Consider the following 55,316-nt stretch of genomic DNA (forward strand, 5'->3'; position numbering starts at 1 on the left):
TCGGGCTCCAACCCCACCTCCGCCGGTGTCAACGCCTCACGACGGGCACGAAGAAACGATCCCAACGGAGAGCTCATCCGGCCCACGCCCTCTCGTTACCGTTCATCGCTTGTGGCCGGTTGGCTTCTGGCCCAGGCCAGAAGCTGAGCTGTGGAGCTCTGCCGAATGTTCCCGTCCTGATTGACAGTCTTCGAATCGAACACGAGTGTTGCCCGGCCCGGATTAGACGAAGACCAGTCGCACCTGATGAGGACAGACTCCACGTGCAGCTGGTCGCCGGCAACGGTGGCGGAGGGCCACGTCAGGTCCACGGCTTTGCCGACTAGGCCCGTGGCCAACGGAATGGACTCAACGAGAAGCCTCATCGTGATCGCGGCGGTGAGCCACCCGCTGGCCACCAGACCGTTGAAGAATGTGCCTTGCGCCTGCACGGGGTCCAGGTGAAAGGGCTGCGGGTCGTATTGGCCCGAGAACGAGAGCATCTCTGTTTCGGTGACCAGGTGCCCGGTCGAGGTAAACGTGTCCCCCACTGTGAGTTCGTCGGCCCAGACCCCGGCTGGTTGAGTCGCCCGAGGCACCACTAACCGTTTCGCTGTGTTCTCCGACATGTGTCACCTTCCTCGATTTCTCTGCTGATCGTGAACTGCGGGTCACCCGCGGCCATTCGGAGGTCCCCCGCGGCCGGTGTTGTCGATTACGCCTGGTCGACCAGCCTGGACAGCCCTGCTCGTACGGCGCGAGTTGTTTCGTCGGCGAGTACTTCTCCGGCACCCTCACGTAGTCCGTCGTAGACGGCGCTGACCACGTCTTCAGGTGTATTCATGGCAGGGATGTCGAGTCCGGCGTTCATCGGAGTGTCAGTGAAGGCGAGGTAGACGCCCATGACGTGGACTCCTTGTGGGGCTAGTTCGAGCCGTAACCCTTCAGTTGCGGACCAGAGGGCCGCCTTGGAGATGCTGTAGCCCTTGCCCATTGCCAACCAGCTGAGCACAGACGCCACGTTGACCACGGCACCGCCTGCCTCCACCAGACGCGGTGCGAACGCGCGCGTCGTGAGCAAGGGTCCAAACAGGTTTGTGGTGATCTGGGCCTCGATGTCCTCGACATCCCCGGTGAGCAGGTCTCCCCGCCGAAGGATGCCGGCATTGTTGATGAGGATGTCGATATCAGGCGCCACCGCCGCGGCCTCGAGGATCGCGCCGCGATCCGTGACGTCCAACGTGAGCGGCACGATGCGGTCGTCGTTCCAACTGCGCGGTGTCCGTGCTGCGGCGTAGACCTTACGTGCTCCGCGGCTGAGCGCCTGCCGCACGAACTCGGTTCCGAGGCCGCCGTTCGCGCCCGTAACCAGCACCACGGCGTTCTTAATCTCAGTCATCTGTTTGTTCCTCGCTTTGTGCTGTCCGGGAAATGCCACCGCCCCTGCTCGTACACGAACAACGGGCTACCGGCGCCGGCCGCAGCGGCAACCGTTGTCGCGCCGAGCAGGTTCATCGCAGTGAACGCACGCTGCCTGGGCACCCAGCGGTCGAAGTCGATTTCGACCGTGTGGAGTTCCATAGACCCTCATTAACTTGCTTAACGAAAGTTGACCGCGTTGAAGCTAACACCTAAACTTTCTTGAAGCAAGCTAGGAGGAAATGATGGCATTGCGATCCGACTGGAGCGACGATGTGTGCCCAGTGGCGCGAGCGATCGACGCGATCGGCGATCCGTGGACGCTGCTCGTGTTGCGCGAAGCGCTGGCTGGCGCGCGAAGGTTTGAACAGTTCAAAAGACGGCTGACTGCGGCCGATAACGTCCTGGCCGCACGGCTCTCGCGGATGGTCGAGCAAGGACTACTGGAAGCCCGCCCTTACTCCGCGGGAGGCCGGCCGCGCCATGAGTACGTCCCGACCCGGGCAGCCGAAGATGCCGTGCCCATTCTGCAGGCGTACGCGGCGTGGGGCCACGCCCACCGCCCCAGCGAGTCGGAGAATCCCAGGTTCGAAACGATCTGTGGGAAGTGTGGAAGCACCTCTCAACGGGCGGAGGTGTGCGAATTCTGCGGCGAACTCCTGAGTGTGGAAAACGGAGTCGTCTGGCAGCGCCCTGGCGGATGGGACGGGCGCCGCGTGCAACTGACGGGAGCAGAATCGTGAGCACGACGGCCGGGGTGACGGCCGGCCAAGACGCTCTCATCGCCCCAACGCGCGCACGTGTTCCACTCAACGCTTTCAGTATCGGTTTCGGTGTCGCAGGCCTCGCTGGTACCTGGACGCAAGCGTCTCACTCTCTTGGAGCGCCGCAAGTTGTGGCTGAGATTCTTTGGTTGGCCGCCGCGGCAACATGGGTGATCAGCATCGGCCTGTATCTCGTTCGAAGTGAAAGCGTCCAGCAGGTCGGCCGAGACATGGGCGATCCGACCCTTGGGCCGTTCGCATCGCTGGTGCCGGCGACAGGGATGCTGCTGGCAGGCCACCTCTACGCGACTGTGCCGCGCGCCGGAAAGCCGATGGTGGTCGCGATGGCCATAGCTGCCCTGGCGTTCGCGGCCTGGTTCATTGCTCAGTTGCTCACTGTTCCCCGAGCGATGGAGGCCGTACACGGCGGTTACTTTCTCCCAGTTGTCGCCGCCCCGTTCATCGCAGCACAGGTGCTCGCGGTCGCCAGACTGGGATCACTGGCGCTCGCGATGTTCGGTGTGGGAGTCGTGTGCTGGATGCTCATGGGCGGTGCCCTCCTAGCTCGCCTGATGAACGGACCGCCGGTCCCTGGAAAGCTTCTGCCCACGTTGGCGATCTTCGCCGCCCCTCCCGCGGTCGGGGGCAACGCGTGCTGGGCTATGACAGACGGTCACCCGGGTGCCGTGGGCACGGTGTTGGTCGGGCTGATGGTCGCGGTCGTGACCCCGAACCTGTATCTGATCCGCCGGTACCTGTCACAACCGTTCGGAATCGGGTTCTGGGCCTTCACATTCACCACCGCAGCGACAGCAACGTTCTCAGTTCGGATGCTGTCGACAACCACAGGCACGGGAGTTGTCTTCTCGGCGTGGTTGGCCGTCACGCTCGCCACCCTTCTCATTGCGGCCATTGCCGTGCGGTCCATCGTCATGTGGTCGCCTTGGCGGCGTCGGCGCTGGTCCCAACCCGCGGGCCAACACTGATCAACGCAGCCAACAGGAACGCTTGCGCAGGTCAGACCGCAGTGCTGCAGGCCAGCAGCCCAGGATGGAGGACGAGCTGGCCGATACGCCGGGTATCGCCAGAATCAGCGACGAAACGGCCCTGAACTGCGACTATAGACCTTCTATTGAGTCCGCGGTCCGCAGGGAGTCCGCACGAGAACCGAGAACATCGTCAACCGCGGCCCTGGTCCGCTCCCCCGAGTCCGGCCAGAGATGCGAGTACGTCCGCAACGTCTCCTCCGCGGACTTGTGCCCGAGCCGGTCCTGGACGACGGTCACACTCTCGCCGTGACTGATCAGCAAGCTGGCATAGAAGTGCCTGAGCGCGTGGAATCCAACCCGGTCGCCGCCGGCCTTCCTAACGGCCCGCTGCCACACCTGATTGAACCCCGACCGATATAAGGCGCCACCGGCCACGTTCGTGAATACCAGGCCGTCGGGATGATCCGAAGGGAACTGCAACAAGTGAGCGGCCAGCGCCGACGACACCACCTTCGGAAGCGGGATCGTGCGATCCGACGACTCCGTCTTGGTTGGCGCGAGAATCGGCTTCTCCCCCGCCAGTCGCCGGATCTGCTGGTCGACGCGAACTTCCTTCTGCTCCAACCGGATCCGGTCCCGCGTCAGGCCGAAAACCTCCCCCTGCCGCATCCCAGTCCCGGCCGACAATGTCACCATGGCCCGGTATCGCTCCGGCATCGCGTCCGTGATCGCCAGCACCAGTTCGGTGCTAATCACCTCGATCTGTCGCGCCGGAACCGGTCGTGGCTTCACTCCGACGCACGGTGACACCGCGATCTTGCGGTCGCGCACCGCCGACTTGAAGATCGTTCCCACGAACCGCCAGATCACCTGACCTGTGGCCGGAGTGACAGACCAGCCCGACACCATCGCTTGAAGATGCGACGGCATGATCGCCCGCAACGGCAGCGACCCGATCACCGGGTACACGTGCAACCGAAGGTGTCGCTCGACGATTTCAGCCGTCGACGGCTTGTGAGTCTGGATCTTGCGCCACGTCTCCGCGTACTCCCGGAACGTGATCTCCCCCGCCCGCGGATCCACGTACTGACCCGTGAGTCGGGCCGCGGTGACCTCATCGAGCCACCGCTTCGCGTCGACCTGCCGACCGAAGTGCCGAGCGTGTTCCTTGCCCGCATCGTCCCGGTACCGCGCCCGCCACTTTCCGTTGGGACGCTTCGCGATTGAGCTACTCGGCATGGTCTATGTCCTCGAAAATGTCGGAGCCCCTGCCCGAACGGTTCGCCGGCGGCTGCCTGAAGTCGATCTTTTCGGCGCTGCCTTCCTGTGGTCGCTCATAGAAGTTTCGGAGCTGCTGGATCTCCTGCATGGCCGCCTCCAACAGCTCCTCAGCTCGTCGAAGATGGACAGCCGTAACCCGGCGTCCGGCTTGACGTGCCGTCTCCCGCAGATTGGCGTAAGACTGCGTTGCCGCCCACAAGCTCGTGCCGAGCAAGTCGTCGAGCGCGCCGACTTCGCCCATCGAAAGTCCCTGAGTTCCGTTCTCGACCCGCGACACCGTCGTCTGTCGCCAGTGACCAAAGCCGGCGTTCGCCATCTCCTTGGCGAGCCGCTCCTGCGACCAGCGCTTCTCCTGTCGCGCATGCTTCACCCCAGCCGAGATCGTGTTCATATCGCGGCTGCCAGCCTCAAAGTGCAGATCGTCGAAGTCGCGGGTCTCGTCGGTCACTGAATGAACCTAACACGGATGGTGTTGACAGTCACCGGTAGCGCGTGTAATCCTCCTTGCATAGAGCCAACACATTCCGTGTTGGCGCGCACTAGAAAGGGCCGCACCCATGACCACCACCACGAAAAACGACTTGATGACGCTGGAGGAAGTCGCAGCCTGGCTGCGCAAGTCCCAGTCGCAGCTTCGCTGGATGCGGCACAACCGAACCGGCCCGCGATCCGCCCTCATCGGCGGCCGGATTACGTACCGCCGCAGCGAGGTCGAGGCCTGGCTCGACGCGCAGTTCGACGAGGACGACCTCGCCGGGTGACCAACCCGACGACCAACCAAGCACCACCCGGCGGATCCACGTCGCCGGTCTACAGGAAAGGAACGCACGATGAGCACTACTAAACCCGCACCATGCCCGCCCTGGTGCACCTGGGACCACACCCAAGACCCGGAACCGACGCACCCCGACGACGACGTCTACCACCGCCAGATCATCCACGACGACCCGTTCTGGACGATCGAAGTTGGCGCGTGCCAGCGATCCGACGGCACCTTCGCCCCCGTCATCGGTGCGAACATCGGCGACGACTTCGCGCCCGACGAAGCCCGAGCCCTGGCCCGCGACCTGTTGCGCGCTGCCGACGTCCTCGACGAGATCCTCCGCAATGAAGTAGCCGCCGCCGAGCAGCAACTCGACGGCGGCCAGTTGGCGACCAACTTGGGAGAGGGTGCCGCCTCAGACTCTATCCGCCCACGAGGCCGGCGGAAGAAATCCGCGACGCGATGACCTGGAGCAAACTGTCGGACGACTTCTCCGACGACTGCTGGACACTCACCGACGCGGCCTTCCGACTACACGTCGAGGGCCTCGTCTGGAGTAACCGCAAGCTCCTGGACTGCCGCATCCCCAAGGACGACGTCCGCCGGTTCGCGAGCCACCCCGAGATGGTGACCGAACTGGCGGACGTCGGCTGGTGGCAGGACGAGGGAGACGCCTGGCTGATTCGTCATCACGCCCGCTACCAGCGTCTGAAGAAGGACGTCCTCAAGCAGCAGGCCGCAAACGAGGCGAACGGCAAGAAGGGTGGCCGCCCGCGACGAGAGCAGGCCCAAGACCTCGACGAGAAAACCCAATCGGTTAGCGATTCGGTAAGCGAAACCGAAACCGAAAGGGACAGGCCAGGACAGGACTGGCAAGGAAGGGAAGGCGGTCTGAAAACCAATGATCACGACAAGCAAAACCCAGCCGAAGCCTGGCCCGAGGATCTTCGTGATGATCCCTTCTTCGCATCATCATTCGTCGCCCAAGATGTGCCCGTCGTGAACCCGACGAGCAACCGGTCCTGTGCCGACTGCGGATCCACCGACGTGCAAGCGGGCAAGGCCCGCTGCGAACACTGCCTCCCGATCTTCCTATCCGGCGGCACAAGGAGGTCAGCATGACCGACACCCCACTTCAACGATCGATCACCGCACGACGACGCGCCACCGCCCTGATGCTGCACTACCTGGCCGACGACCTCGAAGGAATGCAAGCCATCGTGACCGGCGTACCCAGCGACGAGGCCGGCGCGATCCTGATCGGCATGTGCGAACTAGCAATCCACGCACAACCCGCTCTCGCCACGCCCACGGGCATCGAGGTCCTGCGCGACCTTGCTGCCCGCTTCGCACTCCAAGAGGGGAACCCCGAGTGAAACCCTGCATCTCCTGTGGTGAACCCAGCGACGCGACCCGCTGCGACCAGTGCCGCCCACCCAGCACCCCGAAACCCTCGTCGTGGCGCATGGGATACGACGGCGCATGGATCCGGCTATCCAAACGAGCGCGCCGACTACAACCGTTCTGCACCGACTGCGGAGCCACCGACGACCTGACCGTCGACCACTCCCCCGAAGCCTGGCAACGACGAGACGCCGGCCTCCCGATCCGCCTCGTCGACGTCGACGTCGTCTGCCGATCTTGCAACGCCAAACGAGGACCAGCCCGAACCCTGGGGACACACCCCCCAACCGGGACAACAAGAGTCCGCCGACAGGCGCGAGCACCGTTACTCACCCAGCAGCGAGCCGGCGAAAACCAGCCAGGATCCACCGGCAACCCATCCCCACCCGAAGCAATCAAGGAAGACGGCCTTGCCTCCCTGCCGCACACTCACTACCGCCCATCGAGTCGCTTGGATGGTGCTTCCGATCGCGATCATCAGAGATCCGTACGTGACAAGTACCCACATATGGGAAGCCTCGCATGAAGGCCGGCCCAAAAGCCGCGGTCAATCCCGATCCGCTGCCGTTCCGTCCTCGCTCGACCGTGGAGTCCGAACGCTTCGCCGCGTTCGCCGAGAAGTTCCTGCGGATCCCCAAAGGCACTGATGCACGGGGCAAGCTGCGGCTGCGCGACTGGCAGATGGACATTGCCCGCGACGTCCTAGACTCCGGTGCCCGCACCGTGGGCCTGATGCTTCCCAGAGGATCCGGCAAGACCACGCTGAATGCCGCGATCGCCCTCTATGCGTTCTACTGCTGGGGAGATGGTGCCAACGTCGTCGTGTTCGCCGTCGACGAACGACAGGCCGGTCTCGCGTTCTCCGCTGCCCGGCGCATGGTCGAACTGTCCGAGGACCTGACCGAACGCACCCAGGTATTCAGGGACCGGCTCTACCTGCCGACCACCGATTCCAGCTTCCAGGTCATGCCCGCTTCGCCGGCCTCCGCCGAGGGTCTGGACTACGTCCTTGCGATCGTCGACGAAGCCGGCGTCGTCAACCGGGACCTGTTCGAGGTCGTGCAACTGGCACAGGGCAAACGGGAACGGTCCGTCCTGGTCGCGATCGGCACCCCTGGCCCGAACCTTGCCGATCAGGTCCTGTTGTCGCTGCGCGACTACGCCGCCGCCCACCCCGAGGATGAATCGCTGCGCTGGCGGGAATGGTCCGCGGCCGGCTTCGAGGACCACCCGGTCGACTGTGAGCACTGCTGGACGATCAGCAACCCGGCCCTGGGCGACTTCCTGCACCGCGACGCCATGACCGCGTTACTGCCACCCAAGACCCGCGAAGCAACGTTCCGACGCGCCCGCCTGTGCCAACTGCCACCAGAGGACTCCGGGACGTTCCTGCCTCCTGGCTGCTGGGACGCCGCCAGCACGGGTGAGCCGATCCCCGAGGGTGCCTCGGTCGTGGTCGCCCTCGACGGGTCCTTCTCCGACGACTCGACCGCCCTGGTCGCTGCGACCGTGTCCACCGAACCTCACTTCGACGTCCTGCGGGTCTGGGAGAAAACGGCCGACGAGTCCTGGCGGGTGCCGATCGTCGAGGTAGAGGACGAGATCCGCCTGGCCTGTCGCCGGTTTGACGTCGTCGAGGTCGTGGCCGACCCGTTCCGCTTCGCCCGGTCCTTGCAGATCCTGGAATCGGAGCGGATCCCGGTCGTGGAGTTCCCCTGGTCGCCGCCGCGCGTGACCGCCGCAACCGGAGACTTCTACGCCGCCGCGGTCGCCGGCAAACTCACCCACTCCGGTAACCCGGTCCTGGCCGCACACATCGCGGCCGCCGTACTGCGCGAGGACTCCCGAGGGGTCCGGATCGACAAGGCCAGCCGATCCCGCAACGCCCGCAAGATCGACTGCGCTGCGGCCGCACTCATGGCCCACTCCCGCGCCGTGTGGCGCGCCCGTAAACCCACCCGCCGCCGTGTCGCGGCATTCAAGAGATGAGAGAGAACCACATGACCACCACTGACCTGATCAAAGCCCTGTCCGACCGCCTGGACAACGCACAAGCCCGCATCGGGCTACTGGACGCCTACTACGACGGCAACCAGCCGCTTGCGTTCCTGGCACCCGACGCCCGGGAGGCCCTCGGTGACCGCTTCGGGCGCATGTCCAGCAACATCCCCCGCCTGGCCGTGACCTCCCTGGCCGAACGGCTGCGCGTCACCGGCTTCACCCGCGACGGGCAACCCGACCCCGCCCTGTGGGCCGCATGGCTGCGCAACGACCTGGACCAGCTTGCCCCCGTCGCGCACCGAGAAGCCCTGACCCTGGGACGCTCCTACGCCCTGGTCTGGGCCGACCCCGACGGGCGACCCCGCGTCAGCATCGAATCGGCGCGGCAGGTCACCACCATCACCGACCCCGCCACCCGCGCCGTCGTCGCCGCGTTCAAGCGTTGGGTCGACCCGGCCGCCCGGAAGGGGTACGCCGTCCTGTACGAACCCGACCAGATCACCCGGTACGTCTCCGACGCCAACGTCGCCGACCCGGCCGCGCTGCCCGCGACGTCCTGGACCGCTACCGGCACCATCCGCAACCCGTTCGGTGTGGTGCCCATGGTCCCGATCGTCAACACCGACCGGATCCTCGACCTAGACGGCGCATCCGAACTGGACGACCTCATCCCCCTGGTCGACGGCCTCAACAAGGCCCTAGCCGACCTGCTGGTCACCTCCGAATACTTCGCCCGCCCCCGCCGCTGGGCCACCGGTCTCGAGCTCATCGAAACCGACGACGGGCAAGTCCAGAACCCGATCCCGGACGCCATGCGGATGATGGTCTCCGAATCCCCCGACACCAAGTTCGGGCAACTCGACGCCGCCGACCTCGCCAGCTACGAAGCCGCCGTCCGGGTCCTACTCGGACAGATCATGGCCGTGTCAGCCCTACCGGCACACTTCATCGGCATCACCAGCGCCAACCCCTCATCCGCCGACGCGCTACGCGCCGCCGAGGCATCGCTGGCCGCCCGCGCCGAAGCCCGACAGGCCACCTTCGGACGGTCCTGGGAAGCCGTGGGCCGCCTCGTGGTCGCCGCCTCGACCGGCACCGATCCGGCCGCCGTGGCCGTGTCCTGCCAATGGGCCGACCCCTCGACCCGGTCCGTGGCACAGGAAGCCGACGCCGTGGTCAAACTGTTCTCCGCGGGCCTCCTGCCAGCCTCGACCGCCCTGGCCAAACTTGGCTACTCCGACGACGAGATCGCCAGCATCCGTAGCGCACGCCGCGCCGAAGCCCTCGACAGCGCCGGCGTCGACCTCAAAGCCGTGGCCTCATGACCTACCGGGACCTACTGCGACGCATCGGCGACGACACCGCCGCCAACGTCACCGCGATCTACGACAGCTACACCGAGGGAGACCTCGACGACGACGAGACCGCCTCACTGATCGCCGGGACCATCGCCAACGCCAACGGATCCGCGGTCGCCCTGGCCGACGTGTCCCTCGCCGCGACCCTGACCCTGCAACTACGCCGCGCCGTGGCACCCCTCGGGCTGCTGCCGGCCGCCAGCGACACAGAACGGCTCTACAAAGCCGCCACCACACTCCTGACCTCCGAGGACACCACCACCGAGCGCGTGGCCCGCCTGGGACGCAGCGAACCCCTCGAAGCCGCCGCGACCGCCTACTCCGAGGGCATCGCCAAATCACCCGAGGTCACCGGCTGGACGCGGGACGTCAGCCCCGGCGCATGCCAGATCTGTCAAGACCTCGCCGGGACCGTGCTGCCCGACGACGTCGAGATGTACCACCACACCGGATGCACCTGCACCCCGGTGCCCGTCACCGAAAGGAACGAACAATGACCGACGACACCACCCAGACCCCCGACCCCGACGTCCAGGAACCCGCCGTCGACGTCGAAACCGACACGGCCACAACCGAACCGGACACCCAGGACACCACGACCGAGGACGAACCGGACACGTTCCCCCGCTCCTACGTCGAGAAGCTACGCAAGGAAGCTGGCGACGCCCGGGCCAAAGCAAAGGACCGCGACGACCTCGCCGGCCGGCTACACGTCGCCCTGGTCGCCAGCACCGGACGCCTGGCCGACCCGACCGACTTACCCTTCGACGAGGACCACCTGACCGACCCCGCCAACCTCGACGCCGCGATCGAGGACCTCCTGACCCGCAAGCCACACCTTGCCTCCCGGCGACCTGTGGGAAACATCGGTCAAGGTGTCGGAGCCCTGGACCAGACTGGTCCCAGCTTGGCCGGGATCCTCCGCGCCAACGCCCGCTAGAAAGGAACCCGTCACCATGGCAAACCGCGACTTCGAACAGTGGATCCAGCAGAAGGTAGACGCCTGGTGGGATCGCCTGTCCCCAGCTTCCCGAGGCACACTCGGCGCGGCCGTCGACGACGACAACCTGTCTCCGGAAGTGGTCTCGCTGCTGATCGAATCTCAGTGCCCCATCGGTCCGGTCGCCACCAAGTGGGAAGGCCAGGAGGACTACTCCTGGTCATGGTCTGACCGCATACAGGACTTCGTTACCAGCCAGACGAAGCCAGCCAAGAGCGCCTACGAGACGCACGGCCTAGAGGTTATTTGATACCCCCTTGGGGTATACTGACGGCACGGTCCTGGTGGCCGTGCCGTCAACGTTTGCGGGACTGGCTCCCGGCGTGAATCTCATTCCACGTCAAAGGAGTCCATCATGGTCAACAGCACCACCACCGCGGCCGAACTGACCGCCGAGCAAGTCCAGTCCATCCTCGTCCAGCCGCTCACCGACGCCAGCGTGTTCCTGGCCTCCGGCCCGAGGATCTTCGACACCAACGGCTCACAGGTCCGCATCCCCAAGCTGGGCGCAGCCACCAGTCCCGACTGGATTGGCGAGAACGAAGCGATCACCGAAGTCGACGCTGACTTCGACGAGATCACCCTCCTGCCCTCGACGATGAAGTCGGTCAAGGTCATCACCCGCTACAGCAACGAACTGGCCCGCCAGTCCATCGTTGCCCTGGACGCCACCTTGCGGGACCGCCTCGTGACCGACGTCGCCAACAAGCTCGACGTCCAGTTCCTGTCGGCCTCCGGTGACGGCACCACCACACCGAAAGGCCTGTTCGCCTGGGCCGGTACGCAGAACGTCGCCGTAGCCGGCGCACTGACCCTGGACGCCCTGATCGACGCCTGGGGCCTGGCCCTGTCCGGCAACGTGAACATGTCCTCGCTGCGCTGGCTGATGAAGCCGCGGGAGTTCGTCAAGCTGCGCAAGCTCAAGGACGGCCAGAACCGTTACCAGTTGACCCCGGACCCGACCCAGGACGGCGTGTTCCGCCTGTTCGGTGCCCCGGTCACGGTCACCAACCGGATCCCGGACACCACGGGCGGAGGCCCGACCGCACGGGCCGCCCTGGTGGACTTCTCCCAGATCGCCGTTGCCCGCGACCTCGCCCCCTCGGTCAAGGTGCTCACCGAGCGTTACGCCGACTACGACCAGCAAGCGATCCGAGTCGTGGCCCGCTACGACGCCGCACCGATGAACCCGGCCGCGGTCGTGACCCTGTCCGGTATCACGATCTGATGAGCGCCACCGCTTGGGACGTCGCCGCCTTCACCGGCGGTGACGTCTCATCGGCCGGCTGGACCGCCAAAGCCGAAGCCACCATCGCGATCGTGGAGCAGATGGTCCGCGCCTACACCCGTGGTCAAGGCTTCGACGAGACAGGCGACGCCAACGACGCGCTAACCGCCGTCATTGTGTCCAGCACAGCGCGCCTCATGGCTAACCCCGAAGGCACCAAGACCCAGACCGCCGGCACCTTCTCGGTCTCCTACGGAACCTTCAACGGCTGGACCCTGCCCGAACTGGCGATCCTGAACCAGTACCGGCGAAGGGCCGCATAGACCCGGCGTCAACGTCACCCGGCCGCCAGTCGTGCTCAGATCTCCCGGCGGCACGGGATCGATGGTCTGGACCCTCCTAGGTGCCTACTCACCTTCCAGACCAGCGCCGAAACCCCTCGACCCCCCGGAAGTTACGTTCCTTTCGACCGGGGGGTCGAGGCACGTCTAGACGCTTCGGTTACCTATGCAGTCCGCAGACAGTCCGCAAGAACTCCGAAAACCGAGCCATTTGGGCCACTCTCGCCAACACTCACCAACCGAGCCAACAGACACGTTTGCCCAGGTCAGAACGTGTTACGGCAGGTCAGTGCCATATAGGGAAGGATGAGCTGGCCGGTACGCCGGGTTCTGTCGCCACCGCCAGCGAACTGACGACGGCGGGCGACCATCCATCTCGGGTGACTGTTGCCAGCCACCTCTAGCGGTCTACCCGCGTGCTCGGGCGAGCAGCCCTCAAGCGCACGCTGTCTGACCTTGCTCCCGGTGGGGTTTACCGAGCCGGCGCAGTCACCTGCACCGCTGGTGGTCTCTTACACCACCGTTTCACCCTTACCTGCCGCACGCAGCAGGCGGTCTGTTTTCTGTGGCACTGTCCCGCGGGTCACCCCGGGTGGCCGTTAGCCACCACCGTGCTCTGTGGAGCCCGGACGTTCCTCGGCGAGAACGTGTCTCGACGCGGCCGCCTGGCCAGCTCATCCGGGTCAGAGTCTACCGGCGCCGGACCAGGTGATCAGACCAGCGCGAATTCCAGCATCCGCGTCGACAGGTCCGACGTAACGACCCGTACCTGCACCGAATCCCCCGGCGCCGCATCACCCGAGAGCGTCGCGATGACCGGGCGATCGGTCAACTGCACCTCGATGCCCGATTTGGGTTTGGAGACCACCGTCGCATCGAACGTATCGCCCACGTGGTGCGACATCACCGCCACCTCGACGGCGTCGGTGCACATCCGGTCCACCTTGTGCGCCAGTTGGTCACCGGAGGCCATAATCTTGGGCAGGTCCGGCAGTGACTGCCGCGCCCAGTCCGGCACCGGTTGCCCGGCACAGATCCGTTCGCAGATGACCAGCCCGAAGCGATCAACGAGTCGGCGCAGCGGAGCCGTGACATGTGCGTACGGCGCCCCCACCGCCGCCTGCATCGTCTGGTCGGGCACGGAGCCGTCAAACACGGTGTAGCCCGCACCGCGGAAGAGGCTGCCCGCGGCGTACATCAGAGCCAGGTGGTGCGGATCGTCACGGTCCAACGTGCGCAGGAACTCGCCGTACGCCAAGCCCTTGGGCCAGGTCACCCCCAGCGCCCTGGCCTGACCCCGGAAGCGGTCCACCGCGAACTGGGGTGCCTCCGGCATGGTCCGCAGAATGCCGACCTTGGCCTCCAGCATGATCGAGGCCGCAGCCATCCCGGTCAGCAGCGAGATCTGGGAGTTCCAGTCCTCGGACGTCACCGGCGGACGCAGCCTCAGGTGGTAGTCGCCGTTGTCGTCGCGTTCGACCTCCTGGGCGGGGATCGGCAGGTCGGCGCCGCCACGCTCGCGCTCCAGAGCGATCCGCAACTCGCCGATCGTCTTCAGCAGCGCCAAACCATCGGGCGCGCTGCCGTCATCGATCGACGCCTGCACACCCTCGTAGTCCAGACGCGCCACCGAGCGCACTCTCGCCAGGTATACCTCCGCGCTGGTCTGCTTGCCTGCAGCATCGAGCCGGACGTCCCAGACGAAGGCGCCGCGCTCCTGATCGGGCAGCAGGCTGCCCTTGTCCTCGCTGATCACCGGCGGGTGCAACGGCACGCGCTGGTCGGGGAAGTACAGCGTCTGTGTCCGCTCGCGGGTGACCCGGTCCAGCGCACCGCCGGGGGCGACGAACGCGGGCACGTCGGCAATCGCGTACCGCACCCGGTAGCCATCGCCGTCGCGCTCCAGGAACATCGCCTGGTCCAGATCCGTGGACCCCGGCGGGTCGATGGTGAAGAACGGCACCGCGGTCTCGTCCCGGTCGGGCAGTTGCACCGACGCGGCCGCCTGCTGCGCCTCCGCCAGGGCATCCGCCGGATAGTCCGTGGAGACCTCGACCGAGGCACGGATCGCTGCGAACGCCTCGTCGAGAGGCGCTCCGGGCTGTGGATCTTCGTTGACGATGCGGGCCAGCACGCAGTCACCCTATCCAGCGCCGCGCCCGAGCGAGCGTTAGTCTGCGGCGGTGCTCATCCTGTTGCCGCCGTCGGAGGGCAAGTCCACCCGGACCCGTGGGCGGCCGATGGCGATGGACGGGTTGAGTTCGCCCCAGCTGAATCCGTTGCGCGAGCGCGTGATCGACACCCTCGCCCGGGTCAGCGCACAGCCCGATGCGGCCGCCGTCCTGAAAGTCAGTGCCAACCTCACCGACGAGATCGCCCGCAACACCCGCGTGCTCACCGCCCCCGCGCTGCCTGCCGGTGACTTGTATTCCGGGGTCCTCTACGACGCCCTGGACCTGAGCTCGCTCGAGACTGCCGCCCGCCGCCGGGCCAACCGCTGGGTCGCCGTGCAATCGGCGTTGTACGGCGTGTTGCGGCTGACCGATCGCGTCGCCCCCTACCGGCTCTCGATGGGGGTCAACCTGCCCGGCCTCGGGCCGCTGGGCGGTTTCTGGCGACCCGCGCTGAACGAGGTGATGCCGGACCTTGCTCGCGGCGTGATCGTCGACTGCCGATCCAGCACGTACGCCGCGGCCTGGACTCCCGCCGGCGCTCTCGCCGACCGCTGGGTGCAGGTGAACGTCGTCGGAGCAACGCACATGGCCAAGCACACCCGCGGGCTGGTCAGCCGGCACTTATGCACCGTCGGTAGCGATGCGAAGACGCCCCAGGCCCTGCACGAGGTGGTGTCGGAGGCGTTCGCCGCGAGTCTCACGCCGCCGGCACGCACCGGCCAGCCCTGGCGCTTGACCGTGCAGTACGAGTAGCGCACGCGGCCTCCTGATAGAACCGGTATATGAGCGACGAGGGTGTCACCGGCGGTAGCAGCGTGGTGTTGGTGCACGGCATCGGCGAGTCCGGCTCCACCGCGCAGCAACTGGCTCAGCTGTGGCTTCCTGCGCTACAGACCGGGCTCAGGGCGGCCGGCGCCGGCGAGCTGGCCGACCAGTTCACGGTGGGTCCCGGTAGTCGTGGCGTTCAGATGGCCTACTACGCAGACGTTTTCGCGCCCTATGAGTCGGCGCACGCGATGGCCCTTGCCACCGACCCCGACCTGACCGAACCCGTCGCGCAACTGACCCAGCAGTGGTTGGAGACAGCCGCCGAACGATCGAGCAACCCGGACGACCGGGAGACGGCCGAAGACGCGCTGGCCTTCGGCGCGACCGAGGAATCCCTCTGGGACAGGCTGCGCATCCTCAGCGATGCGCTCAACAACCTGCACTTCTTCCGGCCCGGCGTAGTGGACGCGGCCAGCTTCGTGGATCACGCGCTACGCGAGGCAGCGCTCTACAGCGCCAACGCGCAGGTCAAAACCGCTGTGCAACAACGGGTCCGGGCTGCGATCGGACCACTCACCAAGGTCGTGGTGGCCCATTCGCTGGGCTCCGTGGCGGCCTATGAAGTACTGCACGAGATCGACCAACCGGTCGCGTTGCTGACCCTGGGCTCACCGCTCGGGATGTCGACGGTGTTCTACGAACGGCTGACGGTCCAGCCGCCGCACGTTCCGGCAACGGTGACGGCCTGGACCAACCTGGCCGATCCCGATGATCTGATCGCCACGCGCCTCGACCTCGCACCGTACTTCGCCGGCACCAACGTGACGTGTGTGAGCCACCAGGTCGACAACGGCCTCGATCCGCACGATCCGGTCGGCTACCTGCAGCACAGTGAAGCCGGTCGGGCCATCGCCAGCAGCGTCAGCTAGCCCTGCGTCGCCACTTTGAGGGCGCCGGTCAGATCCGCCACCAGGTCGTCGGCGTCCTCCAGGCCGACCGAGATGCGTAGCACACCATCGGTGATGCCGACCTTGAGCCGGTCCTCCTCCGCCAACCGTCGGTGCGTCGTCGTCGCCGGGTGGGTGATCAACGACTTGGAATCGCCCAGGTTGTTCGAGATGTCCACGATCGCAAGGGCATTCATCAGTGCGAACGCCTCATCCTTACCGCCGTCGAGCTCGAACGTCACCACGGTGCCGCCGCCGAGCATCTGCTTCTGCGCCAGGTCGTACTGCGGGTGTGAGGCGAGGAAGGGGTACCAGACCCGACGGATAGCCGGGTGCGCCTCCAGGGCCTGCGCCACGGCGTACGCCGATCGGGCCTGTTGCTCGACGCGCAACCGCAGCGTCTCCAACCCCTTGACCAACACCCAGGCGTTGAAGGCCGACAGCGTCGGCCCGGTGTGCCGGATGAGGTTCTCGACCGGTCCGTGGATGTAGTCCTCCGGCCCCAGGATCGCCCCGCCGAGCACGCGGCCCTGGCCGTCGATGTGCTTGGTGGCGGAGTAGACCACGATGTCCGCGCCGTGCTCCAACGGCCGCGACATCACCGGGGTGCCGAAGACGTTGTCGACGACGACCTTCGCGCCCACCGCGTGGGCGAGCGCGCTGACCGCCTCGATGTCGACCAGCTCCTGCATCGGGTTGGACGGCGTCTCGAAGAACACGGCGGCAGTGGGCTCGGACAGCGCCGCCTCCCACTGGGTCAGATCCGCGCCGTCGACCAGCACGGTCTGCACACCCCAGCGCGGCAGGATCTCATCGACGATCACGAAGCACGACCCGAACAGCGCGCGGGAGGCGACCAGCCGGTCACCGGCACCGACCAGCGCGGCGAGTGCCGTGAACACGGCGCCCATCCCGGACGCGGTCGCGTAGCACGCCTCGGCGCCTTCCAGCAGCCGCAACCGCTCCTCGAAGACGGCGACTGTCGGATTGCCGTAGCGGCTGTAGACGAACCGATCGACGTCACCCTTGAACGCCGCCTCGGCATCCTCGGCCGACTCGTACACGTAGCCCGAGGTCAGGTAGAGCGCTTCGGCCGTCTCCTCAAAACCGCTGCGCACCAAGCCTCCTCGGACACTGACGGTGTCGCGGCCCCAATCCTCTACTGGCGCCACGGCAGACCCGCCAGCTTCCAGCCGTTCACGTTGCGGTGACCGTCGTCATCGAGACCGCCCTCGAAGCCCTCGACGATGTTGAAGCTGTTCGGCAGCCCGGCCGCGGTCAGCGCTTCAGCGGCAGCGACGGAACGCACGCCCGAGCGGCACAGCAACAGCAGGGGGCCGCCGTCGGGGGTCGCCGCTCGGACCTGCTCGACGAAGTCCGGGTTGACCGCACCGTCGGGATAGTTCAGCCATTCCACGGTGACGACCTGTTTGCCGATCCCGGACAGGTCCGGCAGACCGACATAGGTCCACTCGGCCTGGGTGCGCACGTCGACCAACGTGGCGTTCGGTTCTTCCTGCAGCAGGGTGTACGCCTCGGCGGGCGTCACGTCCCCGGCGTACGTCGGCGCGTGCTCAGTCATGGAAAAACTCTCCCACAACGGGCGGGATTGCCTACAGGTGGTGTTGGTCGTTGAGACGTTCGATCGTCACAGCTCCGGTGAAGACGTCGACGACGGTGAACGACGCCGGCCCGCAACCGAGCCGCCACCCGGTGGCCATATCCAGGTCCAGCACGTGGGCGAGCACCGCCATGATCGGCTTGCGATGGGTGGCGACCACGACCGTCTGCCCCTCCTCCACCTCGGCCAGCAATCGCTGGTAGGCCGCCAGGACCCGGGCGATGAAGTCCCGATGGCTCTCGCCACCGGGCGCGCAGAAGTCCGGGTCCGATCGCAGGGAGGTCAAACCGTCGGGTGCCAGGTCGCGAATCCGACTGAAGGACAAGCCATCCCACGCACCAAAGGACTGTTCGTCCCAGTCCGCGTCCACCCTTGCAGGTACGCCGAGTGCCTGGGCCACAGCCCCACCCGTGGCTTTCGCCCGGGACAGGGATGAGGTCACGACGTACGGGACATCGCCCAGGATCTGCTCCCGCACGCCCTGTGCGGCAGCAAACGCCTGGCGCTGGCCTTCGGGGTTGAGTTCGGGATCGATACCGCCGCGTCCGTCGAGACGGCCCTGCACGGTCAGGTCGGTCACACCGTGCCGCAGCAGGACGATCCGCCGCGGGGTGGGCGGCGTGCGGGCCGGCACGACCACCGGCGGCTCGGGGACCGCTCGCTCGCCGTCCTCGTCCGGCATCAGCAGGCTCATCTGCTCGCCGGCAGGCGCGGACCGCCAGTAGTCCGAGGTGATGACCTCGCCGTCCATACCGTCGTTGGACAGTTTGTCGGCCCGCTTGTTGCGCTCCCGCGGGATCCAGGTCCACGTGACATCGCCACCGGATTCGCGGATCCGACGGACCAGGTCCTGGGCCTGCAGAGCCAGCCGGCGCATGTCTTCGTGCTTGATCTTCCAGCGGCCGGCCATCTGCTCGATGACCAGTTTGGAGTCCATGGCGACGTCGATCCGGGCAGCCGGGTCGATCTCCATGGCGGCCTCGAGTCCGGCGATCAGTCCGCTGTACTCGGCCACGTTGTTGCTGGCCTTTCCCAGGGGTGCCGCCCGTTCGGCCAACGTCTCACCGGTCACCGCGTCGAACACCGCAGCGCCGTACCCCGCGACACCCGGGTTGCCCCGCGATCCGCCGTCCGCTTCCAGACGAAGCGCCCTACCTCCAGACCCCGTCCGGTCGGCGCTCATAGCCCGGATTCAGCCGTGCGCACCAGGATCCGGCCGCACTCCTCGCAGCGCAGCACCTCATCCTCCGCGGCCGCCTTGATCCGCACCAACTCACTGGCGTTGAGTTCCAGACCGCAGCCGGTGCACCGCTTGGCCACCAGCGCCGCGGCGCCGCTGCCGCGCTGGTCACGCAACCGTTCGTAGAGAGCCAGCAGGTCGGCGCCCACCCCGGCCGCGATGTTGGCCCGCTCCCCCTGTGCGCCCTCCTGCTCGGCGGTGATCGCAGCAAGCTCCTGGTCGCGGGCGGCGGTGAGTTCGGTTATACGCGTGTCGAATTGGGCGACTGCCGCCGTGTGCCGGTCCAGGTCCGTGCGCAGCGATTCGACCTGCTCCATCAACTCCAGCTCGACGTCCTCCAGCTCGCTCTGCCGGCGGGCCAATGTCTCGAGTTCGTGTTGCAATCCCTGCAGGTCCTTGGCCGAACCGGTGCCGGCCGCCAGGCGCTCCTGGTCGCGGGCCGTTCGCACCCGGACCTGGTCCACGTCGGTCTCGGCCTTGGCCACCGCTCGCTCGGCGTCGCTGACCGCGACCCGGGCGAGCACCTCGTCCTCCGCGGCGCGGTCCCGCTGCTCGGATACGGCTGCGAGTTCGGCGATCTGCGGCAGGTTGCGAGCGCGGTGGGCCAACTGGGCCAGGCGCGTGTCGAGTTGCTGCAAGTCCAGTAGCCGCCACTGCCGGGTCAGCTCTGCCTTCACTGCGACTCCTTATCCTGCGGGTCCTGCCCGACGTCGTCCGGGCGCTGCCCGACCAGGAAGTCCCACGGATCGGTGCGCAGCGCGCTCACGGAAGTCTCTACGGTAATGCCCCGCTGCTCCAACACCGCGGTCAGTCGGGCCGCTGCGGGCGCGAGCCAGAGCGACTCGGTGGCGAAATGCCCCGCATCAATGAGGTACGGCGTGCCTCCCCTGGCCTCCTGCCTCGCCTCCAGTGCGGGGTGATGGCGTAGATCCGCGGTCACGTAGACGTCTGCCGCACAGGCTCTTACCTGATCGAAGCGGTCGTCTCCGGCGCCGCCCAGGACGGCCACTCGGCGTACCTGAGCCTCGGCAGGGCCAGCCACCCGCAGACCGACGGGCGTCGGTGGAAGGGCCGACGCCAGCCGGATCGCGAACTCGCGCAACGGGATCGGTGCAGGCAGGTCGCCCACCAAGCCGAGTTCTTGGTCACCCTCACGGGACAGCGCGCTGACGGCAGTCAGCCCACATGCTGCTGCGAGCGCGTCGTTGACTCCCGGGCGGGCGACGTCGGCGTTCGTGTGCGCGCAGTAGAGCGCCACGTCAGCCACGATCAATGCGGTGAGCGCTGCCCCTTTGGCGTGCGTGGTCGCGACGGAGTGCACCCCACGCAGCAACAACGGATGGTGGGTGACTAGCAGATCGACGCCGTCGTCGCGGGCGGCCTCGATGACCTCCAGGGTCGGGTCGACCGCGAACCGCACGTGCCCGACGGTCTGCGACAGGTCACCGGAGACCAGTCCCACCTGGTCCCACGAAGCAGCCGTCGCCGGTGGGTAGAGCTCGTCGAGCACCTGCACGACGTCAGCAAGGGTGGCCACCGCCTCACCCTTGCACAGCGCGCGGCCCGGTCAGTCCGGAGCGCCGAAGTTGGCCGTGTCCGGGTGGGCTCCGAACCGCTGACCGTCGTCCAGGCCGTCGATCTTGGCCAGATCGTCGGCGTCCAGCTCGAAGTCGAAGACGTCGATGTTGGCTGCGATCCGCTCCTCGTGCACCGACTTGGGGATCACGATCAGCCCCTGCTGCAGGTGCCAGCGGATCAGCACCTGGGCCGGAGACTTCCCGTACCGCTCGCCAACGGCGGTGATCACCGGGTCGCTCAGCAAAGAACTGGCCTTACCCTTGCGCGGCGATCCGCCCAGCGGGCTCCAGGATTCCACCGCGATGCCGTGCTGCGTGGCGTAGTCGCGGATCTCGTGCTGCGGCAGGTGCGGATGCAGTTCGACCTGGTCCACGGCGGGTACGACATCGGTGTGCTCGAGCAGTTCGGCGAGGTGGTGCGGCTCGAAGTTGCACACCCCGATCGAGCGAGCGCGCTCCGAGGCCTGGATATCCACGAGGGCGTCCCACGTGCGGTGCCGCCGCTCAGCGTCCTGCAGCGGCCAGTGGATGAGGTAGAGATCGACGTAGTCCAGGCCGAGTTTGTCCAGACTGGCAGAGAAGGCGGGGAAGGTCTGCTCGTACCCGTGATCAGCGTTCCAAAGTTTCGTCGTCAAGAAATATTCGTCGCGGTCCACGCCGCTGGACGCGAGCCCGCGGCCGACCGCTTCCTCGTTGCCGTAGGCAGCAGCGGTGTCGACATGGCGATAGCCGGCCTCCAGGGCGTACTTCACCGCACGTTCGCATTCGGCGTCCTCTGCCTGCCACACACCCAGGCCGAGTTGCGGGATCACACCACCGGAGTTGAGCTGGATTCCAGGGACCTTCGTTGAGGTTTCAGTCACCCGAGAACCGTACGTCGATCGCGCCGGATCCGATCCCGTCCACTACCGCCCTGGGTAGGTGACGCATCCGCGGCCGCACCTCTCGACGCACCTACCTACCCTTAGGTAGGTTGACGTGACGCGCATCACATTCCCCCGCGCGTCGGTCGAACAAAGGAGTTACTGGTGAAGTACGTGCGCACTGGCGTCGCTGTTGCCGCCACCATCGGGGCGTTCGCCGCCGCGGCCACCCCGGCACAAGCCCTGACCAATCCCATCCCGAGAGTCCTGAAGTACGGCGCGCTCGGCCAGGACAACTCGTTCCCGGCGGCGCTGACCACCTCGATCGCCAACCCCACCAAGAACCCGGCCGGTGCCAACGACTGGTCGTGCAAGCCGAGCAAGAAGCACCCCAACCCGGTGGTGTTAGTGCACGGGACGTGGGAGAACGCCTACGACAACTGGAACGGTTTGTCCCCGATGATCAAGGCCGAGGGTTACTGCGTGTACGCCCTCAATTACGGCAACACCACCGGAATCGGCTTCCTCAACGGCACCGGCGACATGATCGCCTCGGCCAACGAGCTGACCCCGTTCGTGGAGAAGGTGCTGGCCCAGACCGGCGCCGCGAAGGTCGACCTGATCGGGCACAGCCAGGGTGGTGCTCTCATCCGCTACTACACCAACCTGCTGGGCGGCGCTGCCAAGGTCAACCAGGTCATCGCGCTGGCCCCGTCCAACCACCCGACCACCTTGTCCGGCATCACCGCCTTCGGCAAGACGATCGGCCTGTTCACCACCGCCATGAACCTGCTGGATGCGATCAAGATGCCGGCCGCCGTCCAGCAGGCCGACCAGAGCCCCGACCCGCAGGCGCCGTTCTACCAGCAGGTCAACGGCAACGGCGAGACCGTCCCCGGGATCAGGTACACCAACATCCTGACCAAGAACGACGAGGTCGTGACGCCCTACACCCAGGGCGCGATCACAGCTGGTCCGGGCGCGAGCGTGGACAACATCACGATCCAGAACGTCTGCAGCAACGACGGGTCCGAGCACCTGAGCCTGCCGTACTCCAAGAACGTCGCGCAGATCGTGCTGAACAAGCTGGACCCCAGCGACCAGCACGCGATCTTCTGCTACAGCCAGAGCGCGATCTTCGGCAATACCCAACTGATCGGCTGATCCGTCCGTCGAACGCTACCGGCGCCGCTGCCGCCCCACGGGCCGCGGCGGCGGTAGCGTTCGCGCTGTGAGCCTGCGCTACCAGTGGCACCTACCCAGTGCGCTCCTCAGCCCGGTGCGCGCCGTGCCGCTGGTTTTTGCCGCCTTCACCATGTTCGGGACGGTGCTGCTGCTCCTGCCCTGGTGTCACTCGCCGGGAGCCGACGTCACCTTCATGCAGGCGTTCTTCACCGCCACCTCGGCGGTCACCGTGACCGGGCTGGCGACGGTCGACATCGGCAGTCACTTCTCCTGGCCGGGCCAACTGGTCATCCTGCTACTGGCCGAGTTCGGCGGTATCGGCATCATCCTGGTCGCGACCACCTTGGGTGTCCTGGCCGGCGGCCGCATCGGCCTGCGGATGAAACTGGCCAGCCAGACCGACCTGCACGTGCCCGGGCTCGGAGAGGTGGGGCCGCTGTTCCGCCGGATCCTGCTGACCACGCTGTTCTTCCAGGGCGTGACGGCGATCATCCTCATCACGCGCTACCGGATGACGTACTTCAACAGCATCGGCGCGTCGGCCTGGCACGGGATCTTCGACGCCGTCATGGCGTTCAATAACGCCGGTCTCAGCCTGCGCTCCAACGGTCTGGCCGCCTACGCCGCGGATCCGATCGTGGTGCTGACGATCACTATCGCGGTGATGTTCGGCACCGTCGGCTGGCCGGTACTGGCAGAACTGCGACGCAACTGGCGCCGGCCGGCGACCTGGACGATCCACACCCGCCTGACCGTGTGGGGCAGTCTGCTGCTGGTGGCCGTCGGCTGGGTGGCCTTCCTGGGTTTCGAGTGGACCAACGCGGGCACGATCGGCACCCAGTCGCTACCCCACAAGATCATGACCGGGTTGGAGGGCAGTGTGATGCCCCGGTCCGGTGGCCTCGCGACCTTCAACTGGGACCACGTCCGCCCCGAGACCATGCTGGTGACCGTCGTGATGATGCTGATCGGTGGCGGGTCCGCGAGTACGGCCGGCGGTATCAAGGTCACCACCTTCTTCCTGCTGGCCTACGTGGTGCTGGCCGAGGTCCGCGGTGACGAACAGGTACGCATCGGGCGCCGTGCAATCAGCGCCCGCACTGTGCGGACGGCACTGTCGATCGCCCTGATCGGGGTCGCGCTGGCGGCCGGAGGCACCCTGGCCCTGCTGATGATGTCTGACGCGAGCCTGGCGGAGGCCGCGTTCGAGGCCACCTCCGCGTTCGGCACGACGGGCTTGTCCACCGGGATCACCCCATTCCTGGGCGTGCCTGCGCAATTGGTCCTCATCGCCTTGATGTTCGTCGGTCGTGTGGGCACGATTACCGCAGCCTCCGCCTTCGCGATGCGCCGCCGCCAGTCCCGCTACCGGTTGCCCGACGAGCAGCCCATCATCGGCTAGGAGATACCGTGCCCAACCCAACCCTTGGTCCCGTTCTGGTCATCGGCCTCGGCCGGTTCGGCTACTCCGTGGCGCGCTCGCTGACCTCGATGGGACACGAGATCCTGGCCGTCGACAGCGATCCCGTGGTGGTGCAGCGGTACGCCAACGAGTTCACCCAATGCCTCGCACTGGACTCGACCGACACCGAGGCTCTTCAGCAGATCGGCGCCGCTGACTTCAGCCGGGTTGTCGTCGGCATCGGCAGCGACCTCGAGGCGAGCGTGCTGACCGTGTTGAGCCTGGCCGAGCTCGGGATCACGGAGATCTGGGCAAAGGCAGTCAGCCGCAAGCACAGCAGCATCCTGGAACGCGTCGGTGCGCACTACGTTGTGCGTCCCGAGTCCGACATGGGCGAGCGCGTCGCCCACAAACTCACCGGCGCCATGATCGACTTCATGCAGTTCGACGACGACTTCGCAATCGCCCGCACCCGCGCGGTCCCGCGCATCACCGGGCGGCAGCTGGGTGAGTTCGACACGCAGAGCAAGTACGGCGTGACGGTGCTGGGCGTCAAACGCGCCGACGCTGCGTTCGAGCAGGCGAGTCCGCAGACCACGATCGAGCCGACCGACGAATTGATCGTGTCCGGACCCAAGAGTGGTGTGGAGTCCTTCTGCGGACTCCTGCAGTCCTAGGTGATGATGACCTCGTGAGTTCACCGACCGGTCCATCCGATCCGAAAGATCCGTGGGCGTACGACCCTTCGGCGACGCAAGCAGTGCCGGCCACCCCGCCCACTGCGCCGACCCCGACAGCGCCGCCATCGCCGTACCCAAACTCGTCGTATCCGAATGCGGCGTATCCCAACCCATGGGACCAGTACCAGCAGCCACCGCAGTACGGCCAGTACGGCCAGTACGGCCAGTACGCCGGACAGTACGGGCCGGCGTACAACCCCTACCCGGTCGGAGGGCCCTACCAGCCGGGTGTCGTCGCGACCACGAACGGCAAGGCCACCGCGTCCCTGATCTGCGCCATCGCCAGTGTGTTCTGCTTCGGGCCGTTCCTCTCGGTGCCGGCGATCATTCTGGGCTTCCTGGCCCGTCGCGAGATCGAGCGCACGGGCAACCAGCAGGCGGGATCGGGGCAGGCATTGGCCGGCATCATCATCGGCATCATCGTGACGGTGCTCTCGGTGCTCGTCGTCGTCGGGATGATCGCGCTGTTCAGCACCGGAAACCTGGACAGCAACTACGGCGACACCGGAACCTTCTGAGCCCGATATGACCGACCGTTTGGAAGTCACCCGGACCATCCCGGCCACTGCGCCGGAGATCTTCGCGGTGCTCACCGATCCCCAGGGCCACGTCGCCATCGACGCCTCCGGAATGCTGATGAGCGCCGACGGCGATCGGGTCACAGCCGTGGGCGACGAGTTCACGGTGCACATGGACCGCGAATCGCTGGGCGATCTGCCGATGGGCGAGTACGACGTGACCGTCACCATCTCGCAGTTCGTCCCGGATGAGTTGATCGCGTGGACGATCCTGGGCACCGTCCGCCCACCGATCGGGCACGAATACGGCTATTCGCTGGAGCCGCAGGGCGATTCGACCCTCGTCACATCGTTCTATGACTGGTCCGAGATCGCCCCGTCCTGGCGCGAGTCCGGCATCTTCCCGGTGATCTCCGAAGCAAACCTGAAGGCGACCCTGGGGATTCTGGATCGAACCGTCCGCCGCGGATACCCCCACGCGACGCCTCGTTGAGGACAGGGTGGGCCCGGCCGGGTTCGAACCGACGACACCCGCGGTGTAAACGCGGTGCTCTACCAACTGAGCTACAGGCCCTGACGCGCCTGCAATGTGGTGCGTTCTACGGGCGGCGCCCAAGACTACAGTGCCGCGCTACAAAGCCGCGATTGCGTCCGCCGCTTCGCCGAAGTCGCGCGCCTCGCCCGGTCCGTTGACCACCGACCAGCGCACGGTCCCGTCCTGGGCGACCAGGAACGATCCGCGTACGGCGAACCCCGCCTCCTCGTGGAACACCCCGTAATCGCGGGCGACCTGCCCGTGCGGCCAGAAATCGGAGAGCAACGGGAAGTCGTAGCCCTCCTGCTCACCCCACGCCTTGAGGGCAGGCATCGGGTCGCAGGAGATCGCGAGGAACTCCACCGCATCGTTCTGGTAGCGCGACAGGTCGTCCCGAACACCGCACAATTCGCCGGTGCAGATCCCGGAGAAAGCGAACGGATAGAAGACGATCAGCGCGGCTTTGGTGCTCAGCACCTCGGACAGAGTGACCGGTGAACCAAACTGATTCTTGAGGGTGAAATCCGGGGCTTTGTCCCCCACCGCGGGACTCATCGCTGTTTGCTCTGCCCGGCCTGGACCAGCTTGACCGCGATCCATTCGGGACCGGCTTTGCTGGTCGAACCGACCTTCAGCCCGGCGGTCTGCGCGGCTTCCTGGATATCGGCAGCGTCGACGTGGTCGGGGTGGCCGGCCTTGGGCACCAGCAGCAACACGAAGCCCTTGTCGGCCAGATTGGTGAGCGCATCGACGCAGTCATCGATCAGATCGCCGTCCCCATCACGCCACCACAACATGACGACGTCCACCACGCCGTCAAAGTCCTCATCCTCCAAGGACGCACCGACGACGTCTTCGATCGCTGCACGCAGATCGTCGTCGCTGTCCTCGTCCCAGCCGATCTCTTGGACGATTTGACCGCCCGCGAATCCCAATTTCTCCCAGAAGGCCACGTCGATGGCGTCATTCACCATGGGCGTAGTCCACTAGGTATCCACCGCGTTCGCAAGCCGACTGGCGCGAAAGGGGTCGTTGAGCCGCTATTTCCCGAGGAATGGGAAGTACCGGCCAGTAACCCACCCGGGCCTGCACGCTGGACGCCTGGAGTGCTTCGATAGAAGCAAGCTTTTTCACGGTGTCGCACGAGAGGAGCCACTCATGACACCTGACCCTGTAACCCCGGCGAACCCGGGTCCGCTGCTGAACGGCATCCCGAGTCAGCTACCCGACACCGATCCGGACGAGACCAGCGAGTGGTTGGAGTCGCTCGACCAGGTGATCGAACACGGCGGGAAGAACCGCGCCCGCTACGTGATGCTGAAGCTGCTCGAACGCGCGCGTCAGCAGCAGGTGGGCGTTCCGTCCCTGGTCGCCACCGACTACGTGAACACCATCGGCCCGGAGGCTGAGCCGTGGTTCCCCGGAGACGAGGAGACCGAGCGGCGCTACCGCAACTGGTTGCGCTGGAACGCCGCGATCATGGTGCACCGCGCGCAGCGGCCCGGTATCGGCGTCGGCGGCCACATCTCCACCTACGCCAGCGCGGCGACCCTCTACGAAGTCGGCTTCAACCACTTCTTCCGCGGTAAGGACCACGAGGGCGGCGGCGACCAGATCTTCTTCCAGGGGCACGCCTCCCCCGGTATGTACGCGCGAGCCTTCCTCGAGGGCCGGCTGAGCTCGGAACAGCTCGACGGCTTCCGCCAGGAGAAGTCGCACATCGTCGACGGGCAACTCAAGGGCATCCCGTCCTACCCGCACCCGCGCAACATGCCGGACTTCTGGGAGTTCCCCACGGTCTCGATGGGCATCGGCCCGATGAACGCGGTCTACCAGGCCCAGTTCAACAAGTACCTGCACAACCGGGGCTTCAAAGACACCAGCCAGCAACGGGTCTGGGCCTTCCTCGGCGACGGTGAGATGGACGAACCGGAGGCACGCGGCGTACTCCAACTGGCCGGCAACGAGGGCCTGGACAACCTGACGTTCGTCATCAACTGCAACCTGCAGCGACTCGACGGCCCGGTGCGCGGCAACGGCAAGATCATCCAGGAGTTGGAGAGCTTCTTCCGCGGCGCCGGCTGGAACGTCATCAAGTGCATCTGGGGCCGTGGCTGGGACCCGTTGCTGTCCGCGGACCGCGACGGTGCCCTGGTCAACCTGATGAACTCCACCCCGGACGGCGACTACCAGACCTTCCGCGCCAACGACGGCGCCTACGTGCGCGAGCACTTCTTCGGCCGCGACCCGCGCACCCGCAAGCTCGTGGAGAACTGGTCCGATGAGGACATCTGGTGGAAGCTCAAGCGCGGCGGTCACGACTACCGCAAGGTGTACGCCGCGTACAAGGCCGCGACCGAGCACGTCGGTCAGCCGACGGTCATCCTGGCGCACACCATCAAGGGCTACAGCCTGGGAACGCACTTCGCGGGCCGTAACGCGACCCACCAGATGAAGAAGATGACCCTGGAGGACCTCAAGCAGTTCCGGGACTCCCTGAAGATCCCGATCAGCGATGAGGTCCTGGAGGCCGATCCGTACCTGCCGCCGTACTACCACCCCGGTGACGACGACCCGACGATCCAGTACCTCAAGGAACGCCGCACCAAGCTGGGTGGTGGGCTACCCAACCGGCGCACCCGGGCGGCGGCGATCAAGCTGCCGGACGACTCGGCGTACGCCATCGGCAAGAAGGGGTCAGGCAAGCAGGAAGTCGCCACCACCATGGGCTTCGTGCGCGTCCTGAAGGATCTGATGCGCGACAAGGAGTTCGGCAAGCACGTGGTGCCGATCATCCCCGACGAGGCCCGCACCTTCGGGATGGACTCCTTCTTCCCGACCGCCAAGATCTACAACCCGCACGGCCAGCACTACACCTCGGTGGACCACGAGTTGATGCTGTCCTACAAGGAGGCGGTGGACGGTCAGATCCTGCACATGGGGATCAACGAAGGCGGCTCGGTGGCCGCATTCACGGCCGCAGGCACGTCGTACGCGACGCACGGCATCCAGATGGTGCCGATCTACATCTTCTACTCGATGTTCGGCTTCCAGCGGACCGGGGACTATCTGTGGGCGGCCGCCGACCAGATGACCCGCGGCTTCCTGATCGGCGCGACCGCCGGGCGGACCACCCTGACCGGGGAGGGTCTGCAGCACGCCGATGGTCACTCGCACCTGCTCGCCGCGACCAACCCGGCCGTAGCGGCGTACGACCCTGCCTACGTCTACGAGATCGCGCACATCGTCAAGGACGGCCTGCGGCGGATGTACGGCGATCAGCCCGAGAACGTCTACTACTACTTGACCGTCTACAACGAGCCGATGATCCAGCCGGCGGAGCCGGAAGGCGTTGACGTGGAAGGCATTCTGAAGGGGATGCACCGCATCAGCGAAGGTTCCGGTGACGGCCCGCGGGCACAGCTGCTGGCCTCCGGTGTCGGTGTGCCGTGGGCCCTTGAGGCGCAGGAACTGCTCAAGGACGACTGGGGTGTGGTCGCGGACGTGTGGTCGGTGACGTCCTGGAACGAACTGCGCCGCGACGGACTGGCGTGCGACGAGCACAACTTCCTGCACCCGCAGGAGGAGCCCAGGACGGCGTACGTCACCCAACGCCTGGCTGACACGCAGGGTCCGGTCGTGGCCACCTCCGACTGGGAGCGTGGCGTGCAGGACCAGATCCGCGAGTGGGTGCCTGGTGACTTCGTGACGCTGGGTGCGGACGGCTTCGGCTTCAGCGACACCCGCGCCGCGGCCCGCCGGTTCTTCCACATCGACGGACCGTCCCTGGCGGTCCGCACGCTGCAGGAGTTGGGCCGCCGTGGCGACGTCGATCCGGCGCTGGCCGGTCAGGCCGCCGAGAAGTACCGGCTGCTCGACGTCACCGCCGGCACGTCCGGCAATGCGGGCGGGGAGTCCTGAGCCGCAACCGAACTGGCACGAACGCGACCGACGGTCATCGACCGTCGGTCGCGTTTTTCTCGACCTCGAGGAACAAGGTGGTCCCCGCCCGTAAGGGTGGAGGCTCGCTGCGCGCTGGATAGTTCCCCTATCGTCGGCTGATCCGAACGTCTCTGGCCGTCACGCGAAGGGGAACCGATGGACATCACCCGCAAGAAGAGCGTCGACGACGTCATCCACCAGAACGACGAAGATCCGGAAGCAGCCCAAGAACACGGTGGTGGCCTCAAGAAGAGCCTCGGGGTCTGGGACCTGATCGGGTTCGGCATCGGCATCGTCATCGGCACCGGCATCTTCACCCTGACCGGCGTGCAGGCCAAGAACAACGCCGGGCCCGCGATCGTGATCTCGTTCCTGATTGCCGGCGGGGTCTCCCTGCTGGCCGCTTTGTGTTACGCCGAGCTGGCGGCGGCGGTTCCGACCGCCGGCAGTTCCTACACCTACGCCTACACCACGATCGGTGAGATCTTCGCGTGGATCATCGCGTGGGACCTGATCCTCGAATTCGCTTTGGGTGCAGCGGTGGTCGCGCGCGGCTGGTCCGGTTATATCGCCGGCGTCTTCAACCTGCCGGACAAGTGGTTCGCGGAGGAAGGCTCCGTCGTCAACATCGGGGCCATCTTCATCACGCTGGTGCTCGGGTACGTCGCGTTGCGCGGTATCCGCGAAAGCAAGTGGGTCACCAATGGCCTGGTCGCGATCAAGGTGATCGTCTGCATCTTCGTCATCGCCGTGGGCGCGTTCTACGTCAAGACCAGCAACTGGGTGCCGTTCATCCCGGAGGCCAAGCCGGCCAAGTCATCGGGTGCCGAACTCACGGCGCCGCTGTGGCAGTTCCTCACCGGTGTCACGCCCAGCCAGTTCGGCGTCGCCGGGGTGTTGGTCGCCGCGGCGGTGGTGTTCTTCGCCTACTCAGGGTTCGAGGCGGTCGCCAACCTCGGTGAGGAGACCAAGAAGCCCGAGCGGGACATGCCGCTGGGACTGCTGGGCACGTTGGGTATCTGCACCTTGCTCTACGTCGGTGTCTGTCTGGTCATGACTGGCATGGTCAACTACCGCGATCTGTCCGAGGCCGACGCGGTCGCAGACGTCTTCCACCAGGTGGGCGTCGGCTGGGCCGGGATCCTGATCGGTATCGCTGCGGTCGCCGGCTTGAGCTCGGTGATCCTGGTGGACATCATCGCGATGGGCCGTATCGGCTTCGCCCTGGCCCGCGACGGCCTGCTGCCGCCGGTCTTCCGCAAGGTCCACCCGTCGTGGGGTACCCCGGTGCTGATGACCGCGCTCACGATCGGCACGGTCGCCCTCCTGGCCGGATTCGTCCCGATCAGCGTCCTGGCCGAAATGGTGAGCATCGGAACGCTGTTCGCCTTCGTCGTGGTCTCGATCGCCGTGATCGTGCTGCGTAAGACGCAGCCGGACATGAAGCGCCCGTTCCGCACTCCCCTGGTGCCCTTCGTTCCGATCCTGGCCACCCTGTGTTGTCTGGCGCTGATGGCCAGTCTCGCGGTGGAGACCTGGATCCGCTTCCTGGTGTGGCTGGCCATCGGCCTGCTGGTCTACTTCTTCTACGGCCGCAAACACGCCCGGCTGGCGAAGGTGGACATCGCCGGTGAGCTGACCCAGGACGGCACGATCCCGGGAAGCCCGCAGTGAGTGTCGTCGTCGGGTTCGGTCCCTACCCGTCAACGAATTCGGGGCTGTACCTGGCAGCCCAACTGGCCAGGACGACCGGGGACGAACTGGTGCTGTGCTGCATCATCCAGGGGCTGGCGGACACCCCGGCGGTACGTGATCCCGCCGGTATCGACAGCGAGTGGCAACAACGGATGCGCGAAGCAGCCGAGGAGGCCCTCGTCGCTGCACGAGACCGCCTGCCGACACATCTGCCGGTCACCGAGATCATCCGGGTCGGCCGGTCGGTCCCGGCGATCCTGCAACGCGAAGGCGAGGCGCGCGACGCCCGGGTCCTGGTGCTGGGGTCCGCGACCTCCGGTCCGCTGGGTCAGATCAGCCTGGGCAGCACCTCCGACCGGTTGGTGCACAGTTCCTCGTTGCCGGTCGGCCTTGCTCCCCGGGGCTATCACCCCAGCGACGATCGGATCCGACGGGTGGTGCTCGCGGTGCGGCCCGGCCAGAGTGACCTGGCCCTGGCCGGTGAGGCCGCTGCGCTGAGCAACTGGCTCGGCGTGCCCGCCATCCTCGTGACCTTCGCCGTCCGCGATTCCGCGGCTCTGACGGTCTTTGCCGACCAGGGCGTCTTCGACGCGTGGCGCGCCGACGCACTCGCCGCGCAGGCGAGCATCACTCAGGCACTGGAGCAGTCCGGCGTAGCCGCCCAGAGCGGTGGCGTCCTGGTCGGATCACGATGGTCGCGGGCGACCGAACAGTTCGATTGGTCGCCCGGCGATCTGCTGGTGCTGGGATCCAGTGAGCACGCTCCCCTGGCCCGGGTGTTCCTGGGGTCGACCGCCACTCGCATCGTGCGTGCGTCCCCGGTGCCGACCGTGCTGCTGCCGCACCGCCGCCGGGACTGATCAGCCCGCGTGGGCGAAGACCTCGGCCCGGGCGTGGACTGCCACATCCGGATGATCGGTGATCAGCCCATCGACACCGGCCTGGGTGAAGATGGCCAGTTCGGCGAGGCCGTCGCCGAACTCCTGCGGCACACTGCTGGAGCGCAGATCGAGTGGCAGGAAAGTGTTTTCGGTCCGGAAGGTCCACACGTGCACCCGTAGCCCGGCGTCGTGCGCGTGCCGCACCAGGTCGGTGGGACGCCCCAGCGACCCGTCCGGCCGGCGCACGATGACCTGGTCCTTACTCGGGCCGATGCCGGTCACCCACGTCGAGATCAGGCGCAGTGCACGCGGAGTCACCAGATCGGCGTACGTGCGCTCATCCGGGGTGCCGGCCAGATCGGTCGGTGCCCCTTCGCGCTCGGTGAGCATCAACAGCGGGGTGCGCAACCCGATGTCCTCCCGCAACCGGATCAGACTGGTCAACTCGAACGACTGCACGAAGACCGGCGCGTTGGGCGCATCGAGGCGGGCATCACGCAGGCCCTGGGCGACCGCACCCTCCAGGTCCAGCCCGCGAGCGCGGAAGTACGCTGCGTGCTTAAGTTCGGGGCTGACGCCCACGATGCGGCTCAACTCCTGGGAGAGCGCGCGCCGCAGCGCGAGCAACTCATCGAAGGTCGGGATCCGCAGTCGGCGCTCGTAGATCGTGTTGGCCTGTCGCAACCGGGGCAGGCGTTCGACCGCCCACAACGTCTTGATCTCGGCCAGGGTGAAGTCCTCGCTGAACCAGCCGATGCGCTCGGTGCCGTCCACCACCCGGGACGTACGGCGATCGGCGAATTCGGGGTGGGCCGCGACGTCCGTGGTGCGGGAGAGCTCGTTCTCGTGCCGGCAGATCGCGACACCGTCACCAGTCATCACCAGATCGGTCTCGACACCGTCCGCGCCCAATCGCGCTGCCAACTCGTAGGCCGGGAGCGTGTGCTCGGGACGATAACCACTCGCACCGCGATGACCGATCACGAGCGGCGGTTCGTCGAGCCGGTAGGCCACCATGCTCAGACTTCACCGGCCCTTCGCGACCGCGCGGCGTCAGTGCGGTGCCGGGCGAGAAAACCATTGGTGAACTCTGCACACTGCCGATCGGTGTCCTCTGGAGGGTATCCACAAACAACGGCCGGTATCGTCGTGCCGTTATGACGATCACTTCGCGCACCCGGGAACACACCTGGCGCCACCTCCAAGGGGCTGCGGGCGCGATGGCGACCGCCGCGATCCAACAGATGGAGTCCGAGCACTCCTGGTACCGGGAGTTGTCCGCCGAGGAGCGCTCCTGGGTCGGCATGGTGGCGCAGGCCGGGATCGGTGGCTTCATCGACTGGTACCGCACCAACGGCGCCGGGCCGGCCTCGGCGATCGACATGTTCGATCCCGCGCCGGCCGAACTGGCCCGGTCCATCAGCCTGAGGCACACCCTTGATCTGATCCGCACCAGTGTCGCCGTGGTCGAGGACCAGGTCCCGGCGCTGGCTGATGCCGCCGACCGGATCGAACTACGCGAAGCGGTCCTGATCTACTCCCGCGAGATCGCCTTCGCCGCCGCGACCGTCTACGCGCAGGCCGCCGAGGCCCGCGGCGCCTGGGACGCCCGGCTCGAAGCGCACGTCATCGACGCGGTGCTGCGGGCAGAGGCCGATGAAGCGCTGCGCTCGCGCGTCGCCGCCCTCGGCTGGGACGAGGTGCACGACGTCCTGGTCGCCGTGGGCCGCGCGCCCAGCGGCGTCCACAGTGCGATCGTCGACAGCCTGCGCCGGGAAGCCCGTCGCGCCGGTCTGGAGTCACTGGTGTCGGTGCAGGGCCGCACCCTGATCGCGATCATCGGCGGTGTCACCGACCCGATCAAGCAACTGCAAGCCTTGACCGAGCACTGGGCGCCGGGGCCGATCGTGCTCGGGCCGACCGTGCCGCACGTCTTCGCCGCCGGCCGCAGCGCCCGCGCCGCATTGTCGGGGTACGGCGCGGCGCCGGCCTGGCCCGATGCCCCCCGGCTGTGCCCCGCCGACGAGCTCCTGGCCGAGCGTGCGCTGCACGGTGACAATCACGCCCGGCGCACCCTGGTGGACCGGGTTGTCCGACCGCTGCGCGACCGGGACGCCCTGCGCGAGACGGCTCTGGGCTTCCTGGCCCAGCCGAGTCTGGAGGCCACCGCCCGGGCGCTTTTCGTGCACGCCAACACCGTCCGCTACCGGCTCGGGCAGTTCGCCGAAGCGACCGGGTACGACCTGACCGATGTGCGCGAAGCCTTCGTGGTCCGGATCGCCTTCGCTTTCGCTGCCTGGGACGAGCGATGAGAGCCTTTGTAGGAACCCAACAGATTCGCCGGAAGAATCTCATGGTGTCACCGGTCGCTGATCACCACCTCGAGTAGGCAGGGTAGGAATCGTGCTCGCGATCGTCTGCCCCGGCCAGGGTGCCCAAACCCCCGGCTTCCTCGCTCCCTGGTTGGAACTACCCGGCTTCAGTGACCGCCTGGGTTGGTTGGGTGCGGCCGCCGACGTCGACCTGGTAGCGCACGGCACGACCTCCGACGCGGACACCATCCGGGACACCGCCGTGGCGCAGCCGTTGATCGTCGGTGCCGGACTGGTGGCCGCGCTGGCCCTCTTCGAGCACCCTTCCGACGGGTTCCGGGTCACCGGGGTCGGCGCCGGCCACTCGGTCGGTGAGATCACCGCCCTGGCCGCGGCCGGCGTACTCACCGCCGAGCAGGCGATGGTCTTCGTCCGCGAGCGCGGCCGGGCCATGGCCGCTGCGTCGGCCGTCACCCCGACCGGGATGAGCGCCGTCGTCGGCGGCGACCCGGACGAGGTGGACGCCGCGATCGAAGCGGCCGGACTGACCGCCGCCAACCGCAACGGCGCCGGTCAGGTGGTTGCGGCGGGAACTACGGATCAGTTGGCGCAGTTGTCGGCCAACCCGCCGGCCAAGGCCCGCGTCATCCCCCTCAGCGTCGCCGGAGCGTTCCACACCCAGCACATGGCGCCCGCGGTGGAACACCTCGCTCGCTACGCGCGGGCCATCTCGACCCACGACGCGCGGGTCGCGGTCGTCAGCAACAAGGACGGTCACGTCGTGCACGACAGCCGTGAACTGCTACGCCGGCTGGTGCAGCAGGTCAGCAACCCGGTCCGCTGGGACCTGACGATGCGCACGATGACCGAGATGGGCGTCACCGGCCTGATCGAGATCCCGCCGGCCGGCACCCTCGCCGGCCTCGCCAAGCGCGGGATGCCCGGTGTGGAGACCCTTGCGCTGAAGACACCGGACGACCTGGAGGCCGCCCACCGCATGGTGCGCGAACACGGTGAGCCGCGCAGCAGCTTCGACCCGGCGTGGCGGTTGATCGTCGCCCCGGCCAAGGGCATCGTCGAGTACGCCGACCTGCAGACCGGCGGGAACGTCCAGGCCGGCGCGGTCGTGGCGACCGTCTCGACCCCTCGCTCCTCCACCCCGGTCACCGCCCCGCACGGCGGTACCGTCATCGAACGCCTCGCTGAGGAGGGTGATCCCGTGTCCCCCGGTCAGGTGTTGCTGCGATTGCACCCCGAGACGAGTGAATTGTGATGCAGCCCAAGGGAACTGGTCATCTGGTCGAGCCGCAGGGTGCGCGGCATGCCGCGATCCTCGGGATCGGCGGATACCGTCCGGAGCGCGTCGTCGACAACGCAGAGGTATGCACCTGGATCGACTCCAGCGACGAGTGGATCCGTGAGCGGTCGGGCATCGTGACCCGGCACTTCGCCGCGCCGGACGAGACCGTCGTCGACATGTCGCTGCCTGCATCCCGCGACGCACTGGACCAGGCCGGCATCCGGCCCGAGCAGGTCAGTGCCGTCGTGCTCGCGACCATCACGCATCCGTTCCAGACGCCCGCCGCCGCGCCGATGGTTGCTGACCGACTCGGCTGCGTCGACGCGGCCGCCTTCGACATCTCGGCCGCGTGCGCCGGCTACTGCCACGCCGTGGCCATCGCCGGTGACATGGTGCGCGGCGGGAGCGCCGAGTACGTCCTGGTCATCGGCGTGGAGAAGTTGTCCTTGCTCACGGACCCGCACGACCGGGGTTCGGCGTTCATCTTCGGTGACGGCGCCGGAGCCGCCGTCATCGGTCCCTCGCAGACCACTGCTATCGGCCCCACGGTGTGGGGTTCGGACGGCGCCCAGTGGGATGTCATCCGGCAGCGCCGCTCCTGGTGGGACATCCGTGACGATGCGGACGGCGCCGTCGGCGAGGACGGCCTGGACCCCGCGACCATGAGCATGGCCGGCCCGTCGGTGTTCCGGTGGGCGGTGTGGTCGATGGCACCGGTGGCCCAGCAGGCGATCGACAAGGCCGGCATCCGGGCCGAGGACCTTGACGCGTTCATCCCCCACCAGGCCAACATGCGGATCATCGACGCGATGATCAAGCAACTGCACCTGCCGGCCGACATCGCCGTGGCCCGGGACATCGCGCAGACCGGTAATACCTCCGCCGCCTCGATCCCCCTGGCCGCTGAACGCATGCTGCGCGAAGGCGCGGCACCGCACGGTGGTCTGGCGCTGCAGATCGGCTTCGGTGCCGGCCTGTCGTACGCCGCCCAGGTCGTCGTCCTGCCCTGATTCCCCGCACCTGGCGGTTCCAGGTAAACGTCCACAACCCTCATAGGAGACAGTCACATGGCGCTCAGCGACCAGGAAATCCTCGCCGGCCTCGCCGATATCGTGAACGAAGAGACCGGTGTCGACACCGCGCAGGTCCAGCCCGACAAGTCCTTCACCGACGACCTCGACATCGACTCCCTGTCGATGATGACCATTGTGGTGAACGCCGAGGAGAAGTTCGGTGTGCGCATCCCCGACGACGAGGTCAAGAACCTCAACACGGTCGGTGACGCGATCTCCTTCATCCAGCAGGCCCAGGCCTGATGCCCTCGACGCAGCGCATCGTCGTCACGGGGCTCGGCGCGACCACCCCGATCGGTGAGACCGCGCCGGCGACCTGGGATGCGCTGCTGGCGGGGGTCAGCGGCGCACGCACGCTCACCCAGGACTGGGTGGCGCAGTACGAGTTGCCGGTGACCTTCGCCGCGTCGTTGAAGCAGGACCCGGCGGAGCGGCTGGCGAAGGTGGAGACGCGGCGGCTGGACCCGTTCGCGCAGTACGCCATGATCGCCTCGCGCGAAGCCTGGGAGGACGCCGGCACCCCCGACGTCGAACCCGAGCGGCTGGCCGTGGCCATCGGCACCGGGATCGGCGGGGGGCACAGCCTGCTGGCGCAGTACGACGTGCTGAAGGAGAAGGGTCCGCGCCGGGTCTACCCGTTGACGGTTCCGATGCTGATGCCCAACGCGGCATCGGGCAGTGTCTCCCTGGAACTCGGCGCGCGGGCCGGCGCCCACACCACGGTGTCGGCGTGCGCTTCCGGCGCCGAAGCGATGGGCTACGCGGCAGACATGATCCGTGAGGGTCGTGCCGACGTCGTGGTGGCCGGTGGTGCGGAGGCAGCGATCCACGCTCTGCCACTGGCGGGTTTCGCTGCGATGCAAGCACTTTCGACCCGCAACGACGACCCTGCGCATGCGTCGCGCCCCTACGACATCGACCGTGACGGCTTCGTCATGGGCGAGGGTGCGGCGGTCATCGTGCTGGAGAAGTACGAACACGCGGTCGCGCGCGGTGCACGCATCTACGCCGAGTTCGCCTCGGTCGGCATGTCGGCCGACGCGCACCACATCACCGCCCCGGAGCCCGAAGGCGCCGGTGCGTCCCGCGCGATGCTCGAGGCCATCGAACTCGCCGGGTTGTCCGCCTCGGATATCGACCACATCAACGCGCACGCCACCTCGACCCCCGTCGGCGACGTGGCTGAAGTGGCCGCGATCCGCCGGGCGTTCGGCAGCGCTGCCGACGACATGGCCGTGACGGCTACCAAGTCGATGACCGGCCACCTACTCGGTGCGGCCGGTGCACTGGAGACCCTGATCACCATCCAGAGCATCTATCACCGGCTCATCCCCGCCACCATCAACATCGAGAACCTCGACCCAGCCGTCGACCTCGACGTCGTGCGTGGCGACCACCGGAAACTGCCCGACTCCACGGCTGCCCTGAACAACTCGTTCGGCTTCGGCGGCCACAACGTGGCGTCCGTTCTCAGGAGTGTCTCGTGACCCGGCAACCCTCCCTCGCCTCCAGCGAGACCCACGCTTCGGCACGCGCCATTGCGGTCGATGACCCACGAAACCCGTTGCTGCGCCTGGAGAACTTCTTCGACGCAGACACCGTTGACCTGATCACCGAGCCCGACTCCAGTGGCGCACTGGCCGCACGCGGCCTCATCGACGGCACGCCCGCCGTGGCCTTCGCCACCGATGCGACCATCCAGGGCGGCGCGATGGGTGACGCCGGCTGCAAAGTCATCGTCGCGGCGTACGAAGCGGCTCTGGCCGATGGGGTGCCGGTCGTCGGTCTGTGGCACTCCGGCGGCGCCCGCCTGGCCGAGGGTGTCCTGTCGTTGGACGCCGTGGGTCACGTCTTCGCGATCATGACGCGAGCGTCCGGCAAGATCCCGCAGATCTCGGTCGTCGTGGGTCCCGCGGCCGGTGGCGCGGCCTACGGGCCGGCGCTGACCGACATCGTGATCCTGGCCGCCGAGGGACGCATCTTCGTCACGGGACCCGACGTCGTGCGTTCGGTGACCGGGGAGGATGTCGACGCGCTGCGGCTCGGCGGTCCGGAGCCGCACGGGCGGCGCTCGGGAGTCGTGCACGTGGTGACCGACTCCGCGGAACAGGCCTACGAGCACGGTCGGCAGATCACGCACCTGCTGGGCGCCCAGGGCACGTGGGGAGCCGTCGAAGACCGCGACCTCGCCGCCTTGCTGCCCGAGTCACCCAAGCGCGCCTACGACGTGCACCCGCTGGTCGAGCAGATCCTGGACGATCCGCGGACCAGCGTCGAACTGCACCCCAAGTGGGCACCGAACGTCACGACGGCCCTGGGTCGCCTGGGCGGGCGGACGGTCGGCGTCGTAGCCAACAACCCGATCCGGCTGGGCGGCTGCCTGGATGCGTCGTCGGCGGAGAAGGCCGCTCGCTTCGTGCGGATGTGCGACGCGTTCGGTGTCCCGTTGATCGTGCTGGTGGACGTGCCGGGCTACCTGCCCGGCGTGGGCCAGGAGTGGGACGGTGTCGTGCGCCGTGGGGCCAAGTTGCTGCACGCGTTCGCCGAGTGCGTGGTCCCCCGGGTGACGGTGGTGACCCGCAAGGCGTACGGCGGTGCGTACATCGCGATGAACGCCAAATCACTCGGTGCCACAAGGGTTTTCGCCTGGCCTGGCGCAGAGCTGGCCGTGATGGGTCACGTCGCGGCGGTCCGTATCCTGCATCGTCGCCGTCTGGCGGAGACCGACGGCGAGGAGCGCGTCGAGATGGAGAACCAGCTCGCCGCCGAACACGCGGTGCTGGCCGGTGGTCTGGGCCGCGCGCTGGAGATCGGTGTCATCGACGAGGTCGTGGATCCCTCCGCGACCCGCACCACCGTCGCCGCTGCGCTGGCCGCCGCGCCGGCGAGGCGCGGACAGCACGGCAACATCCCGCTCTAAGCGGTACCGGCCTTCGGCTGATCAGCGCGCCGCCGCAGGTCGAAGAAGAGCAGACCCAGGCCGATGACCGCGGCGGGCATCACCACCGCGGTCATCAGGCCGCCGATCAGATCCTCGATCCAGATCGGCCAGCCGGTCAGCAACAGCAGGACTCCGCTGACGAACGGGCCGATGCCCGCGGCCGTGAGCACCAGCAGCAATGCGACGATGGCCGACTTCACCGGCCGGGTCCGGACCAGAGCAGCGCTGCGCCGGAACGCCGCCCGCAACGGCCGCTCCTCCTGGGCGGACGCGGCCATGGCGACCGACCACAGGGTGAGCATGACCAGGGCCACCGGCGCGAGCCAGAAGGTGATGAACGCGGTGCCGACCAGCAACACCGTTACCAGGAAGACATAGACGGGTGTGCGGTGGGCTTTGGCCTCGATCGCTGCCGCTCGAAGATCGGCCGTCCGGCCGTCCCGTCGCTGCTCCAACAGGTCGAGAACCACTGCGGCACAGACCGCGTCGATGACCGCAACCAAAGCCCACGAGAGTCCGGCAACCACCCAGGTCCACCAGGCGTTCACGCCCGGATCCAGATCGGTGATGGTGCCCTTCGGGCCGATGTGCGTCGCCAGACGGGTCAGCGTCCGCACGAGGTAGGTGCTCAGGAAGAGCACCCCCGCGATCGGCAGGAGTTGCGGGGTCAGCCGCCACGCGATCGCGAACATCGCCGCCAGAATCTGCCCGACGGTGCGCTTGCGATCCACCGTGGTCGGGTCGCTGTGCCGCCATGTAGTGCGGGCGATGAGCCACCCGATCAGCGCGAGGGCGGCCAGGATGGCAGCCCCGGTCAGCACCGGCTGGGCCAGCAGTCGCAGGAAGAGCGTCGAACCCTGGGACACCATCCCGCAGAACGCAATGGTGGCCATCGTCGGAACCTGCGGCAGGTCGACCGACGCCGGGCGACCTTCGTCCTCGACCCAGGCGATCGGCGTACGCCATTGGGTCTTGGTGGCCGGGCCGGTCGGTCCGTTGTTGAACGTGGGTTGCTTCTCTCCCCAGTGCCCGGTGAAGGCCAGCCAGGCGAACGGATCCTTGGGATTGGTCGGCACCGTGGTGGGCAGCAGCGTCACCTGGGGCCGCACTTCAGTTCCCGGGGCCGTCGTGTCGTCACAGCCGAACCCGGTGGCCGAGCCCCGGCCCAGCCAGTGCTCCTGGCTGTAGTACGACGCGTGGGAGCCCTGCCCCGGGTAGACCACCGGATGGGTGCCGTTCACGATGCGTAACTTGTCCGAACCCCAGTCGGCGACCTCCGAACCCTCGTGCTGGGCGTAGGCCGTCTGCGCGGGCTCGGTCGCGAGCGCTGCTGCGACAGTAGGCGCATCGAAATCGACCTGGATCATCTCCCAGTCGCTTTCGTGCCGGTCGTTCCAGTCGTTGTAGACGTAGTAGAACCAGTACTGCACGGCGACCTGACCCTGATCGGTGACCACGCGGGAGTAGATGGTCGGCTCGTGACCCTCGCGGATCTTGTCGTACCACTTCTCGTAATCGCACCCGGGCCGTAGTGCGTCACCCGGCAGGTTGAGATAACTGTCCGGACCGGCCGTGGCCAGTTGGCTGCTCGTCGGAGCCGTGATCGTGCCGTGCGGGGTGCGCAACGTGACGTCCGGGCGCCCCAGGACCGCGTCCACCGCGATGGGCAGGTAGGGCTCGCCGTCGCCGCACGGTGTCGTGTGCTTGCGAACGACCAGAACCGGCGCATAGCGCTCGGCGAGTTGCTGCGCCTGACTGGAGGTCGACGTACCGGAGGAGGTAGCGGCCGAGGCTGGAACCCACGCGGAGAGTACGGCGATCAGCAGGGCCAGGAGAAACCCGCCGGCGGCCCTCAGGAGACGCGGTGCAGCCAGCGGACTGTCGCTCCGTCCCCGGCGTAGCGGAAGGGTTCGAGCTCCAGGTCCCAGGCGGTGCCCAGCAACTCGGCGACCTCGGCGCGGAACTTCTCGGGGTCGCCACCACTGGCGATCACCACCGAACGCAACCGATCCTCGTTGACCACGGCGTCGCCGGAGGCGTTGGTCCAGGTGTGATGGATACCCAGGTCCGGGGTGCTGGCCCAGCGGGAACCGTCGCAGCCGGGGGTCGGCTCCTCGGTGACCTCGTAGCGCACGCCGTCCCAACCGCGCAGCGCCGTCGTCAGGCGGGCGCCGGTGCCGGGCTCGGCGGCCCAGGAGAACTCGGTACGTACGAAGCCGGGAGCTACCGGTTGTTTCGTCCACTCCAAGTGGACGGGCTGGCCCAGGACGCTCTCCAGAGCCCAGCCGATATGCGGGCACAACGAAACCGGGGTGGAGTGGATGAACACCACACCCCGGGCGACGGCGCGCGTGCGCGATGCCGACATAACCTGCCTCCTTCACGGGACCGAGGACGTCTTCCCCTACGCCTCGAACAGTGAAGGACTCCCCCATTGTGCCCCACACGTCACAGGAGCACCAGTGGTCACAGCAGACCACGGTGCTCCTGATCGGTGGGATGTCGGCGCGCTATGCGGTGGGCGGCGTGGAGTCGGTCGGGGTGGTGGGCTGCTCGGCGGGCGCGGTGGGTGCCGGGGTCGCCGGGGTCACCGACTGGTTGGGGCGCAGCCCGGCCTCGTCCAGCAAGGTGCCTGCCTGCTGGGCGAACTTGTGCTCGACCAGCAGTTCGAAGCTGCTCGGGACGATGGCGCTGACCGAGCTGAAGTCACGCTGGCCGCGGGTGAACGCGTATCCGATCGCCGACCAGATCAGGCCGAAGAGCGCACCCCAGATCGCGGTGTAGATGACGACCTGCCAGATCGTGATGTTCTTGACGAACAGGGAGAAGATCAAGCCGATGAACAGACCGAACCACGCACCGGTCAGGATTCCGGCGGTGATGACCTTGCTCCAGGTGAGCCGGCCGGTGACCCGCTCGATCTGCTTCAGGTCGGAACCGACGATCAAGCAGTTCTCCACGGGGAACTGCTTGTCCGACAGCAGGTCCACTGCCTTCTGCGCCTCGGGGTAGGTGGCGTAGGTGGCCAGGGACATCGGGTATTCGAGTTTGAGCGCGGTGTTACGGGCGGCTGCGCCAAGACCGAGCGAGTTTGTCGACATGCCTTGATGCTATCGGCGCAGGTCCGTGGCGACAGGTTTCGCGCCCTCGACGCGCCGCGGACAGCAGCACGCCGAATACGCCCTGGCCACTTACACTGACCACGATCGGAAAACAACGAGGTCGTCCCGGACGCCGAGCTGCCTCGCCCGGTCGGCGGCAACACGATCCCTGTTGCCGTGTGTTCAGGAGCTACAGGAGCCCCAGCGAGTGCCTCGTCCAGTATCCGCCAAGGACACCTACTTACCCGGCCTCGACGGCATCCGTGCCATCGCGGTGGCGGCCGTTGTGCTCTACCACCTCAACGTCCCCGGCTTGGCCGGCGGCCTGCTGGGCGTCGGCATCTTCTTCACCCTGAGCGGATTCCTGATCACGACGATCCTGCTTCGGGGGTGGGCGCGGACCCACTCCGTCGGGCTGATCGGGTTCTATCTACGCCGCGCCCGACGGCTGTTCCCGGCGGTCGTGCTGGTCATCGCCGTGGTCATTGTCGCGACGCTGATCGCCGATCGGGACAACCTGGGCGCGACGATCGGCAACGGGCTGGCCGGTTTGTTCTACGTCGCCAACTGGCACACGATCGCTTCCGGCGGAGACTACTTCGCGATCACCGCCGGCACCGGCGGACCCCTTGACCACCTGTGGTCACTCTCGGTCGAAGAGCAGTTCTACTTCGTCTGGCCGTTGTTGCTGATCGGAATGATCATGATCTTCCGCGGCAACCTGCGTGCCGTGGCCGTCGCGACCGGTGTGCTGTCAGCCATCAGCTTCGTGCTGCTGTACAAGTTCTCGATCCGGCCGCCGGACGTCATGCCCGCGTTATGGAGCACCACCCGCGCCTACGAGGGCACGGACACCCGCGCCGGCGGCCTGCTGATCGGTGCGATCTTCGCGATCGTGCTGTTCGAGCGTCCGTTCCCGGCAACCGGGGGCGCATGGAAGGTGCCCATCGACGTCCTGGGCCTGGCGAGCCTGGTCGGTCTGGGCTGGATCATCTACTACTCCGGGTCGCATCCGGACTCGCTCTACACCTGGGGCATCCTGGCCCAGTCGATGCTCACCGCGACCCTGGTGATCAGCGCCATCCATCCCGGATCGATGCTCGTGCGCAACCTGCTGGGCGCTCAACCGTTCCGCTGGATCGGTGAACGCTCCTACGGCATCTACCTGTGGCACCTGCCGGTCATCTACTTCACCCCCCAGGGCTGGATCGATGCCCATCCGGTGCCGGTCGGCGTTGTCCAGGTCGCCGTCACACTGATCCTGTCCGCGCTGAGTTGGACGCTGCTGGAGGACCCGATCCGTCGCAACGGGTTCCGCGCTGCGTTCAAGAAGCCAGCCGGCGCAGAGGGCCGCCGCCGCGCCGTACCCGTCATTGTCTCCGGCTTCGCCGCGCTCGGCCTGGTCGCCAGCGTCGGTCTGGGCAGTGCCTCGGCCCTCGGCGGCAAGGCAACGGCTGCGGATGCGGTCCCGGACAAGCCGGGGGCGATCAACACCCCGCCGCCCACGCCCAAATCGAACAAACCGGTGAAGAACGGGATCCCGGGCAAGACCTCGTGCACCTCCGTCGCGCACATCGGCGACTCGACGTCGATCGGGCTGGAGTCGCCCGCTTCGCTGCCGAACGCCGCCGACCGGATCACCGCGCAGTACAAGAAGGTGGGTGTGACCACGGTCAAGGAGGACATCTCCGGCGCCCGCGCCATCGTCGAGCACTGGAACAACCAGCCCAACGGCGAGGACGCGATCGAGAAGTTCCAGAAGAACGGCTTCAAGGGCTGTTACGTCATCGCCCTGGGCAACAACGACGTGGCGAACCTGTCGGTCGGGGCCGCCTACTCCCTTGACCAGCGCATCGACATGGTCATGAAGCACACCAACGGCCAGCCCACCTTGTGGCTGACCAGCCGCACCCTGCGCACTGTTGGGCCGTACCGCGACGAGGGCTTCCCGGCCCTGTCGGAGGCGCTGCAGAGCGCGTGCAAGCGCTACCCCAACCTGCGGGTTTTCGACTGGCGCAGCGAGGTCCAGACCAGCTGGTATCTGCCCGATGACAAGATCCACTACACGACCAAGGGCTATCAGGAGCGCGCCAAGCGCATTGCCCTGGCGCTGGCGAACGCCTTCCCCAAGGACGGCAAGCCGGCACCGACCTGCCTGGTCTATTCGGGATTGAAGGCCAACCAGTGAGCACCACCAAGACACGAAAAGGCTTGGCTCGGCGTACGTCGATCGTCGGCTGCGCGTCGGCTCTCACCGTGGCGGCGCTGACCCTGAGCGCTTGTGGCGGCGGGACGGCGGCGGCACCGTCGCCGACCTCGCCGTCATGGTCGTCTTCGTCAACCGCGACAACCACGCCTGCCCCGACCTCGACGACGCCCACGAGCGCGTCCTCGGCCACGTCGTCGTCGGGCACCTCCGCCACGTCGTCCACCGCCACCGCTACGGGGTCGGCGAGCACCGCTTCCGTGCCGTACCCGCAGACGTCCTGCTCGTCGGTTGTGCACATCGGTGACTCGACCTCGGTCGGCCTGGAGTCGGCGGACTTCCTGCACAACCCCGCGTACCGCTTGACCGCGCAGTACAAGGACGTCGGCGTCAAGAACGTCACCACCGACATCTCCGGTGCCCGCGCGATCATCGAGCACTGGAACAACCAGCCGAACTCCCTCGATGCGATCAAGAAGTTCGAGGCGCAGGGTTATCAGGGCTGCTACGTGCTGGCCATCGGCAACAACGATGTGGCCAACATCAGCGTCGGTGGCGCCGGGCCCATCTCGGCGCGGATCGACCTGATGATGCAGCACGCCGGCTCCAACCCGGTCATGTGGCTGACCAGCCGCACGTTGAAGACGTCCGGGCCCTACACCGACGCGAACTTCCCGAGCCTGTCGAACGCGCTGATCGCGGCGTGCGAGAAGTACCCGAACCTACGGGTGTTCGACTGGCGAAATGAAGTGCAGACGGCGTGGTACCAGCCAGCCGACAAGATCCACTACACCAGCCACGGCTATAAGGAACGCGCCGAACGCATCGCGCGAGCGCTGGCGAACGCGTTCCCGGCGTCCGGGGCGACCTCGAGCTGCGTGGTCCACTCCGGGCTCAGCGCCAGCCAGTAGTTGCTGATTCCTACTTGAAGAACTCGCTGATCGCGTCCGGTAGGCCGGAAGCGAACAGCACCACGCCGAAGCCGACGATCAACAGGGCGGCGAGCGCTCCGAACAGGACCATCAGGATCTTGGCCGCCTGATGAGCTCGCGGCCCCGCGACGGGTTCGTAGAGGCTTAGATCAACATCTTGGGCGGCCGGTTCCGTCGTGGACGCGACCACCGGTGAGTTGGGTTGCACCAGAAGGCTGCTCGACTCACCGGAGCCCACCTCGGGCAGACCCTGCTGCGGTAACGCACCCTGTCCCTGCGCGGCAGCGTCCGCCGCGCCCGCCAGACCCCTCGAGATGTCCATGTCTGAGAGTCGCAGGCCGTCGCGAGATAGGCAATCATATCCGGGCCCTCCGCGTTCCGCCCTCGATCACGACACGGCCGCCAGCATCACCGGATGTTCGCAGGCAGGCGCAGGTCCTTCGGCAGCCGGATGGTGACGCGTTTGCTGAGTCCGCGGATGGTGCAGGCGAGCGGTCTTTCGGCTCCTGGTGGTGACGGTGGTGTGCTGGTTTCGCTCAGCCCCCGCGTGGTGGTGGTGCGCTGGTCGGCGTCGCCGGTGACGGTCAGGTCCGGGTGTTCTTTGGTGTAGTTGCAGCGGGCGCAGCCCCCACCGGCGTTCGAGACGCTCGTGGCTCCACCGTCGGCGTGGCGTTGGATGTGGTCGATGTGTTCGATGGGTTCGTCGCAGAACGGGGTGCGGCAGGTCCGGTCTCGTAATCGCACGAACGCTGCCAGCAGTCCTGGGTAGCGCCGGGCACGCGAATCCATTGAGATCAGCTCACCGGTGCCCGGGGCGGTGAACACCCGTCGGATCACGCCACCGGCGGTGTCGTGGTCGGCCAGGAATTGCCGGGCCAGGTCCGCAGGAATCGGGCCGAACCCTTCCAGGTCCGCGGGGGCCTCACCGGTGAGGGATTCGATCGGGACCAGCAGGTTGACCGCGACCACCGGCACCGGAGGCTTGTCTGTCGTACCGTCAGCCTCGGGCTGCTCCCCGGCCGCTGCGGCCGGCGCATCGGCCTGGTCGGCAGCCGGCGCATCCTGACCCGGTGTGGCCGGTGTGGCCGGTGTGGGTGGTACTGGTGCGCCGCAGGCGGGTCGGCCGCTGATGCGTTCGACCAGGGCGTCGGCCATTAGTTGTCCTTTGCCCCGCCCATCCCCGTCCCCGCCCTTATGGCTACTGGCTGTGGCGGCGGCGTTGAGGGCGGCGATGCAGGCGACGCCGTCTTTGACCGGCAGCAGCGCGGTCAACCAGGTCATCGTGTCCGGTGCTGGGCGTAGCGAGACGCGGCGTTCGCGTTTGGCGCGGGCACGGCGCGCTACCGCAGCAGCTGGATCCAACCGGTAGGCGGCCGCCCGGGCGACCCCGGCCAGGCGCCGCCCGGAGGTTTTACCCAGGACCCCTTTGATCGCTTCATCCACCGCGGCACGGTCGGCCAACGACAGGTAGGCGGTTTCGGCCACGACTTGGGTGGCGTGCCATTCGCTGATGGTCCCGGCCCGTAACGCGGCGGCGGTGTGCGGCATTTCTTGTGTGACGGCGCGGGAGACGCCCAGGAACCGGGTACCGACCCGGGGGCTTTCTCGTCGTGCCAGACCTAGTTGTGAACCCACGACCCGGGCGGTTTCATCCGCGGTGATGCCGCGGGCCTGGTCGGCGGCGCGTTGCGCGTCGTGGAGCACGACCGCTAACTCGGTTTGCACCGCGCTGGCAGCGTTCTTCAGTTCTTCGAGTTCCCGGATCAGTACCAGGGCGGCATCGGGGTTAACGCCGCGAGCGCCCTCCACCAGCCGGTGACGGACGGCGCGCACTTCGGCAACAGACAACGCTTCACTCGTTGAAACAGACGGCGTTGAAACAGACATAGCAACCCTCCCCACCTGGTGGCGGTCCTCCCCAGAACCGATGACCCAGCTTATCGCACATATGTCCACTACGGGAAGGGTCTGTGCACAACCAATTGTCGTCAATACCGTTGTGGCGCAGCAGCTTTCGCCACCACGACGACAGGACACCGCTTCCCGGACTCAGCCTACTTCTCACCACCGACACCCACCGCCGAGACGCGACCCAGGTGCGCCCGATATCGGCGACGGGAGGATCGTGTCCAGACCATCGGCCCAGTAGGGCGGCTGGGGCTTGAACCCAGGACCGACGGATTATGAGTCCGCTGCTCTAACCGGCTGAGCTACCGCCCCCTGTCCGGAATGAGATGAACGGTCACGCGGGCGACCTTCCGGAGCATCGCTCAGGCTACCTGCGACCAGCGTTGAGGCTCGACGGCGGTCTGGTAACCGAACTGGGATTGCTCAGGGTCGGGCGATGCGGTCGAGAAGTTCGAGCAGGGTGGCGCGCTCTGCACGGCTGAGCTGACCAAACACCGCGTTCTGTACATCGGCCATCACCGCAGTGAGGCGTTCGATCATCCGGTGACCCTCGGGAGTGAGCGAGACCAGCTGGCGCCGTCCGTGGCCCGGGTCCCTGACGCGCGACACCAGGCTGCGGTCTTCGAGTGCTCGAACGGTGTGGGTGACGTCGCGGGGGTCCAGTGCTGCGGCGGCCCCCAACTCGGTCTGGCTCAGCCGGTCGGCGGCGACCAGCGCCGACAGGCATCTGTACTCGTATCCGGTCGTGCCGGCGTTCGCGAGCTGTGTGTGCACTATCTGGTGCGACCTGGTGGCCGCCGAGCTCAAGATCCAGGTGGGCGTTGAGAGGAGATCCAGTGGCATGCCGTTGCTTTCTGTTGGTACGACCAATATTATCTTGGCTACACCAATAGAGTAGGAGAGGCCAATGGCCGCCGTACGCCCCCTGCCGACTGTTATCGGACCAACCGAGACCGCGCTACGGGCGCTCCTGACGAAAACCCTCGCTTCTACCCAGATCCCGGGGTATTCGGCCTGGGTGATCCTCAACGTCATGAGCAACGCCGACGGTGACGGCACGTGGCGTCAGGCCGTGGCAAGCGCCCTAAGGTCGACACTGACCAGATCGAGGCCGTGCTCTCAGAACTTCGTGCTGGCGGGCTGATCGAAAGGGAGCGGGTTGTGACCGAGGTCGGAGCAGCGCAACTGGCGGCGGCCCGCGCAGCCGTGACGGCGGTGACGGCCGGCCTTGTTGAGGGCATCAATGAGGCGGAACAGGAGACGACCCGTCGGGTCCTCGACCTCATCCGCCACCGAGCCGAAGAGTCGTTGGGCAGGAGTGAGCAGTAGGTCGCTTCACCCAGTCGTCGGGCGCATAAGAGTTGGCGGGCCGCCTCCGCCTGGATGTTGTGTTACGGGGCCGGTTCATACATCACAATCCTGAAAACAACCTGCGTCTTCCTGTCATTTTGCTGAACTCGTTGCTTACAGTTCGTGCATGACCTCACCTGAACCAGGCGACGGCCCGCTGATCGTCATCGAATCGGTCAACAAACACTTCGGCGACCTGCACGTCCTGCAGGACATCAACCTGTCCGTGGGTCGCGGTGAAGTCGTGGTGGTGCTCGGGCCGTCGGGCTCGGGCAAGTCGACGCTATGCCGGGTGATCAACCGGTTGGAGACCTTTGAGTCCGGCACCGTCACCATCGACGGGCAGTCCCTGCCGGAAGAGGGCGCTGCACTGGCGAAGCTGCGCGCCGACGTCGGAATGGTCTTCCAGTCCTTCAATCTCTTCGCGCACAAGACGATTCTGGAGAACGTGACGCTCGGGCCCATCAAGGTCCGCAAGATGTCCAAGGCCGACGCCGATGCGCTGGGCAAGGAACTCCTGGAGCGGGTCGGGATCCAACAACAGGCAGCCAAATACCCGGCACAACTGTCCGGCGGTCAGCAGCAACGGGTCGCCATCGCGCGATCGTTGGCGATGAAGCCCAAGGTGATGCTCTTCGACGAACCGACCTCGGCCCTCGACCCGGAGATGATCACCGAGGTCCTGGACGTCATGACCGGGCTGGCCAAAGACGGAATGACGATGATCGTGGTGACCCACGAGATGGGCTTCGCGCGCAAAGCCGCTGACCGCGTCGTGTTCATGTCCGACGGCCAAATCCTCGAGGAAGCTCCCCCGGAGCAGTTCTTCAATGATCCCCAGACCGCCCGCGCGAAGGACTTCCTCAGCAAGATCCTCGCCCACTAAGGCCTGAAGCTCGAGCCCTGAGCCCGTTGAGCCCACTGAATTCGCAGCACCCATCAATCAGGAGGAACCAGATGTTTCGTCACACCACCGCGGTAGCCGCCAGCGCCGCCTCTGTTGCCCTGTTGCTCGCCGCGTGCGGCGGCGGATCGTCCTCCGGCAGTGGGACGTCGGGCGGCGGTTCGATCAAGATCGGCATCAAGTTCGACCAGCCCGGCCTGGGCCTGAAGGCCGGCAACGACTACACGGGTATGGACGTCGACGTCGCCACGTACGTCGCGAAAGAACTCGGCTACGAGCCCAGCAGCATCTCCTGGGTCCAGGCGCCCTCCAAGCAGCGCGAGACCCTGATCAAGTCCGGCCAGGTCAACATGGTCGTCGCGACCTACTCGATCACCGACGCCCGCAAGCAGGAAGTCTCCTTCGCCGGCCCGTATTTCGTTGCGGGACAGTCGGTTCTGGTCCGCAGCGACAGCGATATCACCAGCGTGGACGGCCTCAAGGGCAAGAAGGTCTGTTCGGTCACCGGATCCACCTCGGTCAAGAACCTGGAGGAGAAGGTCAGCGGCCTGGTCCCCCAGCAGTTCGACACCTACTCCAAGTGCGTGGAGGCACTCTCCTCCGGTGCGATCGACGCACTGACCACCGACGACACGATCCTTGCCGGCTTCGCCAACCAGGCGGCGTACAAGGGCAAGTTCAAACTAGTCGGTGGCACCTTCTCCACCGAGAACTACGGGATCGGCCTGAAGAAGGGCGACACCGCGATGTGCAACAAGGTCACCGACGCGATCAAGAAGATGATCGACGACGGCACCTGGAAGAAGGTCGTCGAGGAGAACCTGGGCACCGACTACAAGTACGACTCCGCGAAGAACCCGCCCACCCCCGCCGCCTGCAGTTGATATGGGCGAACTGTTCGGGCAGTTCGACTTCTGGGGCGCCTTCTGGATGACGATCAAGCTGACGGTGTTCGGCGCGATCGGCGCCCTCCTGATCGGCACGGTGATCGCGATCCTGCGGCTGTCCCCGGTGACGTCGCTGCGGGCGATCGGCACGTCGTACGTCACGATCTTCCGCAACACGCCGCTCACGGTGATCATCTTCGCCAGCGTCTACGTGCTCTACGTACAGTTGGGCATCTCGCTGGCGGACGACAAGGCGGCCGACTTCGTCACCCAGAACAACTTCCGCATGGGGGTCCTCGGCCTGGCCGTCTACCACGCGGCATTCGTGTGTGAGGCGCTGCGCAGTGGGGTCAACACGATCCCGCTCGGCCAGGCCGAGGCCGCCCGGTCGATCGGATTGTCGTTCAGTCAGTCCATGCGGCAGGTCATCCTGCCGCAGGCGTTCCGCGGCGCGATCACGCCGCTGGGCAACACGTTGATCGCGCTGACCAAGAACACGACGGTGGTGATCACCATCGGGGTCGTCGAATCGGCGTACGTCCTCAATGAAGTCAACGAATACGCCACGGACAAGCTCAACCTGGCGTTCGCGGTCGTCGCGGCGTTCTTCGTCATCCTGACCGTGCCGATGGGCGTGGCCACCGGCTGGCTGGCCAAGCGATGGGCGGTGCAGCGATGAGCGAGGCCAACGTTCTCTTCGATGCTCCAGGCCCCAAAGCCAGGGCGCGGTATCGGATCCTGACGGTGATCGGTGCCGTCCTGGCCCTGGCCATCGCGGTCCTGATCATCCGGACACTCGCGGACAAGGGGCAGTTCGAGGCCGCCAAGTGGAAGCCGTTCCTGACCGCCGAACTCTGGGACGCCTACCTGCTGCCGGGCCTGCTCGGCACGCTCAAGGCGGCCGCCCTCGCCATCGTGATCTCCTGCGTCCTGGGACCGCTGCTGGCGCTGGCCCGCATGTCGGGGATCCGCTGGCTGCAGGCCATCGCGACGGTGTGGGTGGAGATCTTCCGTGCGATCCCGGTGCTGCTGATGATGATCTTCTTCTTCGGCGTCTACGCCTACAACGGCGTGTTCACCGCCGAGGTGAATCCGCTCGCGGCCACGGTCACCGGTCTGGTGCTCTACAACAGCGCCGTGCTGTGTGAGGTGTTGCGCTCGGGAGTCGACCAACTCCCCCGCGGCCAACGCGAGGCCGGACTGTCGATCGGTCTGAGCGAGGGCCAGGCGCTGCGCACGATCCTGCTGCCGCAGGCGGTGACAGCGATGCTGCCGACACTGGTGAGTCAGCTGGTTGTGATCTTGAAGGACACCGCACTGGGCTACAACATCACCTATCTGGAACTGCTGAACGCCGGCAACACAGCCGCGAGCAACTACAGCAACCTGGTGCCGATGATCTTCGTGATCGCGCTGATCTTCATCCTGATCAACTACTCCCTGACCAAACTGGCTGAGTATCTCGAACGTCGGTTGAAGCGTCGTGGGCACACGGCCGGCGCTCCCACCGCTGAGGGCGCGGTCGCCGAGCCCACCTGAGGCGGGGCTCTCGTTGACGATGCCCGCGCGACCGACAAGTGTGTGACGTGCATCACGCAGTGTTCCTCGGGGGTCACATCAAGGAGAGAGCCAGATGACAAGCAACAGAGCCGTTGCCTACAAAGGTCCGGGCGTCGTCGAAGTGGTCGACACGCCGTACCCCGAGTTCGAACTGAAAGACGGACCCGGCGTCAATCCCGCCAACGTGGGTCGCAAGGTCCGTCACGGTGCCATCCTGCGCACCGTCTCGACCAACATCTGCGGATCGGACCAGCACATGGTGCGGGGGCGCACCACCGCTCCGGAGGGCCTGATCCTGGGCCACGAGATCACCGGGGAGGTCATCGAGGTCGGACCGGACGTGGAGTTCATCAAGAAGGGCGACATCTGCTCGGTGCCGTTCAACATCGCCTGCGGACGCTGCCGCAACTGCAAGGAGGGCAAGACCGGCATCTGCCTGAACGTCAACCCCGACCGGCCGGGCAGCGCCTACGGCTACGTGGACATGGGCGGCTGGGTCGGCGGGCAGGCCGAATACGTGCTGGTGCCGTACGCCGATTGGAACCTTCTGAAGTTCCCTGACCGGGACCAGGCGCTGGAAAAGATCCTCGACCTCACGATGCTGTCCGACATCTTCCCCACCGGCTACCACGGAGCGGTCACCGCCGGTGTCGGACCGGGCTCGACGGTGTACATCGCCGGAGCCGGCCCGGTGGGCCTGGCCGCTGCGGTCGGAGCGCAACTGCTCGGTGCCGCGGTCGTGATCGTCGGCGACCTGAACGAGGACCGCCTGGCCCAGGCTCGCTCGTTCGGGTGCGAAACGGTCGATGTGTCCAAGGGCGACCCCAAGGACCAGATCGAGCAGATCCTCGGCGTCCCGGAGGTCGACGCCGGCGTGGACGCGGTCGGTTTCGAGGCTCGCGGGCACGGTGGGGACGCCTCCCACGAGGCACCGGCGACCGTGCTGAACTCCCTGATGGACCTGACCGCCGCCGGTGGCGCGCTGGGTATCCCCGGCCTGTATGTGACCGGTGACCCCGGTGGTATCGACGAGGCCGCGCAGGTCGGGTCGCTGTCGTTGCGGCTCGGCCTGGGCTGGGCGAAGTCGTTGTCCTTCACGACCGGTCAGTGCCCGGTGATGAAGTACAACCGGCAGTTGATGCAGGCGATCCTGCACGACAAGGTGCACATCGCCAAGGCGGTCAACGCGACACCGATCAGCCTGGAAGACGCACCGAAGGGCTACGCCGAGTTCGACTCCGGCGCCGCCAAGAAGTACGTCCTGAACCCGAACGACTACATCAAGACCGCCTGAGCGATCAGGACAACGAAGGGTCCGACCAGTTGGTCGGGCCCTTCGTGCTGTGCTCCCCCGGTTGCACGACATTGGTCAAACGCTCGTGGCGGCGCTGGCCCGTACGATGGGGTATGCCCAATACCCGGCCGGGTAGCGCCCGGCTGACCAACGGTGGCCGCCGATGACTCTGCTCCTCGGCCTGCTCAGTGTCCTCCTGCTGACCCTGGCCACCGCCTACTTCGTACTTCAGGAGTTCGCCTACGTGGCGGTGGACCGCGGCGGGCTCGCCCAGTTGGCCGACGAGGGCGACGCCGCGGCCAGCCGTGCCTTGCAGGTCACGAGCCGGCTGTCCTTCACGCTGTCCGGCGCGCAACTGGGCATCACCGTCACTGCGCTGCTGGTCGGTTACGTGTCCGAGCCCTACCTGGGTGCTGGCCTGGCCGAGTTGCTTACTGGTGTCACCGGCATCCCGGCGGCCTTGTCGTTGTCCATCTCGGTCGTGCTCGCGCTCATCCTGAGCACGGTGATCCAGATGGTCATCGGCGAACTCGCGCCCAAGAACTACGCCATCGCTCGTCCGGTGGATCTGGCGCGGGCGCTGTCCCGGTCCACCCTGATCTACCTTGCCGCCGCGGGTCCGGTCATCCGCCTGTTCGACAGCGCCAGCACCCGGTTGCTGCGCGCGGTCGGCATCGAACCGGTCGAGGAACTGCCGCAGGGAGCGACCCCCGAGGACCTGCGGCACATCATCGACGAGTCGCAGGCGGGCGGCCTGCTGGACCGGGACCTGTCCGAGTTGCTCGACCGCGGCCTGGAGTTCCGGGAGCGTACGGCGGATGAGGTCATGACGCCACGCGTCGACGTGGTCCTGGTGGCGGCCGCCGACACGATCGCAGAAGTGGTCCACCGGATGGGCTCGGGCCACTCCCGGTTCCCGGTCGTGGATGAGTC

60 protein-coding genes, 2 tRNA genes, 1 other RNA gene and 1 pseudogene (2 of these 64 cut by a window edge) are annotated in these 55,316 nt (G+C 66.8%); 39 read left to right on the forward strand and 25 right to left on the reverse strand.

The window, feature by feature from the left end:
* From AZH51_RS13650 to AZH51_RS13665, 4 genes are all read right to left on the reverse strand, one after another.
* Positions 1-77: the beginning of a helix-turn-helix transcriptional regulator gene (locus AZH51_RS13650; protein ID WP_291525206.1), read on the reverse strand. Its footprint begins 733 nt before the window's first position; the window shows 77 of its 810 coding nt (coding positions 1-77); its start codon is at positions 75-77; the stop codon falls past the left edge of the window.
* A gap of 18 nt (positions 78-95) precedes the next feature.
* A complete protein-coding gene (locus AZH51_RS13655; RefSeq protein ID WP_291525208.1) occupies positions 96-608 on the reverse strand; it encodes a MaoC/PaaZ C-terminal domain-containing protein in 513 nt (170 codons plus the stop codon).
* 86 nt (positions 609-694) lie between these two features.
* Positions 695-1,378: an SDR family oxidoreductase gene (locus AZH51_RS13660; RefSeq protein ID WP_291525210.1), complete on the reverse strand. Its 684-nt coding sequence runs from the start codon at positions 1,376-1,378 to the stop codon at positions 695-697.
* Positions 1,375-1,560 carry a hypothetical protein gene (locus AZH51_RS13665; protein WP_291525211.1) on the reverse strand — a complete coding sequence of 62 codons (186 nt, stop codon included), beginning with the start codon at positions 1,558-1,560 and terminating at the stop codon, positions 1,375-1,377. The genes AZH51_RS13660 and AZH51_RS13665 overlap by 4 nt, the downstream gene beginning before the upstream one ends.
* An 80-nt stretch (positions 1,561-1,640) precedes the next feature.
* Here AZH51_RS13665 and AZH51_RS13670 point away from each other — a divergent pair, with 80 nt between their 5' ends.
* Positions 1,641-2,141 (forward strand): helix-turn-helix domain-containing protein, encoded by a 501-nt coding sequence (locus tag AZH51_RS13670; RefSeq protein WP_291525212.1) that lies wholly within the window; start codon positions 1,641-1,643, stop codon positions 2,139-2,141.
* Positions 2,099-3,148 (forward strand): hypothetical protein, encoded by a 1,050-nt coding sequence (locus AZH51_RS13675; protein WP_291525214.1) that lies wholly within the window; start codon positions 2,099-2,101, stop codon positions 3,146-3,148. The genes AZH51_RS13670 and AZH51_RS13675 overlap by 43 nt, the downstream gene beginning before the upstream one ends.
* A gap of 132 nt (positions 3,149-3,280) precedes the next feature.
* Here AZH51_RS13675 and AZH51_RS13680 read toward each other — a convergent pair whose 3' ends face one another.
* Together AZH51_RS13680 and AZH51_RS13685 are read right to left on the reverse strand one after the other, a co-directional pair.
* Positions 3,281-4,390 carry a site-specific integrase gene (locus AZH51_RS13680; RefSeq protein ID WP_291525216.1) on the reverse strand — a complete coding sequence of 370 codons (1,110 nt, stop codon included), beginning with the start codon at positions 4,388-4,390 and terminating at the stop codon, positions 3,281-3,283.
* Entirely contained in the window at positions 4,380-4,880 is a 501-nt protein-coding gene (locus tag AZH51_RS13685; RefSeq protein WP_291525218.1) for a helix-turn-helix transcriptional regulator, read from the reverse strand. Before AZH51_RS13685 ends, AZH51_RS13680 begins: the two co-directional genes overlap by 11 nt.
* Before the next feature lie 109 nt (positions 4,881-4,989).
* Here AZH51_RS13685 and AZH51_RS13690 point away from each other — a divergent pair, with 109 nt between their 5' ends.
* From AZH51_RS13690 to AZH51_RS13740, 11 genes and pseudogenes are all read left to right on the forward strand, one after another.
* Positions 4,990-5,193, forward strand: a complete 204-nt coding sequence (locus tag AZH51_RS13690) for a helix-turn-helix domain-containing protein (RefSeq protein ID WP_291525220.1) — start codon at positions 4,990-4,992, stop codon at positions 5,191-5,193.
* A 69-nt stretch (positions 5,194-5,262) separates the two neighbouring features.
* Positions 5,263-5,661 carry a hypothetical protein gene (locus AZH51_RS13695; protein WP_291525222.1) on the forward strand — a complete coding sequence of 133 codons (399 nt, stop codon included), beginning with the start codon at positions 5,263-5,265 and terminating at the stop codon, positions 5,659-5,661.
* Positions 5,658-6,317, forward strand: a complete 660-nt coding sequence (locus AZH51_RS13700; RefSeq protein ID WP_291525224.1) for a hypothetical protein — start codon at positions 5,658-5,660, stop codon at positions 6,315-6,317. Before AZH51_RS13695 ends, AZH51_RS13700 begins: the two co-directional genes overlap by 4 nt.
* On the forward strand, positions 6,314-6,571 hold the full coding sequence (locus AZH51_RS13705) for a hypothetical protein (RefSeq protein ID WP_291525226.1): 258 nt from the start codon (positions 6,314-6,316) through the stop codon (positions 6,569-6,571). Before AZH51_RS13700 ends, AZH51_RS13705 begins: the two co-directional genes overlap by 4 nt.
* A 550-nt stretch (positions 6,572-7,121) precedes the next feature.
* Positions 7,122-8,588: a terminase TerL endonuclease subunit gene (locus AZH51_RS13710; RefSeq protein ID WP_291525228.1), complete on the forward strand. Its 1,467-nt coding sequence runs from the start codon at positions 7,122-7,124 to the stop codon at positions 8,586-8,588.
* An 11-nt stretch (positions 8,589-8,599) separates the two neighbouring features.
* Positions 8,600-9,925, forward strand: coding sequence for a phage portal protein (locus AZH51_RS13715; RefSeq protein ID WP_291525230.1), 1,326 nt, complete (start codon positions 8,600-8,602; stop codon positions 9,923-9,925).
* On the forward strand, positions 9,922-10,455 hold the full coding sequence (locus AZH51_RS13720; protein ID WP_291525232.1) for a hypothetical protein: 534 nt from the start codon (positions 9,922-9,924) through the stop codon (positions 10,453-10,455). The genes AZH51_RS13715 and AZH51_RS13720 overlap by 4 nt, the downstream gene beginning before the upstream one ends.
* Positions 10,452-10,898, forward strand: a complete 447-nt coding sequence (locus tag AZH51_RS13725) for a hypothetical protein (protein ID WP_291525234.1) — start codon at positions 10,452-10,454, stop codon at positions 10,896-10,898. Before AZH51_RS13720 ends, AZH51_RS13725 begins: the two co-directional genes overlap by 4 nt.
* A gap of 16 nt (positions 10,899-10,914) precedes the next feature.
* The gene (locus AZH51_RS13730) at positions 10,915-11,208 is read left to right on the forward strand and encodes a hypothetical protein (RefSeq protein ID WP_291525236.1); all 294 of its coding nucleotides are present in this window, start codon (positions 10,915-10,917) and stop codon (positions 11,206-11,208) included.
* A gap of 99 nt (positions 11,209-11,307) precedes the next feature.
* Positions 11,308-12,186 (forward strand): annotated as a pseudogene (locus tag AZH51_RS13735) (phage major capsid protein); the annotation flags it as partial.
* Positions 12,186-12,509, forward strand: coding sequence for a hypothetical protein (locus AZH51_RS13740; protein WP_291525238.1), 324 nt, complete (start codon positions 12,186-12,188; stop codon positions 12,507-12,509). The pseudogene AZH51_RS13735 and the gene AZH51_RS13740, both read left to right, overlap by 1 nt.
* A gap of 321 nt (positions 12,510-12,830) precedes the next feature.
* Here AZH51_RS13740 and rnpB read toward each other — a convergent pair.
* Together rnpB and AZH51_RS13750 are read right to left on the reverse strand one after the other, a co-directional pair.
* Positions 12,831-13,204, reverse strand: an RNA gene (rnpB, locus tag AZH51_RS13745) — RNase P RNA component class A.
* 35 nt (positions 13,205-13,239) lie between these two features.
* On the reverse strand, positions 13,240-14,661 hold the full coding sequence (locus tag AZH51_RS13750; RefSeq protein WP_291525239.1) for an RNB domain-containing ribonuclease: 1,422 nt from the start codon (positions 14,659-14,661) through the stop codon (positions 13,240-13,242).
* A 49-nt stretch (positions 14,662-14,710) separates the two neighbouring features.
* Between AZH51_RS13750 and AZH51_RS13755 the strand changes: the two genes are divergently transcribed.
* Together AZH51_RS13755 and AZH51_RS13760 are read left to right on the forward strand one after the other, a co-directional pair.
* Complete coding sequence (locus tag AZH51_RS13755; protein ID WP_291525241.1) at positions 14,711-15,454, forward strand: peroxide stress protein YaaA; 744 nt, start codon at positions 14,711-14,713, stop codon at positions 15,452-15,454.
* A gap of 29 nt (positions 15,455-15,483) precedes the next feature.
* Positions 15,484-16,398, forward strand: coding sequence for a hypothetical protein (locus tag AZH51_RS13760; RefSeq protein WP_291525244.1), 915 nt, complete (start codon positions 15,484-15,486; stop codon positions 16,396-16,398).
* Here AZH51_RS13760 and AZH51_RS13765 read toward each other — a convergent pair.
* Genes AZH51_RS13765 through AZH51_RS13790 form a run of 6 tightly spaced genes read right to left on the reverse strand, consistent with a single transcriptional unit; the run spans position 16,395 to position 21,717 of the window.
* Positions 16,395-17,588 (reverse strand): O-succinylhomoserine sulfhydrylase, encoded by a 1,194-nt coding sequence (locus AZH51_RS13765; protein ID WP_291525245.1) that lies wholly within the window; start codon positions 17,586-17,588, stop codon positions 16,395-16,397. The two genes, AZH51_RS13760 and AZH51_RS13765, sit on opposite strands and share 4 nt — an antisense overlap.
* The gene (locus tag AZH51_RS13770) at positions 17,576-17,998 is read right to left on the reverse strand and encodes a rhodanese-like domain-containing protein (protein ID WP_291525247.1); all 423 of its coding nucleotides are present in this window, start codon (positions 17,996-17,998) and stop codon (positions 17,576-17,578) included. The genes AZH51_RS13765 and AZH51_RS13770 overlap by 13 nt, the downstream gene beginning before the upstream one ends.
* 31 nt (positions 17,999-18,029) lie before the next feature.
* Complete coding sequence (locus tag AZH51_RS13775) at positions 18,030-19,220, reverse strand: bifunctional RNase H/acid phosphatase (protein ID WP_291525249.1); 1,191 nt, start codon at positions 19,218-19,220, stop codon at positions 18,030-18,032.
* Entirely contained in the window at positions 19,217-19,954 is a 738-nt protein-coding gene (locus AZH51_RS13780) for a C4-type zinc ribbon domain-containing protein (protein WP_291525251.1), read from the reverse strand. Before AZH51_RS13780 ends, AZH51_RS13775 begins: the two co-directional genes overlap by 4 nt.
* Positions 19,951-20,814 (reverse strand): Nif3-like dinuclear metal center hexameric protein, encoded by an 864-nt coding sequence (locus AZH51_RS13785; protein WP_291525253.1) that lies wholly within the window; start codon positions 20,812-20,814, stop codon positions 19,951-19,953. Before AZH51_RS13785 ends, AZH51_RS13780 begins: the two co-directional genes overlap by 4 nt.
* A gap of 30 nt (positions 20,815-20,844) precedes the next feature.
* Entirely contained in the window at positions 20,845-21,717 is an 873-nt protein-coding gene (locus AZH51_RS13790; protein WP_291525255.1) for an aldo/keto reductase, read from the reverse strand.
* Positions 21,718-21,882: 165 nt separating this feature from the next.
* Here AZH51_RS13790 and AZH51_RS13795 point away from each other — a divergent pair, with 165 nt between their 5' ends.
* From AZH51_RS13795 to AZH51_RS13815, 5 genes are all read left to right on the forward strand, one after another.
* A complete protein-coding gene (locus tag AZH51_RS13795; protein WP_291525257.1) occupies positions 21,883-22,881 on the forward strand; it encodes an alpha/beta fold hydrolase in 999 nt (332 codons plus the stop codon).
* A gap of 67 nt (positions 22,882-22,948) precedes the next feature.
* Positions 22,949-24,304 carry a TrkH family potassium uptake protein gene (locus AZH51_RS13800; protein WP_291525259.1) on the forward strand — a complete coding sequence of 452 codons (1,356 nt, stop codon included), beginning with the start codon at positions 22,949-22,951 and terminating at the stop codon, positions 24,302-24,304.
* Between the two features lie 8 nt (positions 24,305-24,312).
* A complete protein-coding gene (locus AZH51_RS13805; RefSeq protein ID WP_291525261.1) occupies positions 24,313-24,981 on the forward strand; it encodes a TrkA family potassium uptake protein in 669 nt (222 codons plus the stop codon).
* 14 nt (positions 24,982-24,995) lie between these two features.
* Positions 24,996-25,562, forward strand: a complete 567-nt coding sequence (locus AZH51_RS13810) for a DUF4190 domain-containing protein (RefSeq protein WP_291525262.1) — start codon at positions 24,996-24,998, stop codon at positions 25,560-25,562.
* A gap of 7 nt (positions 25,563-25,569) precedes the next feature.
* Complete coding sequence (locus AZH51_RS13815; protein ID WP_291525264.1) at positions 25,570-26,055, forward strand: polyketide cyclase; 486 nt, start codon at positions 25,570-25,572, stop codon at positions 26,053-26,055.
* Positions 26,056-26,063: 8 nt separating this feature from the next.
* Here AZH51_RS13815 and AZH51_RS13820 read toward each other — a convergent pair.
* The 3 genes from AZH51_RS13820 to AZH51_RS13830 form a co-directional block, all read right to left on the reverse strand.
* Positions 26,064-26,136 (reverse strand) — tRNA-Val (locus AZH51_RS13820).
* Positions 26,137-26,193: 57 nt separating this feature from the next.
* Entirely contained in the window at positions 26,194-26,652 is a 459-nt protein-coding gene (locus AZH51_RS13825) for a peroxiredoxin (RefSeq protein WP_291525266.1), read from the reverse strand.
* Positions 26,649-27,071 (reverse strand): DUF3052 domain-containing protein, encoded by a 423-nt coding sequence (locus AZH51_RS13830; protein WP_291525268.1) that lies wholly within the window; start codon positions 27,069-27,071, stop codon positions 26,649-26,651. Before AZH51_RS13830 ends, AZH51_RS13825 begins: the two co-directional genes overlap by 4 nt.
* A 184-nt stretch (positions 27,072-27,255) precedes the next feature.
* Between AZH51_RS13830 and aceE the strand changes: the two genes are divergently transcribed.
* The 3 genes from aceE to AZH51_RS13845 all read left to right on the forward strand — a co-directional run bounded on the left by aceE (position 27,256) and on the right by AZH51_RS13845 (position 32,594).
* The gene (gene aceE / locus AZH51_RS13835; protein WP_291525270.1) at positions 27,256-30,018 is read left to right on the forward strand and encodes a pyruvate dehydrogenase (acetyl-transferring), homodimeric type; all 2,763 of its coding nucleotides are present in this window, start codon (positions 27,256-27,258) and stop codon (positions 30,016-30,018) included.
* 177 nt (positions 30,019-30,195) lie between these two features.
* On the forward strand, positions 30,196-31,713 hold the full coding sequence (locus tag AZH51_RS13840; protein WP_291525272.1) for an APC family permease: 1,518 nt from the start codon (positions 30,196-30,198) through the stop codon (positions 31,711-31,713).
* Complete coding sequence (locus AZH51_RS13845) at positions 31,710-32,594, forward strand: universal stress protein (protein WP_291525274.1); 885 nt, start codon at positions 31,710-31,712, stop codon at positions 32,592-32,594. Before AZH51_RS13840 ends, AZH51_RS13845 begins: the two co-directional genes overlap by 4 nt.
* On the opposite strand, the gene AZH51_RS13850 is transcribed toward AZH51_RS13845, so the two are convergent.
* A complete protein-coding gene (locus AZH51_RS13850) occupies positions 32,595-33,632 on the reverse strand; it encodes a glycerophosphodiester phosphodiesterase family protein (protein WP_291525276.1) in 1,038 nt (345 codons plus the stop codon).
* A 140-nt stretch (positions 33,633-33,772) separates the two neighbouring features.
* Between AZH51_RS13850 and AZH51_RS13855 the strand changes: the two genes are divergently transcribed.
* The 6 genes from AZH51_RS13855 to AZH51_RS13880 all read left to right on the forward strand — a co-directional run bounded on the left by AZH51_RS13855 (position 33,773) and on the right by AZH51_RS13880 (position 40,220).
* Positions 33,773-34,927: a CdaR family transcriptional regulator gene (locus tag AZH51_RS13855; protein ID WP_291525277.1), complete on the forward strand. Its 1,155-nt coding sequence runs from the start codon at positions 33,773-33,775 to the stop codon at positions 34,925-34,927.
* A gap of 91 nt (positions 34,928-35,018) precedes the next feature.
* Positions 35,019-36,200: an ACP S-malonyltransferase gene (locus AZH51_RS13860; RefSeq protein ID WP_291525279.1), complete on the forward strand. Its 1,182-nt coding sequence runs from the start codon at positions 35,019-35,021 to the stop codon at positions 36,198-36,200.
* Entirely contained in the window at positions 36,200-37,237 is a 1,038-nt protein-coding gene (locus AZH51_RS13865; protein WP_291525577.1) for a beta-ketoacyl-ACP synthase III, read from the forward strand. The genes AZH51_RS13860 and AZH51_RS13865 overlap by 1 nt, the downstream gene beginning before the upstream one ends.
* Before the next feature lie 57 nt (positions 37,238-37,294).
* Positions 37,295-37,543, forward strand: a complete 249-nt coding sequence (locus AZH51_RS13870; RefSeq protein ID WP_291525281.1) for an acyl carrier protein — start codon at positions 37,295-37,297, stop codon at positions 37,541-37,543.
* The gene (gene fabF / locus AZH51_RS13875; protein ID WP_291525283.1) at positions 37,543-38,787 is read left to right on the forward strand and encodes a beta-ketoacyl-ACP synthase II; all 1,245 of its coding nucleotides are present in this window, start codon (positions 37,543-37,545) and stop codon (positions 38,785-38,787) included. The genes AZH51_RS13870 and fabF overlap by 1 nt, the downstream gene beginning before the upstream one ends.
* A gap of 50 nt (positions 38,788-38,837) precedes the next feature.
* Complete coding sequence (locus tag AZH51_RS13880) at positions 38,838-40,220, forward strand: carboxyl transferase domain-containing protein (protein ID WP_367188054.1); 1,383 nt, start codon at positions 38,838-38,840, stop codon at positions 40,218-40,220.
* Here AZH51_RS13880 and AZH51_RS13885 read toward each other — a convergent pair.
* The 3 genes from AZH51_RS13885 to AZH51_RS13895 form a co-directional block, all read right to left on the reverse strand.
* A complete protein-coding gene (locus tag AZH51_RS13885) occupies positions 40,217-41,899 on the reverse strand; it encodes a hypothetical protein (RefSeq protein WP_291525287.1) in 1,683 nt (560 codons plus the stop codon). The two genes, AZH51_RS13880 and AZH51_RS13885, sit on opposite strands and share 4 nt — an antisense overlap.
* 194 nt (positions 41,900-42,093) lie before the next feature.
* A complete protein-coding gene (locus AZH51_RS13890; RefSeq protein ID WP_291525289.1) occupies positions 42,094-42,609 on the reverse strand; it encodes a DUF3145 domain-containing protein in 516 nt (171 codons plus the stop codon).
* A gap of 142 nt (positions 42,610-42,751) precedes the next feature.
* Positions 42,752-43,342, reverse strand: coding sequence for a general stress protein (locus AZH51_RS13895; protein ID WP_291525291.1), 591 nt, complete (start codon positions 43,340-43,342; stop codon positions 42,752-42,754).
* A 208-nt stretch (positions 43,343-43,550) separates the two neighbouring features.
* Between AZH51_RS13895 and AZH51_RS13900 the strand changes: the two genes are divergently transcribed.
* From AZH51_RS13900 to AZH51_RS13910, 3 genes are all read left to right on the forward strand, one after another.
* The gene (locus AZH51_RS13900; protein ID WP_291525293.1) at positions 43,551-45,530 is read left to right on the forward strand and encodes an acyltransferase family protein; all 1,980 of its coding nucleotides are present in this window, start codon (positions 43,551-43,553) and stop codon (positions 45,528-45,530) included.
* Between the two features lie 91 nt (positions 45,531-45,621).
* Positions 45,622-45,855: a hypothetical protein gene (locus AZH51_RS13905; protein WP_291525295.1), complete on the forward strand. Its 234-nt coding sequence runs from the start codon at positions 45,622-45,624 to the stop codon at positions 45,853-45,855.
* The gene (locus tag AZH51_RS13910; RefSeq protein WP_291525297.1) at positions 45,809-46,459 is read left to right on the forward strand and encodes an SGNH/GDSL hydrolase family protein; all 651 of its coding nucleotides are present in this window, start codon (positions 45,809-45,811) and stop codon (positions 46,457-46,459) included. Before AZH51_RS13905 ends, AZH51_RS13910 begins: the two co-directional genes overlap by 47 nt.
* A 10-nt stretch (positions 46,460-46,469) precedes the next feature.
* Here AZH51_RS13910 and AZH51_RS13915 read toward each other — a convergent pair whose 3' ends face one another.
* From AZH51_RS13915 to AZH51_RS13930, 4 genes are all read right to left on the reverse strand, one after another.
* Entirely contained in the window at positions 46,470-46,802 is a 333-nt protein-coding gene (locus AZH51_RS13915; RefSeq protein ID WP_291525299.1) for a hypothetical protein, read from the reverse strand.
* Positions 46,803-46,888: 86 nt separating this feature from the next.
* Complete coding sequence (locus AZH51_RS13920) at positions 46,889-48,328, reverse strand: HNH endonuclease signature motif containing protein (RefSeq protein WP_291525300.1); 1,440 nt, start codon at positions 48,326-48,328, stop codon at positions 46,889-46,891.
* A gap of 298 nt (positions 48,329-48,626) precedes the next feature.
* A tRNA-Ile gene (locus AZH51_RS13925) sits at positions 48,627-48,700 on the reverse strand.
* Between the two features lie 111 nt (positions 48,701-48,811).
* The gene (locus AZH51_RS13930) at positions 48,812-49,423 is read right to left on the reverse strand and encodes a MarR family winged helix-turn-helix transcriptional regulator (protein WP_291525302.1); all 612 of its coding nucleotides are present in this window, start codon (positions 49,421-49,423) and stop codon (positions 48,812-48,814) included.
* A gap of 126 nt (positions 49,424-49,549) precedes the next feature.
* On the opposite strand from AZH51_RS13930, the gene AZH51_RS13935 reads away from it, so the two are divergent.
* The 7 genes from AZH51_RS13935 to AZH51_RS13965 form a co-directional block, all read left to right on the forward strand.
* The gene (locus tag AZH51_RS13935) at positions 49,550-49,717 is read left to right on the forward strand and encodes a hypothetical protein (RefSeq protein ID WP_291525304.1); all 168 of its coding nucleotides are present in this window, start codon (positions 49,550-49,552) and stop codon (positions 49,715-49,717) included.
* A 178-nt stretch (positions 49,718-49,895) separates the two neighbouring features.
* A complete protein-coding gene (locus AZH51_RS13940) occupies positions 49,896-50,624 on the forward strand; it encodes an amino acid ABC transporter ATP-binding protein (protein WP_291525579.1) in 729 nt (242 codons plus the stop codon).
* A gap of 71 nt (positions 50,625-50,695) precedes the next feature.
* Complete coding sequence (locus AZH51_RS13945; RefSeq protein ID WP_291525306.1) at positions 50,696-51,526, forward strand: glutamate ABC transporter substrate-binding protein; 831 nt, start codon at positions 50,696-50,698, stop codon at positions 51,524-51,526.
* 1 nt (position 51,527) lies between these two features.
* Positions 51,528-52,208: an amino acid ABC transporter permease gene (locus AZH51_RS13950; protein ID WP_291525308.1), complete on the forward strand. Its 681-nt coding sequence runs from the start codon at positions 51,528-51,530 to the stop codon at positions 52,206-52,208.
* Positions 52,205-53,068 carry an amino acid ABC transporter permease gene (locus AZH51_RS13955; protein WP_291525310.1) on the forward strand — a complete coding sequence of 288 codons (864 nt, stop codon included), beginning with the start codon at positions 52,205-52,207 and terminating at the stop codon, positions 53,066-53,068. The genes AZH51_RS13950 and AZH51_RS13955 overlap by 4 nt, the downstream gene beginning before the upstream one ends.
* Positions 53,069-53,162: 94 nt before the next feature.
* On the forward strand, positions 53,163-54,383 hold the full coding sequence (gene fdhA / locus AZH51_RS13960) for a formaldehyde dehydrogenase, glutathione-independent (RefSeq protein ID WP_291525312.1): 1,221 nt from the start codon (positions 53,163-53,165) through the stop codon (positions 54,381-54,383).
* Positions 54,384-54,546: 163 nt separating this feature from the next.
* Positions 54,547-55,316, forward strand: partial view of a hemolysin family protein gene (locus AZH51_RS13965; protein WP_291525314.1) — the 5' portion only. Its footprint extends 580 nt past the window's final position; the window shows 770 of its 1,350 coding nt (coding positions 1-770); its start codon is at positions 54,547-54,549; its stop codon lies off the right edge, out of view.

Source organism: Branchiibius sp. NY16-3462-2, from assembly GCF_001594145.1.
Taxonomy (GTDB): domain Bacteria; phylum Actinomycetota; class Actinomycetes; order Actinomycetales; family Dermatophilaceae; genus Branchiibius.

What these genes read in the sequence shown, in the direction of transcription:
- AZH51_RS13655 (WP_291525208.1), bottom strand. Translation starts at nt 608, where the DNA reads ATGTCGGAGAACACAGCGAAACGGTTAGTGGTGCCTCGGGCGACTCAA.
- AZH51_RS13660 (WP_291525210.1), bottom strand. Translation starts at nt 1,378, where the DNA reads ATGACTGAGATTAAGAACGCCGTGGTGCTGGTTACGGGCGCGAACGGC.
- AZH51_RS13665 (WP_291525211.1), bottom strand. Translation starts at nt 1,560, where the DNA reads ATGGAACTCCACACGGTCGAAATCGACTTCGACCGCTGGGTGCCCAGG.
- AZH51_RS13670 (WP_291525212.1), top strand. Translation starts at nt 1,641, where the DNA reads ATGATGGCATTGCGATCCGACTGGAGCGACGATGTGTGCCCAGTGGCG.
- AZH51_RS13675 (WP_291525214.1), top strand. Translation starts at nt 2,099, where the DNA reads ATGGGACGGGCGCCGCGTGCAACTGACGGGAGCAGAATCGTGAGCACG.
- AZH51_RS13680 (WP_291525216.1), bottom strand. Translation starts at nt 4,390, where the DNA reads ATGCCGAGTAGCTCAATCGCGAAGCGTCCCAACGGAAAGTGGCGGGCG.
- AZH51_RS13690 (WP_291525220.1), top strand. Translation starts at nt 4,990, where the DNA reads ATGACCACCACCACGAAAAACGACTTGATGACGCTGGAGGAAGTCGCA.
- AZH51_RS13695 (WP_291525222.1), top strand. Translation starts at nt 5,263, where the DNA reads ATGAGCACTACTAAACCCGCACCATGCCCGCCCTGGTGCACCTGGGAC.
- AZH51_RS13700 (WP_291525224.1), top strand. Translation starts at nt 5,658, where the DNA reads ATGACCTGGAGCAAACTGTCGGACGACTTCTCCGACGACTGCTGGACA.
- AZH51_RS13705 (WP_291525226.1), top strand. Translation starts at nt 6,314, where the DNA reads ATGACCGACACCCCACTTCAACGATCGATCACCGCACGACGACGCGCC.
- AZH51_RS13710 (WP_291525228.1), top strand. Translation starts at nt 7,122, where the DNA reads ATGAAGGCCGGCCCAAAAGCCGCGGTCAATCCCGATCCGCTGCCGTTC.
- AZH51_RS13715 (WP_291525230.1), top strand. Translation starts at nt 8,600, where the DNA reads ATGACCACCACTGACCTGATCAAAGCCCTGTCCGACCGCCTGGACAAC.
- AZH51_RS13720 (WP_291525232.1), top strand. Translation starts at nt 9,922, where the DNA reads ATGACCTACCGGGACCTACTGCGACGCATCGGCGACGACACCGCCGCC.
- AZH51_RS13725 (WP_291525234.1), top strand. Translation starts at nt 10,452, where the DNA reads ATGACCGACGACACCACCCAGACCCCCGACCCCGACGTCCAGGAACCC.
- AZH51_RS13730 (WP_291525236.1), top strand. Translation starts at nt 10,915, where the DNA reads ATGGCAAACCGCGACTTCGAACAGTGGATCCAGCAGAAGGTAGACGCC.
- AZH51_RS13740 (WP_291525238.1), top strand. Translation starts at nt 12,186, where the DNA reads ATGAGCGCCACCGCTTGGGACGTCGCCGCCTTCACCGGCGGTGACGTC.
- AZH51_RS13760 (WP_291525244.1), top strand. Translation starts at nt 15,484, where the DNA reads ATGAGCGACGAGGGTGTCACCGGCGGTAGCAGCGTGGTGTTGGTGCAC.
- AZH51_RS13770 (WP_291525247.1), bottom strand. Translation starts at nt 17,998, where the DNA reads ATGACTGAGCACGCGCCGACGTACGCCGGGGACGTGACGCCCGCCGAG.
- AZH51_RS13775 (WP_291525249.1), bottom strand. Translation starts at nt 19,220, where the DNA reads ATGAGCGCCGACCGGACGGGGTCTGGAGGTAGGGCGCTTCGTCTGGAA.
- AZH51_RS13815 (WP_291525264.1), top strand. Translation starts at nt 25,570, where the DNA reads ATGACCGACCGTTTGGAAGTCACCCGGACCATCCCGGCCACTGCGCCG.
- AZH51_RS13825 (WP_291525266.1), bottom strand. Translation starts at nt 26,652, where the DNA reads ATGAGTCCCGCGGTGGGGGACAAAGCCCCGGATTTCACCCTCAAGAAT.
- AZH51_RS13830 (WP_291525268.1), bottom strand. Translation starts at nt 27,071, where the DNA reads ATGGTGAATGACGCCATCGACGTGGCCTTCTGGGAGAAATTGGGATTC.
- aceE (WP_291525270.1), top strand. Translation starts at nt 27,256, where the DNA reads ATGACACCTGACCCTGTAACCCCGGCGAACCCGGGTCCGCTGCTGAAC.
- AZH51_RS13840 (WP_291525272.1), top strand. Translation starts at nt 30,196, where the DNA reads ATGGACATCACCCGCAAGAAGAGCGTCGACGACGTCATCCACCAGAAC.
- AZH51_RS13850 (WP_291525276.1), bottom strand. Translation starts at nt 33,632, where the DNA reads ATGGTGGCCTACCGGCTCGACGAACCGCCGCTCGTGATCGGTCATCGC.
- AZH51_RS13855 (WP_291525277.1), top strand. Translation starts at nt 33,773, where the DNA reads ATGACGATCACTTCGCGCACCCGGGAACACACCTGGCGCCACCTCCAA.
- AZH51_RS13865 (WP_291525577.1), top strand. Translation starts at nt 36,200, where the DNA reads ATGCAGCCCAAGGGAACTGGTCATCTGGTCGAGCCGCAGGGTGCGCGG.
- AZH51_RS13870 (WP_291525281.1), top strand. Translation starts at nt 37,295, where the DNA reads ATGGCGCTCAGCGACCAGGAAATCCTCGCCGGCCTCGCCGATATCGTG.
- fabF (WP_291525283.1), top strand. Translation starts at nt 37,543, where the DNA reads ATGCCCTCGACGCAGCGCATCGTCGTCACGGGGCTCGGCGCGACCACC.
- AZH51_RS13890 (WP_291525289.1), bottom strand. Translation starts at nt 42,609, where the DNA reads ATGTCGGCATCGCGCACGCGCGCCGTCGCCCGGGGTGTGGTGTTCATC.
- AZH51_RS13895 (WP_291525291.1), bottom strand. Translation starts at nt 43,342, where the DNA reads ATGTCGACAAACTCGCTCGGTCTTGGCGCAGCCGCCCGTAACACCGCG.
- AZH51_RS13915 (WP_291525299.1), bottom strand. Translation starts at nt 46,802, where the DNA reads ATGGACATCTCGAGGGGTCTGGCGGGCGCGGCGGACGCTGCCGCGCAG.
- AZH51_RS13930 (WP_291525302.1), bottom strand. Translation starts at nt 49,423, where the DNA reads ATGACGTTGAGGATCACCCAGGCCGAATACCCCGGGATCTGGGTAGAA.
- AZH51_RS13945 (WP_291525306.1), top strand. Translation starts at nt 50,696, where the DNA reads ATGTTTCGTCACACCACCGCGGTAGCCGCCAGCGCCGCCTCTGTTGCC.
- AZH51_RS13950 (WP_291525308.1), top strand. Translation starts at nt 51,528, where the DNA reads ATGGGCGAACTGTTCGGGCAGTTCGACTTCTGGGGCGCCTTCTGGATG.
- AZH51_RS13955 (WP_291525310.1), top strand. Translation starts at nt 52,205, where the DNA reads ATGAGCGAGGCCAACGTTCTCTTCGATGCTCCAGGCCCCAAAGCCAGG.
- fdhA (WP_291525312.1), top strand. Translation starts at nt 53,163, where the DNA reads ATGACAAGCAACAGAGCCGTTGCCTACAAAGGTCCGGGCGTCGTCGAA.